Genomic DNA, 57,671 nt, shown 5'->3' on the forward strand with positions numbered 1-57,671 from the left:
ATTACTGAAAAAAGAATAAAGGAAGTAGAAAGATTATTAAATTACAGACCTATTAGAAAGTTTAATTATAATAACCCAATTGAAGTCCTAAAAAATAAGTGTGTTGCACTTATGGGTTGAACTCAGCATTAGTAAGTTTTAAAGAATACGCAGAAAACTAAATAGCACTGTTGAAATAGCTATCGAAAGGATTGCACCGCAGGGCATTAAATTTTTACGTCACTGCCGACTTACACTGCTTTACATGCAACTGCAAACAAGAGTTAATTCAATTCCTTCATAATCTCCCCAAATAACTCATAAGATCGTATTCTGTCTTTTATGTCATAAATATTAGTGACGGCAATAAGTTCATCCGCTTTGGTTTGCTCCATAAACTCTTTTACCTGCGCCTTAACAGTAGCTTTACTACCTATAAAGGAATACTTAAGCATTTGATGTACTTGAGGGTTTTGCATTAGCTCCTTAAACTCATTAGTCATGGCTGTTGGCGGTTGTACATAATCTCGTTTGCCTGTGAATATACCCACAATCATACGGATTAAGGACGTGGATAAACGTTCGGCTTCTTTGTCAGTATCTGCAATTATAATATTTAAACCTGCCATCACATAAGGCTGTTTTAAGTGCTTTGATGGTTGAAACTCTTCACGGTATATGTCTAATGCCTCCCATAAATGGGTGGTCGCAAAGTGACTCGCAAAAGCGTAAGGCAATCCTTTTTTCGCCGCCAAATGCGCACTATCTGTACTAGAACCTAATATATAGATGGGTACATCGACCCCTTCTGCTACCGTGGCACGTACCTTTGAATTCGAATTTTCCTTAGAAAAGTATATTTGTATTTTCTCAAGTTCGTTAGGAAAAGATTGTGCGGCTTGCATAAAATCTGATCGAATAGCTTGTGCTGTTTCCCGGTCCGTTCCGGGTGCTCTACCCAAGCCCAAATCAATTCGGTTTGGATATAGAGATGCTAAAGTGCCAAATTGTTCCGCAACAATCAATGGCGAATGGTTGGGTAGCATAATGCCACCAGAACCGATGCGAAGCGTGTTTGTACCTTCTGCAACATAGCCGATCAAAATCGAGGTGGCGCTACTGCCAATATTAGGCGCATTATGGTGCTCTGCCAACCAATAGCGTGTGTAGCCAAATGTTTCGGCATGTTGCGCCAATTCACGAGCGTTAGTATAGGTTTGTTTAAGTGTATGACCCTCAGAAACTAAAGCAAGGTCTAATATTGAATATGATGTATGTTGAATTTTCATAATTATGAATAATCAGTTGAAAAGTTTGTGTCTAAAAACGAATAACAATAGTACTCATATAGACTCTTTTTTTATCTGGTTTTGTAAAATAAAGTATGTGAGCTTAGTCGACGCTTGTATGAAAAATTAACATAAACATTTACCATTCTATCACTATCACTATTACTACATTTTTTCTATCGCGCTTTTTGACCAAGTGTTTATAATTATCTTTTCGGTAGCGTATTTTTTAGAAGACGTCTAAAATTTCAAAAATCGAGTATTTTTAAATTTTTGGAAGTGAAGCGATAGTGGCAAAAATAGAGGTTCTGCAAGACCTACTGTTTATAAGCCACACAAAAAAATACATCTGCCTTACGAGCGGTAACGCGGAACAGTATAGAATACAACTATTCTCAAATGAAAGGTTGAAAAAATGTAGTTAGGTATTCGATATTCTAGGGAATACCACACATAGAGCTACCACAGAAATAGCGGGACTATGAAAGACATATGACAATAAATTGATGTGAATTTGTTGTCATATGCCTCTTGTCGCCACCATTATGACATCTTGTACGCCAGTATTTTCTAGCTTTTACAGTTCTTTAATAACAAATTAATACTTCTTGTTTCATTAATTTAAGCTCGGCCAAATAAACCAAAAAAAATATTCCATTTTATTAAAGCAATTTGCAAATACTATCTCTACCAATATAACATAGAATTTTTTCTGCAAAAAAACTAATTGGTGAAAATTATCACTATTATTGTAGGAAAATACATATATCAATGATATTGTTATATCAAATAATATATATTTTACTAGTTACTTCTTGTATTCTTCTTTTGTTTAATCTAAGGAAAAAAGTAGGTCTAGCTCCGCTTTATATTTTTCTTGGTTGTCTACAATATTTTATGAGTAACATGGAAAACGTAGTACCTTATAATATTTTAGGGAAATTTCCAATACATCTTGGAAGTACGGTCATATTTGGTGCTTTTTTATTTGCTGTTTTATTGATTTATATTAGAGAGGGCGTACTGAGTGCTAGAGTGTTGATTTTAGGAATTCTTATTTCAGGTATTTCTATAATAGTATTTTCTGAGATTTTTACTGCTCAAAATTATTTTATGCTAAATCAATCGAATGATATTGATTTAAATGCCTCCTACTATTCCCCTATAGATTATCGGGTTTATTTTATTGGAACGACCATTTTAGTTTTCGATTTCATAGTCTTGGTAAGTACGTATCAACTTTTGATTTCTAAAATGAATCAAAAATATTATTTTTTAATTCTTTTTATTTCTCTCTGGTTAGCGCTTTTATTTGATGCACTCTTATATAATACTTCGCTATTATATGACACTTCATATTATATGAATTCTTTAATAGGGAATTTTATTGGAAAAACTCTAGCAGCGTTTTTGTTTTCAATACTACTCTATATGTATTTGACCTACATAGATAAAGCAGTAAAAACTAATACTTTTATTGCTAACCAAAGGCGAGATGTTTTTTCTATATTAAGCTATCAACAAAGGTATATTGACCTTCAACTTGAAAAAGAAACTAGTGAAGAAAAACTTAACCTCCAGTTTGAAAAAACCTTAACCAGTATTTCTGATGGTATTGTTACTTTAGACAAGAATTGGCGGTATACCTACGTTAAAAAAAAAGCAGCTGAATTTTTAGATAGAACTCCTGATAACTTGATAGGTGCTAATATATGGACTGAATTTCCAGACGAGGTAGGCGGTTCATTTTATTGTGCCTATTACAAAGCTTTTAAAACCCAAGAAACACAGATTTTACAAGAATACTATGCCCCTACTGATAAGTACTTTGAAAATAGAATTTTCCCTACCGTTGACGGGTTGACCATTTATTTAACAGATATTACTGATAAAAAACAAATTGAGAATGCATTAAATGAAAGTGAAGCTTTTAAAATAGGTATTCTATCTTCTTTAAGTTCTCATATTGCAGTGATAGACGAAACCGGCTTGCTCATAGCAACAAATAAAGCTTGGGATGATTTCTCATTAAACAATGGAGAAATAAATTTGACAAGCACTGGAGTAGGGAGTAATTATTTTGAAATATGTAATAAGGCTATTACTGAGGGTAATCTAACAGCAAAAAAGGTTCTAAATGGTTTAACCTCAATATTACAGCATAAAACGACCGATTTTACTATTGAATACCTTTTTGAATATGAGGGGGGTGAAAGAAGCTGGTTTTTGCTACAGGCTAAACCTTTCGGAGAAAAATCTAATAAATTGGTGCTCTCGCATATTGATATAACTGCCGTTAAAATTGCCGATGAAGAGCGAATATATACTAATTTAAAATTAAAAGAAGCCCAGAGAATAAGCAAAGTTGGAAGCTGGGAATTTAACCCATTGACAAAAGAATTTATTCTTTCAGATGAAATGTATCATATTTTAGAATTAAATAAAGTGTACAATGCAGATTTATATGACACCTTTATATCTAAACTTTTGCCCGAAGACGGGAAGGCTCATAAGCTATTAATAAATAATGCTCTAAATAATGAAAAGGGGTACTTTTATGAATACTATATAAAAGTCGATGCCAATAAAACTAAATATATTCACGAGATAGGAGAAATTGTTAAAGGCGAAAATAACGAAGTATTAAAACTAAAAGGCACCATACAGGATATTACCAATGATAAATTGGCGCATGATGAATTAATGAAATATAATGAAGAATTACAAAAAGCCAATAAAGAACTTGATCGCTTTGTATATAGTGCATCTCACGATTTAAGATCTCCGCTAACTTCATTACGAGGGTTAATACAAGTACTTGAGATGAATATAGATCCTTCTCATCAAGTTAATAAAGAACCTATTAACTTGATGACTAAAACCATTAATAAAATGGATGATTTTATTACTGATATTTTAGATTATTCATTAAACACACGAACAGATGTGATTCAAGAGGAAATTAATATTGAAGAACTCATAAAATCTGTTTGGGAAGATTTAGAATATATGGATATTAATTACAAACCAAAACGTATTTTAGATGTTACCCAAACTGCAGATTTCTTCTCTGACCCCAAACGAATAACTATTATCATAAATAACCTTATATCTAATGCTTTTAAATATCACGACGAAAATAAAATAGCTCATTTTATAAAAATAAGCATCGCTGTGAACGACATAAAAGCGGTTATTACTATTGAAGATAATGGTATTGGTATCAGTAAAGACAACATCCATAAAATATTTGAAATGTTTCAACGCGTTACTAAATTATCTAAGGGTTCGGGAATGGGCCTCTATATTGTAAAAGAAACTATAGAAAAACTCCAAGGTTCTATACATGTTGAATCAGAATTGGAAAAAGGCACTAAATTCAGTATCGAGATACCAAATTTATTATAAACAAATCTTACTATGAAGCTTAAGGAAATTATGTTGATTGATGATAATTATATAGATAATTATTGTACTAAAATTGTGATTGCAAAAGAAAACATAGCAGAGGCCATTACAATACAATCATCACCAATTGATGCTTTAGATTATTTAAAAAATAAAAAAGACGAATTTCCAGAGCTTATTTTTTTAGATATTCAAATGCCTGTAATGAATGGTTTTGAATTTTTAGATGAATTTTCAAAATTTACAGATTTTAAAAAGACGAATTGTACTATTGTAATGCTCAGCTCCTCTAATTGTAGTGATGATTTGAAAGCTGCTGAGAATAATCCAAATGTCATAACATATGTCTCAAAACCGTTGACTAATTCGAAATTAATAAATGTCTTAGCGCTGAGAAATCAAACAAAAGCAGAATAAGGCTCCCTTTTTTATTGCAAGACTAAAAATATAACATAATTTTTAGTCTTTTTTTAATTGAGAATATAGGGTTGTCTCCATCTTCTTCGTCACTAACCGCTAAACCCAGTCTAAACCTAATATTAATGAATTTCGTATAATCGATGCTATAATTGCCCTCATTAAGGCTACTTATATTTAATACTGTAGTATTTATAGCGCTCCTACAGCTTCTTTTTCACCTAACATACGAAGCATTTTCGTGTGGTCCCATATCGCATGACCGATTGATTTTTTAACGTTATATGGCATGCCAAATTCAAGCGCAGTTTCCGACACAATCTTTGTTAAATTTTTATAATGTACGTGACAAACGTCTGGTAATACATGGTGTTCTACTTGATAATTTAGGCCACCAATAAGCCAAAACAAGAGCTTACTGTTTGGAGAGAAATTACTAGTTGTAGCAAATTGATGTCCGTACCAATCGTCTTTCATCATGCCCTTATCATTGGGAAGTGGAAACTCATTCACAGGCATTATATGCGCTATCTGAAAAACAATACTCACCAACATACCCGTTACAAAATGCATGGATAAAAATGCTAATAAAATGACCCACCATGAAAATGGCAGTATAATCATGGGTAATATAAGTGCATAGGAATAATACAACAGTTTCCATGCCGCCATGCTAATAAGTGTTTTTTCATATTCATGTTTCTTGTCTAAAAAACCCATATCTCGAAAGCGTTTTAAACGCACAAAATCTTTGGTTGTAATCCAGGATAGCGTAGATATGCCGTAAAAAAACCAGATATAGATATGCTGGTATTGGTGTATCCAATAGTGTTTGGCATGAGGAGAGAACCGCAAGAAAAATGGAGCATTAAGATCATCGTCAGCATGGTCGATATTCGTAAATGTATGATGCAATACATTATGCTGTATTCTCCAAATAGTTGAATTTGCTCCAATAAGATTGAATGAATAGCCTAAAAGTGTATTGATTTTTTTATTTTTTGAATAGGAACCATGAATGGCATCATGCATTACACCCATACCTATACCGGCCATTCCTAGGCCACTTAAAATATAGAGTAAAAATAACACCGCACCAGAGGTTACCAAACCTGATGAAAGCAGTACTAAAGGCACAAAAAATAAGGCCAACATAATTACCGTTTTAACAACCATAGTTGCATTGGCATTTCGACTCTTTTTATTTGTTTTAAAATAGGAATTCACTCTTTTTCGTAACGTCTTTGAAAAATCGGCATTTACGTCTCTTGAGAATTTTGGATTTGCGATACTTTTATTTTTTAGGGGATTTTTTTACTTCAATATCAGCAAGTTATATCAACTAGGCGATGTTCTTTTTTTATTTTTAATAGTTATTATTACATTGAATGAGTTTTGTACTGTACCAGACCATTTCAACTAAATACGACTATAAAAAAAAGGAGAGCTGTCTAAATAATTTACAAAGTAAAGGTAGGTTAAATTAGTGTTGTGAAGTAAAAGTGATTTAAATAATTGATAATCAATCTCATATTACACACCAAACTCGAAGCCTTCGTTACACTTCTTCGATTAGTTCTGGAATCTATATCTGTGGGTTAACAAAATCTAAACTAGGTAATTCTCAATTCATTCTTACAATTACGAACGTATCCACCTATCCATCCTATTTTATTACTATGTATTGCCTAGTAAAAATAATAAATCACTCGTTCTTTTCCTCTTTTAACTGTCTGGGCTGGTTCTATAGCTTTCTGGTCTGTCAAGCTTTAAAAATTGCTAAGAAGGAGGTTCTATCTTCATCTTTGGCTACATCCATATTCAACATATGTAATTTTTAAGTGAGCGGTAGTACATCTTTTGAATTATGTATCTAAATGTATTTATAGTATTAACAGAATTACTATGATTAAGTGATAAACCTGTTATGGCTTTAAGAAACATCTTGACGATGCAATTGGCAGCATCGGTTGATTGGTATAGTATTGTTTTGGCTTGGATCAAATCCTTGCCGTATAAAACTTAAACTGAGATCTAAATTTTGAAAGCGTTAATTTTTTCCAACGATACTACAGAGCAATTTTTTTCTAATTCTACAACTTTTTTTGCGTTCAAAGACATTAGCGTGTTACGTTTCCTGAGAGATACAATTTTTTAATTTTAGGCCTACTCCTAGTTATAGTTATGTATAACTCTGACTAAAATAGAGTTGAATCTGCCGAAAGCAGCACCCCATAAATCATAAAAGAGGTGGCTTTCATTCCTGTTATAGAGAGAGGTAAAAGCAAATAGTGTGCCGGTGCATTTGTTGAACCATTGCTTGCCAAAGTTAGTTTTATAGCATCATCTCGGAGGACGAGTTCGTTAAGACATGTAGTTTGCTCAATTACATTTCACTAGAAATGTGAAAGGACTATAGGGCCTGTATCCAAAAAATGTTCAATTAAAGTTGTGTTAATAAAAAGAATGAACGTTCATTTTCCATACCTTTGCGTCCCAATTATAATGCTATGGCAAAACTTCAGAAAAGTATAGATAAACGAAACGCATTAATAAAGGCAACCATTGAGTTGGTTAACAATGATGGTTTTCATGCAACACCCATGAGTAAGATTGCCAAAATGGCAAGCGTATCTCCTGCCACTATTTATCTTTATTTTGATAACAAACAAGATTTAGTAAATAAAACGTACATAGAAGTTAAGGCGAGCTATACAGCATATGCTTTTGAAACGTATACAGAAACAATGCCTGTAGAAGTTGGTTTTGAAGTGATTTGGAAACGTATTGCAGATTTTAAACTCAAGGAGGGCGCAAACGCCATGTTTTTGGCACAATGTGATAATACACCCATAATCGATGAAGCGAGCAGACAAGAAGGTATTAAGCATTTACAACCCCTACTCGACCTTTGGGCACGCGGTAAAGAAGAAGGTATTATTAAATCGATATCAGATTACTTACTATATGCCTATGCTATAAATCCGCTATCATTTTTAATGATGGCTCAAAATCGTGGTGCCTTTAAGTTAGATGACCAGCATATAGAGGAAGCTTATCAAGCTGCTTGGAGTAGCATAAAATATTGTAAATAATATGAGTAAAACAGCAATAGTATTAGGGGCTACAGGTTTAACCGGTGGTATTTTGCTTCAAAAATTAATTAAAGACAATAGATATGACATCATAAAACTGTTTTCGAGGTCAATTATAAATGATATGCCCAATAAGGTAGAACAGTTTATTGGCGACTTGTTAGAATTAGAAAAATTTAAAGACGATTTCACTGCAGATGAAGTGTATTGTTGTATTGGTACGACTACTAAGAAAACACCGAATAAGGATGTATACACGCAAATAGATTATGGTATTCCCGTTACTGCTGCCAAGCTTGCAAAAGAAAATGGCATAGCTACTTTTTTAGTTATTTCAGCAATGGGTGCCAATATAAAAAGCAGCATTTTTTATAACAGAACAAAAGGTGAAATGGAGCGTGATGTGTTGCTACAAGGAATAAAAAATACTTTTATTTTGAGACCTTCCTTGATTGGAGGTAAACGTAATGAGCGCAGAATAGTTGAAAAAATAGGATTGGTTGTGTTTAAAATAATCGAACCCTTATTCATAGGGTCCTTAGAAAAATATAAACTAATTAATGCAGAATGTATCGCTCAAGCGATGGTGAATTTAGCAAATAGTGCACGTAACGCAGAAGTGATAATTACTTCAAACGACATAAAACAAGTAGCAAAAAACAAATAAAAATAAGATTGAATTTATGGAATTATTAGACAAATTGAAGTGGAGGTATGCTGCTAAAGCAATGAATGGAGAGAATGTAGCTGAAGATAAAATTGAGCGCATATTAGAAGCAGCACGTTTAGCCCCTACCTCAAGTGGTTTACAACCTTTTGAGATTATTGTAGTTAAAAATCAAGACATAAAAGAGCAAATTAAACCAGTAGCTTGGAACCAAACAGTTATAACAGATTGCTCTCACCTACTTGTGTTCGCTGCTTGGGACACCTATACCGCTGATAGAATTAATTACATGTTCGATTTAACAAACGAAATTCGTGGATTTAAAAACGAAGGATGGGAAAATTACCGTCAAATGTTATTGGGCTCTTATCCGCAAAAAAGTGAAGAAGAAAACTTTAATCACGCTGCTAAACAAGCCTATATTGCTTTTGCTAACGCTATTACTGCAGCAGCTTTTGAAGGGGTCGATACTACGCCTTTAGAGGGTTTTGAGTCAGATGCTGTTGATGAAATTTTAGGATTGCGTGAAAAGGGTTTACGCAGTGCTGTGCTACTTCCAATTGGTTATAGGCAAGAAGATAAAGATTGGTTAGTAAGCCTTAAAAAAGTTAGAAGGCCTATGAATGAATTGGTAACAGTATTAGAATAAGTTACTGAATAGAAAATTGCAAATAGTACATAAAAAAGAAAAAGAAGATGAACAATTTTGAATTTAAAAATCCGACTAAAATTATATTTGGGAAGGATACAATAGAAAAATTAGAAAGTGAAATTACCAGTGATGCAAAGGTATTACTGCTTTATGGTGGAGGAAGCATCAAGAAAAACGGAATTTATGAGCAAGTAACAAAAGCACTCTCAAAAGTAAAGGTGGTTGAATTTGGCGGAATTCCTGCGAATCCGGAGTATTCCATATTAATGGAAGCTTTAAAAGTTATTAAAGACGAGAAAATAACCTATTTATTAGCTGTAGGCGGTGGTTCTGTTATTGACGGAACAAAATTCTTATCCGCAGCTGCAGTTTATAATGGTGATACTCCTTGGGATATTTTAACCAAAAAGATTAGAACAGAAAAAGGGATGCCTTTTGGTACTGTTTTAACCTTACCTGCTACAGGCTCTGAAATGAACTCTGGCGCAGTAATCACAAGAGCCGAAACGAAAGAAAAATTATCTATGGGCGGACCAGGTTTATTTCCTGAATTCTCAATACTAGACCCGCAGGTGATTCGTTCTATTCCAGAACGTCAATTAGCAAATGGTCTTGCAGATGCTTTTACACATGTGTTAGAGCAATATATGACCTACCCTATCGGTGCATTATTACAAGATAGGTTTGCAGAAAGTATTTTACAAACCCTTATTGAGGTTACACCAAAAGTATTGAAAGACCCAACAGATTATAAATCTGCGGCCGACTTTATGTGGAGTTGTACAATGGCATTGAACGGATTAATACAAAAAGGTGTTCCTGGAGATTGGGCAGTACACATGATGGGTCATGAGCTAACAGCTTTATTTGGTATCGATCACGCACGTACATTAGCAGTAATTACCCCAAGTCATTACAAATATAATTTTGAAGCAAAAAAAGAAAAATTAGCCCAGTACGGTGAACGTGTTTGGAATATTACGGAAGGTAGCATCGATGATAAAGCCTATGCCGCTATTGAAAGAACAGAAGCTTTTTTCCATGAATTAGGAATAGATACGAAACTTTCTGATTATACAAAGGACTACGAAGGTACAGCGGAAGAAATCGCAAAACGATTTACAGACCGTGGATGGAAAGGATTAGGTGAGCATCAAAATCTTTCACCCGATAAGGTTGAAAAGATTGTAAAAATGGCATACTAAATTTAAGTAGTTATAGAGAAGGGTTGCCTGAAATGGACAACCCTTTTTTTGGTGATTGCAACTAGTGACCTTAGGTATTTACCAGCTTTCATAACTAAACACTGCCTTAGCTTTTGTTTTCTATTTTAGAAATAAAGTGAAAACTATTGAAACTTATACCGTTATTAGTTTCAATAGTCTTGTAGCTGAACTTTAGAAAACCAATATCTTCGCGCGCATTATGTGGATGTACCTCGGACTTTTAGCTGCCTTATTTTTAGGCTTACATAACTTATGTAAGAAACACGCCGTACAAGGCAATGAAGTTTTTCCTGTACTCTTAGGTACAATTTCTTCGGGATTTTTATTGCTCCTCCCCTTTTATATTGGGTCTGTATTTTTCAAAGAGTACATGATTGATATCCAATTTTATATTACTGATATTCCTTTAAAAACACATGGGTATATTTTAATCAAGTCGGCAATAATGGCTGCTTCGTGGGTGTTAGCGTATCAGGCGTTAAAGCACTTGCCTATTACAATTGTAACACCGATACGATCTGCTGGTCCGTTTTTTACATTTATTGGTGCGATTACTATATACCACGAAAAACCAAATTTCTATCAGTGGATAGGCTTTTTCCTTATCATTTTTTCAGTACTACTCTATTCAAGAATTGGAAAGAAAGAAGGGATACATTTTAAACGGAACAAATGGATATTTGCTATTATCGGAGCCACTTTTTTAGGAGCCTCAAGCGGGTTATATGATAAGTTTTTGATTCAGAGTTTAGCTTTAAATCCGCAAACATTACAGTTTTGGTTTTGCTTCTATACGGTACTTATTTTACTCGTTATATTAACGATAACCTGGTTTCCGAATCCTGAAAAAAGAAAAGCATTTCAATGGCGTTGGTCCATACCCTTAGTTGGTGTTTTACTGGTTGTGGCTGATTATTTTTATTTTAAAGCTTTACAAGACCCTGATGCGTTGATTATGTTGCTATCGGCGATAAAACGTAGCCAGATACTAATTGCGGTGGTTATTGGTGGAGTACTATTTAAGGAACAGAATAAGCGAAAAAAATTAGTGCCTTTAGCGGGAATCATGGCTGGTGTTTTTTTGATTCTTTATTCACAGTAAATTCTAATGTTTTCTAAGTCTGTCAAGGAAATACCGTGGGATATTCAGATTACTCCGCTCCTTGTCTGTATATTTGCCGAATAAAATAGCCTTACTATTATAAGGTATTTTGATTAGATAAAATTTATGTCATTCAAAAAATTGCACCCAGACCTATTAGAGGCTTTAGAACGTTTTTCTATTGAAAACCCTACTCCTTTTCAAAAAAGCAGTATTCCGATAATTAAAAGTGGTTCTAATGTCTACTGTACTGCTCCTAAAGACAGTGGTAAAACGACAACATTAATACTTACTACACTCCAAAAGCTAAAATGTGAAGCAGTAGGCAATGCACCTAGAGCAGTTGTAATCGTTGAAAATAAAGAGAATGCACTAGAACTGTATGATGCCTTTTTAGCATATACGAAGTACACAGAGGTTCGGGTATATGTGGGCTATAAAGAGTTGCATATTGATATTCAAAAGTCTGAAATATTTGAGGGTATAGACATTCTTATCACAACCCCTACCAACTTACATAAATTGTTTTTATTAAACGGAGTAAGTACTTCTCAATTACTACTATGTAGTATAGATGATGGTGTGTTTTTAAAGCAAAAATCTGAGTACAACGCCATGATTTCGATTACTCAAAGTATTATAAAATGTCAATATGTGCTGTATTCTGAAAGTCTACACCCAATGCTTAAACGTTTTGAGGAACACTTTATGGAACGCGCTCGATTTATTCAGAAGTAGAAATCTAGTATTTTTTAAACGAAGGTAACGTGTTCCCTATTTCTTAATTACCCAATGAATTGTTGGATGGTAAATCTTCTGTAAAATCAATGCTTTTGGCACAAGAGGTGACTACTAATACCAAGATACTTGTAAGTAGATGTATTCTTTTCGTAATAATTTTCATTCTTAAGCCATTTTATATGAATATACATAACGGTACTTACTACCTACCTCGTATTTAAAGCATACAACTTAAGATGAATGACCTTAGTTTATCAAACTACTATTCTTGGCTATAGTCTGGTTTGGTAATTAATCTAGTTTTTAAGAATTAGTATTGTTGCGCGTCTTCTTCAATGTTTGACGAATGCGCTCGCTATCTTAGTGGTTATCAAACTCAACAATTCCTCTTTTGAAATCCTCATTAAATAATTTTTATTGGTCTTCTAATTCCTTTCTAGCTATAAAAATAGAGTTATCCGTTTTGCTTTTCCTCTGCCGATAACCGTAGTAAACTAGACTCATCATATGCGATAAAGATTTGAACTTGTGAGTTTGGGTACATAACTTAAAACCCAATTTGCTGAGCACATTTTTTTCGAGTAGCATCAAAGTGTCCAACGATGCACGATAAATGTTCTCAATACGCCTGTTCAATAGGCCATGGGCATCATACCTATTTTGGTGCCAAACATCAATTGTACATGCGGATATTTCTCCTTGACCATTTTAGTAACCTACTTGGTCACAGCTGGTTTTTGATAATCACATATCACTATTTTTACCTATATAATACCCGCAGAATCTAATAAATCTACTAGGTAGTATCGCTGTAATACATTTCAAATCCCATTTTTGGTATAAAATATACTAGGACGTTATAAATTAAAGGAAATTTTAATCCCTTCTACAATCATTCCTGTACCTATTATAGCAATAATTAACCCCATTATCTTACCAATTACAGAGATAACATTATAACCGACTATATTAACAATATGGTTACTTAATCTAAAAGTTAAATAGGTTAGTAAACTTATAAACCCAAAAATAGCTAGAACTAAAAATATATGAATGGGTTGAACCTTAGACACAAAATTCATTGCAGTAACAATTGTTCCAGGGCCAGCCAAAATTGGAATTGCTAGTGGCGAGACAGCAATGTTTTCATCGATATGTACATGTTTAATGCTTTTAACACTAGATTGTTTTGATTGTAGCATATCAAAACCAATATAAAATATCAAGATACCTCCTGTAATTTTAAATGCAGGAATACTAATATTAAACAATTCAAAAATAAATTTACCTAAAAGAACAAACACAGTCACTATAATAAACGCAATAATATTTGCTCTTTTATTTATATCCCTTTTTGTTTTTTCGTCTGCGCCTTGCGTTAAGGATAAAAAAACTGTCATGTTTGATATAGGATTAGTAATCGCAAAAAAACCTGTAAATACGGTAATTGAAAAGGTAAGTAAGTTATCCATTGGTTGTGATAATTTTAATCTTGTAATAAATTGAATTACTTCCTTATTTCCAAAGTAATATTGATTTTTTTTTGGATATATATTATGTAAGTAATGCGAAGGTTAATTTTAAAATTAACCTTCGCATTAAAAAATGGTCTCTAGAAAGTTTTAATCAACAGAATTCCTCGAGGTTTTCTTCGGGGTAGCGTACTGATAGGTGTTTTTGTGATTATACGTAATCACATTCACAAGTGGCATAACAAGAGCCTGTTGCTTTATCATTTTGTTTGTCCCATCAAATATCGGAGAACCGTACTTAACGATAAGGTTTCTGCGACCTTCAAAGGGATTTGTCTTGGTATAGAGGAACGGTATTAGATTCATTTTTGGGAGATAGGTATTAGATGGTAAATACGTTCATTTTTTGATTCAGATTGTTCCGTTGAACACTCCGAAAAAGATAATCGGTGCAGTCAAGAGCATCATGACCAAGGAAATAGTCAGGTTCCATCCCGAAGTGAAAAAGCTGCTTTTGGGTAGTAAATTTTGGACAAGCGGATATTATGTGAATACTGTTTGACAGTACACAAATGAAAAGGTAATAAAGAAGTAATTCCAAAACCAGGGAAAATTAGACTGTAAAGAACTACATAAAAATCAATTACGTTTGTTTTGATACCTCGATGGCTCTACCTCGTGCTAGTTCATTCTAAACTTTGTTCCCTCTATTTAAATCGCTATTTTCTCATATCGTTAAAAGCGAATACCTTTATTAAAAGTGCTTATTTTGTAAACCTTTGTTAAAAATGAATATTCATTCTTTTTTATATGTACCTTTGAATCAGCATAAAGATAACCGATAAACCTCGAAGATTTTTAGCATATGGAACAGTCTGAAAATCTAATTTGTAATTAATTAAATGTGTAGTAAAGTAAGTATTAATAAGATATACTATATAAGCATATGAATACGTCAATAACTTTAAAACAGCGTCCGGTAGGCACTCCTACCCTAGCGGATTTTGAAATGAAAGAACAGGAAGGTAATCTAACAATCTCTGATGGAGAACTTCTTTTAAAATCAATATATATATCGGTAGACCCATACTTACGGGGTCGTATGAGTGCAGCAAAATCATACATACCACCTTTTGAAGTAGGTAAACCTATTAGTTCTGGGATAGTTGCAGAGGTATTAGATTCCAAAAATAAAAAATTCAACAAAGGAGATTTTGTTGCTGGATCCTTAGAATGGAAAACACAACAAGTTTCTAACGGAGTAGGATTGCAAAAAGTAGATAAGGATAAAGCACCTTTAAGCGCATATCTGGGTATTATAGGTATGACAGGCTTGACCGCTTTTTTAGGACTTCATGAAATAGGAAAACCTAAAAAAGGAGAAACGATGGTAGTTTCTGGTGCAGCCGGTGCTGTTGGTACTGTTGTTGGTCAAATTGGTAAAATATTAGGCCTTACCGTAATCGGTATTGCCGGATCTGATGAAAAAGTAGCTATGTTGAAGTCAGAATTAGGTTTTGACCATGGCATTAATTACAAAACCACTAAAGATATGAAGGCGGCGATTCAAGAGGCTGCTCCCAATGGCGTTGATATTTATTACGATAATGTCGGCGGACCCATATCCGATGCCGTATTGTTCAATATCAACAAATTCGCTCGAATGATTATTTGTGGTGCAATATCCGTTTATAATAAAACCGAAATACCAACGGGTATTAGCGTACAACCATTTTTAGTAAAAAATAGTGCACTTATGCAAGGTTTTATTGTTTCGAATTATGCCGATAAATTCCCCGATGCGATGAAGCATTTATCAACGTGGTTAACTGAAGGAAAATTAACCTATAAAGAAACGATTGTAGAAGGGTTTGAAAATACTCCGCAAGCATTTTTAGACATGATGGCGGGAAAAAATAAAGGAAAAATGATAGTTAAAGCGTAATTGGGTTACTATCGATTAATCAATAAATTAAAAAAGAGAAAATGAAAATATTATTTGTACTAACCTCTCATGACACATTGGGAGACACAGGAAAGAAGACAGGGTTTTGGATTGAAGAATTTGCTAGTCCGTACTATACATTATTGGATAAAGGTATTGATATCACAGTGGCTACACCTAAAGGAGGAAAAGCACCTATAGACCCTAGTAGTGATACAGAAGATGCACAGACTAAGGATACTAAACGTTTCAAAGAAGATAAAGCAGCACAAGATATTATTGCCAACACTAAAGTTTTGGCAGATATAAATGCTTCTGATTATGATGCAGTGTTTTACCCAGGTGGTCACGGACCTTTGTGGGATTTAGCAAACGATGCTATTTCAATAAAATTAATTGAGACCTTTAACGAGCAAGAAAAGCCAATTGGTTTTGTATGTCATGCTCCAGCTGCGTTGAAAAATGTAAAAGGGACTGATGGAAATCCGTTAGTAAAAGGTAAAAAAGTTACGGGATTCACCAATACAGAGGAAGAGGCTGTTCAATTGACAGAGGTAGTACCTTTCTTAGTAGAAGATATGTTGAAAGAAAATGGCGGAATCTATTCTAAAAAAGAGGATTGGGCTGCTTATGCCATACAAGAAGGTAATTTGATAACCGGACAAAATCCGGCATCATCTGAATTGGTTGCAGAGAAATTATTGGCATCGTTGAAGTAAAATGGTAGTATTTAAAATAGTAAAAGCCTGTAGACTATTGTTTACAGGCTTTTTTTGTTAGTCACTATTCTATTGCTTATTTATAGTACTGATAAATTATTACATAGGTTTTTCGCCCCATAATTACAGGTTCATACTCCTTTAAGTCGTCTAGGCAGGTTGTAACACCGTTACCTTTGTCTACTAATCCGTTAATATCACCATCGACCCCACAGATAAACCCATCAATAGAAATGGCTACATAATACACCACTTTTTATATTGTGCTTTTTTTTGATTTCCTCAAGTTACGATTTGGGAATAATATTTTGGTTTACCCTGAAAAAGTTGGTTGGGTCATACTGATGTTTTATACTTGCCAATCGCGTATAATTTTGTTTGTAGCTTGCTTGAACCCGTTCTTGACCTTCATCCATTAAAAAATTAGAATACGCACCGCCTGCAGAATATGGATGTAAGGCTTCATAATAGTCTTTACACCACTTCGTGATTTTAGCTGCATTTTTCGGGTCTGGGTCAACGCCAATATACACACCACAATAATCTGCATCACGGTAGGCCCAAGGGGTATCTGTAGCTCCTACCCTACTTGCCGCACCAGAAATTGGGTATAAATGCATCTGCGACAACGGCGTTGGTATTTGAGATCCATACTTTAAATGTTGAGTGGTAATTTCTGGGGTTAATGTATTGAAAAAATCAGCACGCCAGTACCACTGTAAACCAGTAGGTAATAGACCGTCGAACATGGTCTGAATTGTAGGATAAGGTATTTCTCCAACATGGGAAAACATGGGTTTCATGGCCAAAATTGGTGCAAAGGCTTTCTCTGCTTTATCCATATCACCTACATAACACCAAACAATGCCACAGAACTTTTTGTTGTGTAAATGTGCTGGAAATGGTGATTCTGGAATAATCATTGTAGCGATAAATCCATTGATATCTTCAGAAGCTGTACGTATAAAACCATCAAACCATTCCATAATTTCTTCAACTTGTTCAATAGGCCATAATGTTGGACCGCCATACACGGTTTTTAAGGAATGTGCTTGAAAAATAAATTCGGTAACCACCCCAAAATTTCCACCACCACCACGAATGGCCCAAAACAAATCTGAATGTTCATTTTCATTAACGGTAACAATAGCGCCATCTGCCAACACCATTTCGGCTCCCAAGAGATTATCAATGGTGAGTCCGTATTTACGAGCTAAATACCCAACGCCACCACCAAGGGTAAGTCCGCCAACACCCGTAGTCGATACCATACCTGAAGGTATTGCTAGTCCGAATTCATGAGTAGCCTTATCAACATCCGCCCAAATACAACCACCACCAACTTTCACGGTATTAGTTTTAGCATCGACTGCTATCGAATTAACCCCAGATAAATCTATGACCAATCCGCCATCGCACAATCCTAATCCGCCTCCATTATGGCCTCCACCTCTAATAGAAACCAGTAGATTATTATTCCGACCAAAATCTATGGAGGTTTTTACATCTTCAATATTTGTACACATAGCAAACGCGCCTGGGTGTTTATCAATCATGGCATTATAGACCTTTCTGGTTTCATTATATACAGCATCATTAGGTGTAATTATTTTACCTTTTAATTGATTTCGCAAACGTTCTATTAATTCTGGAGTGATGGATTGATTTTCGGTTTTCATGATTGTATTTATATTTATATCAAGTGGATTTTAAATTGATAAATTGCAGACAATGATTCTGTATGACGGTTAAAAGCAATGATATTAAATAGTCATATTTTCATACTTAAATATGCTTCTTGATTATTCTTTAGATAGTTTTGTAAATGGAATAAGCATAGGTACCTTTTTTTGATAGTCTGTATATGTCTTGCCTAATGCCTTTTCAAGGTCCTTTTCTTCTAAGAACTTTACGGCAACTAGAATATAAGTTGAGGTAACTATGGCGAATACTAAATGCCCTAAAGTCATGGTTGGTGTTGCCCAAAAAGCGATTAAAAAGCCTAACATAATTGGATGCCGTACCAAGCCATAGAAAAGGTTAGTCTGAAATGATGGAAATCGTGTTACCTTGTTTTTAAGGTTATCGACAATTTGGGTAAGACCGAAGAGTTCAAAATGACTAATCATAAAAGTAGATAATAGTACAATTGTCCATCCTATAAAATAGAGAACTTGTATGCTGATTTCCATTACGCTATTTTCAACAGTCCAAATTGTATCGGTCATTGGTTGCCATTTCCAAAATATAAGTAACAGGGCGAGGCTGGTTAATAGAATATAGGTGCTTCTTTCTGCCGGTTTACCTATAATTTTTATCCACCAATTTTTAAAGGTTGGCCTTGCCATAACACTATGCTGAACGGCGAATAAGCTTAACAAACCTATATTAGTGAGCAATGAGGTCATCATATCAATTTCTGCTCCTGAATCTATTCCTTTGGGTACCCAAATAGTATTTACAAAACCAATAGCATATACGAATGAAACCAGAAAAATAATATAGGCTAGGATTCCATAAATGAGAATAATAATTTTTTTCATGATGTTAATAGTTTAGGTTATATATTCCAAAACTAACCATGATTTTTTATAGCAAACTCCACATTTCAACCAAACACTAACACTTTTCGTTCAGAGCATAATGTCCTTTATCTTAGATTCTTATGTATGCTTAGCTAAGGAAGAAGGAGAAAAACCATATTTTTTTTGAAAACATTTTGTAAAATAGGCAGCACTATTGAACCCTGTTTCAAAAGCTATTTCAGAGATATTTATTTCCTTTTTGAGCAATAACTTAAATGCTTTATCTAATCGATATTTTTGAATTAGATTATTGGTTGAGGTCTGTAATAGTCCTTTTGTTTTACGGTATAATTGAGAGGTACTCAATCCTAAATGTGAGCAAAAATCATCTACACCTAAATCAGGATTTTGCCATTCATTTTCAAGATAATTCATCAAATCATTTAAAAACTGCTCTTCTTGAAATGGTAGTGTTATAAATTCCTCAGTATTTAATTTATGGTTTCGGTTTTCACTTTCATAGAGTTCTTTTACCTCTGTAGTAATAATAATTTGCTGCTGATGCATTATAGTTAAACGCATAGCAGTTTTAATAGTTTCTTCGAAAAAGCCATGTTGTTTCGTAACAGGCACGCCTGCACTAATACCTATTCGTATTTGTTTAGCATCAATTTTTGAAGCTGAAAATAATTTTTTTAAAACTAAAGTGGCATCTAAGGCTTTGGTAGTCGAAGTAAATGAAATTAATAGATGGTTGTTATGGCTATCAATTAGACGGCCATCAAAGTTTTCAATGGTGGTTTTGATTTGCGTTAAATGTGCATCCGTAGGTAAAATAGTCTGTCCATCCTCAATAAATTTAAGTACTGCTAAGACGCGAAAAGCCGGATTATTGATAATGTTCAACTCTTTTTTCTGGGATTTCGCAGGATCCTCTATTCGACCTAAAAAAGATTCTACAATACTGGTATCAACTTCAATAATGCTATTGGGTACTTCGCCATGTGCCTTGGCATGCATTTCTATAATAGCCTCTTTATTAGGAGCTTCAACCAGACAAAAAGCTGTATTACGATTCTCATCGAACCAATAACTAAGGCCTTTACAGCAAAATTTATGTTGAATTAAAAGATCTTCGTTATGAAGAGCGGCCACATCTTCAGCGGTAACTCCTTCCGACACATCGTGGCGATCCATGTATATAGGCATGTGGTATAATTTACAAGGTTATTGCTTGTATAAACCGGGGAAGAATGTTCGTAAGCTTGTTAAAAGTATGAATTTTTTATTTAAGACGTAGTGTATGTGTACTGACTGAAAACAAGTTAGGAGTAATTGGAAGTTTGCTGATACTTTAGCAATTAACCTTCTTTCAATAAAGCATTCGCATCGGTAATTAATTGTGCGATTGAAGCTCTGTTTAGCCCATTATAAATACCACGAATATGTTTGTTCTTGTCTATGAGTAGAAAGTTCTCAGTATGCAAAAAATCGTTGATGTCTTTAGAAATTCCTAAATCATTCTCTACAAAATATTGGTTTCTACCTAGGTTATAGATTTCAGTTTTATCACCTGTAACCAAATGCCATTTAGAATCGATAATACCATTTTTATCAGCGTATGTTTTAAGCACAGAAACAGAATCTATAGAAGGTGTTACTGAATGTGACAATATGGAAACTTCAGGATTATCTAAAAATTCTTCTTGTACCTTGGTCATATTATTCGTCATCTTTAGACAGATACCTGGGCAACTAGTAAAGAAGAAATCTGTAATATAAATTTTATTTTCAAATGATTTTTGGGTCAAAGTATCGCCCAACTGGTCTACAAGTTTAAAATCGGGAATCTTATGAAACTCTTTTTCTTCTTTAGTATTCGGCGTTAACCAATTAGGGGTAAAAGATTCGTCATTATAATACGGAAGGTATTCTACCCTACTGGTCTCAGTAACTTGTATATTATTTTTCTTTACCGTTTTTTCACAACTGGCAAAAGCTACTAAAATGAGTATTAAAACTACGGATTTATTCATCTCTAACTACTTTTTCGTTTTCTAATTGATAACACGAATTCGCTCTTCGTAAACCGAAAATACGTCCGTTTTTAGCTTCATAATTAACATATAACGTTCCATTTTCTAACCATGCTTTTTGAAGACCTTCTTCCTTGCCGCTTACTAATTGGCGTTGTTTTGCCAGTTGACCGTCTGAGTACCATTTTTTTTCTACACCATTCATGTTTCCATTGGTATAGTTGGCTTCTTGAGCTAATTCGCCATTTTCCCACCAGCTTTTATAACTACCTTCTAAACGGTTATTTTTATAATGATATTCAACGCGTAATACTCCGGCTTTAGACCATTTTTCGGCTACTCCTTCTCTTTTTCCTTTAAAAAAACCCACCTTTTCTGCTAAGGTTCCATTCTCATGTAAGGTTAAAGCATAACCATCATAAGGTGAGTTTTTGTAATACCAAGTTCCTTCTAGTTGGTTTAATGTCAACTCTTCTTTAAATTTAGTTTCTTGACTAATTTCTATAATTTTTTCGATTGCCATTTTTGGTTCAGATGTGTTTTTACAACCAACTTGAAATAAGAACACAATCAGAATTATATGAAAGAGAAGATTTTTTTTCATCTTTTAATATCCTTGGTAAGGTCCTGCAAAAGCAAGAAAAGAACCTGTTGTTGAGTAAATCTCATTAATGATTTGGTAATGGTATTCTTCTGCACCATCGGTATATTGAGTAGCAGATGTATGCCCACCAGAAGCATCTAAATCTGTTGGATAAGCTCCTGTAGTATTACATTTTCTTCCATAAAGAAAAACGCCATCCAACAAAATACCAACCAATTTTTCATCATCATCAGTAAATGCTTTTGGCTCTAAATGATAGTGATATACTCCAGGACCTATATGAGCGCCTGTCCAATCTAAACTAGCAGCTGCTTGATCTAGAGCTCCACCACCTTCTTGATCATTAAATATTGAAGAACCACTTACAGCTATACCAATTGTATTAAAGTCTGTTGATGTGGTATTACCAGTAAGATTTGGTGTTGCATCTACTCGTATCGTAGTTGCGTTGTTATTACTCGACATAATACTTGGTGTAACATCTACATCGGGCTCTTTTCGATAAAGATCATTTCCCTCACCCCAATATACAGTTTCGTGATTTGGTAAACCTGTCGTTTCAATAACTACCTCATATCCATCTAAATAGATAGTTACCGCATCTGTATTAAAGGCTGCGTAGGCAGCATGTAGTTCAGTTACTATCGTTTCATCTGAATCATCATTCATATCTTCTTCAAGGGTTGCATCACTTATACTATCACTGCTACATGCAATAAAGGTTATAAACAATAGCCCTAAAATAAGGGTGAATGATGCAATTCTATGTACTATTTTATTTTTCATACTATGATATTTAAGCATTTGTTTATCTGCTATTTGACTACAAGAATAGTAACTAAATCCACATCAGAATTTACTATTAAGTGAATGGAGCTTGCTTTTCAGTGAATGACCAATTTGAAATGGTAAATAAATTTGTGACTTTGAATTTTGGGAGGTTTTATAGGTATTATACCATCATTGCAGCATTTATTTTTAGGTAAATATTTAGATGAGTATTTATTCGATATGTTTTTTAGGTGATAAATCGTATTTGTCTGGAATAGTTTGGATTTAAATATTGGATTTTATGGTTGGCTCAATTCTTTATTCAGTTTAATAGTAATAGTTTTGGTTTTTTGCCTTAAATTCTTTGCAATGGTCAATTGTTCTTTAGTATGCAGTAATCTAGCAATAACACTATTTTGATATTCTCTACTATCCAATAAATCTGAATAATTTGATTGCTTACCAAAATTTTTAACTCTCCTGTAGTTGTAACTATTCTGTGGAAGAATATCTATTAAGGAAATATGTTTTTCAATTATTGGTTTTAAACGAGATGTTATGATGTTTTCAATCTTTGCTTGTTCATTATCAAAACTATCTAGTTCATTAGGGTATGCTGCAATTAGTTGCTTTAGTGAATCACTTTGAATAAACTCAAATTTGTTGGTGACATTAATCGAATTAATTGCTTCGTTTCGCACTGTAGTTTTTCTATAGTCAATGCTAACAATTAATTCTTTGGCCTCATGTGTTAATTCATTTGGCTGTACCCCTAAATAGTTGAGTGTATTTTGAAGTTTTTGAATGCTATTGGAATAACCAATTATCGCACTATCCAAAACAATTAAATTGGTATCTAATTCTTGACTTAAACTCTTATATATTTTTAACTCTACAATCCTATTTTTTTTAATATCATTTAAAGTATTGATTTTCCACGCAATTAATATCCCGACAACAATCAATAGAATTTCACCAAGTGCATAAATGAAATAGCTTTTAAACTTATTTAAAGACACTAATTTTGTTCTAATTTTTCTGAATAACATCATTACAGTTTCCCTTGTTTTTATCGATTTTAAAATTTCGTGTTGAAAAATAAAGCTTCATGATTTTACTCATGAAGCTTTACAAACTAAACACAACACAATGTATTAATTCAAATAATTATTTACTGCTGATGCCCTACTGGTAACATGAACGTTCAGTTCGTTTACAGCGTTTTGAAAATCAGCACTAGAATTTAAAAATGTATGACCTTCAATTTCAGAAGTTGCATACGGTTCAATCAATGCTGCGTAGTTTGCATATAATGCTTGCATTGTAGCTTCATTAAATGCACCATCTACAACTTCTTGAACGTATGTATCATATTTAGCCCTGTATTGCTCATCTGCATATAAATATGAGATTAATGGCCATTGGGCAGCAGTTACATCAGAAAAGTCAAGTTCTGGAGAACCACCCCTTTTACCCTCTTGAAGGGCTTCATTATTATCCCAAGGTATCCAGGTCAATTTGCCAGTGTCTAGATTGTTGTACAAGTAGTAGTTATGAGACATTCTACCATATGTATCCCAATTTTGAATAACTGTATTGGTTGCCAAATATTTCAAAAATCCATCCGTATCAAAAACAGCATCTAAATTTGTTCTCCAGCTAGCAACATCTGTACTTCTGCTACCATCGTTTAGCGTATTTAATAATGCTTCTATGTCTGAAAAATCGGCATCATCCTCATTAGTTTTCTTAACGTATTCATCTTCATCATAAGTTCCGGCTGCAAAAGTTGCTGCATCACCATCTGGTTTGTATAAATTTCCATCGTTGTCTGAAAATTGCTCGTCTATAACAGTATCATCAACTTCTTCGACTAAGGTGTACACTCCAAAATAAACAGGTCCGTCGCCATGGTCAACATACACTGTGTAAAAAGCAGTGTGAGAAGCCGCAAGACCGACGTTGCGAAAAATATCAGTTGCTACCTTTTCTCGCAGCATCGATTTATCATCAAAATTATTTTTAAGACTTAATTTTTTAAATCCATAAAAACGTTGGTTGTCTATTTGAGGATAATCATCTTCAAACTCGTCAAAATCAAGTTTAAATGATAGTTTTAAATTACCTGCTTGCCAAGCTGACTGAAGACTAGAATTGCCTTTAAAACGAACCCCTACCCTATACCACTCTTTACCTTCATAAAAGACTTCGGCGGGTACAAAAATAGGATCTTCTTCAGTGGTGGTTGCAACAGGGCCTCCACCGCCTGGGCCACCTTGACTAGAAGTCCCAAAAGATCCGTATAGGTTGGTCATATCTTCTAACATACTAGCCCAACGTGTTTCGGTAATCACAATATCTAATCGTTTTACCGCATTATCTTCAAATACCTGCTCGAAATCTGGGTCTGCATCTTTACTATGTGATTCAACAGTCCAATCCATTGCTTCGAAATCTGTATCATCAACAACAGTTGTAACTTCTTCCTCTATTATTTCTTGTTCAACATCCTTTACAACTTCATCTTCACTACAAGCCATGAAAATGGTAATGAACATGAAAAACATCATTGTTTTTAAGGTTGAAGCTGAGGCAATTCTGTTTTTAAATTTCATCTATTTTTGAATTATGATTTATGATTTATGAATGAACTGATCTAGTATTAATTTTTTGGTCTCCCTTTTGGCTTAGGTGCATTTTCCAACTCTTTTTTTGAAATAAAACCGTTTTTATCGGTGTCTATCTTAGCGAAATCATTTTTTAGTGGTCCTTTTACTTCGTTTTTAGAAAGTTTACCATCCTCGTTTTTATCCATCTGCTTTAAAAGTTCAGTGAATGAAGGCGGTTCTTTTCTGTCACTTTTAGACTGAGCGTTCATACTTACTGTTCCCAGCAAGGCTATCAATCCAATTAAAATTCCTTTTTTTAGTGTAGTACGTTTCATCTATTTATTATTTTAAATTCAATATTATACTGACAAAGATGTACATATGTTCAATGCAGAATGGGAGTTTTAAGAGTATGCGGACTAGTATTAAGTGAACATTGCTTATTGGCTGGTGAACACCTATTTCACCATTGGTAAGAGCAATATTTTTAAGGTTGGATTGATTTTTAATTCCTTTAATTTGTAGTATGAATTCACACAAACGTTTTATTTTTCATATTGTACTGTGGTTGATTATTTGGTCTACCGCATGGTTTTTTATTGGATTGGATTTTGGCTTTCTGAGGGATAATGGCCTGTCTTTTATAGTTCAAATTTTGACCGTAGCCGCATTGATTTATTACACTTCACCGTTCTTATTATTGAAAAAAAAATATGTGACATTTATACTAGTATCCCTAGTGTTGGTGTTAGTTGGTACATTTATGTTAACTAACATATTTCCAAAACCCGGACCAGGAATAGAAATGGGACCTCCAATTGGAATGGAGCGTAGACCGCCTTCTAAGTTTTTCATAAACCTATTATTGATTACAATAGCCTATATCATAGCCACGTTTGTGGAAACATTTTTGTTCGCCCAGCGTAAGGAAGAAGAAATAATTATCAATAAAAATGAATCGCTACAGACCGAACTGAAGCTGCTGAAATCACAAATAAATCCGCATTTTCTATTCAATGCATTGAACAATATTTATGCGTTATCTGCTATTGATTCTGGAAAAACTCAACAAAGTATTAGTTACCTCTCAGATATGTTACGGTATGTATTATATGAATGTGAGCAGGAAATTGTTCCACTTCATAAAGAAATGGATTACATAGGAAACTATATCAAATTATTTTCTTTAAAAAGTAGTAAAGCTTATCCTATAACAACTTCGTTTGTTGTCGGTAACGAGAATATTCAAATAGTACCTATGTTGTTGATTCCGTTCTTGGAAAATGCATTGAAGCATAGTAATATTGAAAAAATAACAGATACTTTCATTCGGTTAAAAATTAATGCCAACAATAATAGCATAGATTTTGAAATTGAAAATAGCAAACCAAATACACCATTGGTGACAGATGCAGTTGGTGGAATCGGAATTGATAATGTAAAAAAACGTTTAGCTATCTTATACCCAAAAAGACATCAATTGGTTATCGATGAAACTTCTAAAACATTCAAAGTAAACCTAAAACTTGAACTACATGGCTAAAATTAATTGTATGGTGGTCGATGATGAGGAATTGGCACGTACACTACTTGCTACTTACATTGAGAAATTAGACTTTTTGAACCTTGTAGGTTCGGCTGAAAACCCTATAAGAGCTTTAGAAATAATGAAGCAGCAGCCTGTAGACCTTTTGTTTCTAGACATTCAAATGCCAGAATTAAAAGGAACAACTTTTGCTAAAATGATAGGTTCTGAAACCAGCATCATATTCACTACTGCATACTCTGAATATGCACTTGAAGGATATGAATTGAATGCCGTAGATTATCTTTTAAAACCAATTACTTTTGAACGTTTTGTTACCGCTGTCAATAAAGTAAAAACGAGTACTGTTATCGATGCGACGGATTCTTTCACAATAAAATCTGGCTACGACTTACATAAGGTGAACTATGATGATATTCTATATATCGAAAGTGATAGTGAATATGTGACCTTTCAAATGGCCGCCAAGAAAATTATAAGTAACCAACGATTAAAAACAGTAGAACAAGAATTACCGAGTACCCTATTTATGCGTGTACACCGATCATATATCGTTAATAAAACAAAGGTGACAGGTTTAAAAGGCAGAGACTTATTGCTAACCAAAATAAACATACCCGTTAGTGATTCATATTTTGAACAGGTCAAGCAAGAATTATTCTAAGTCCACAGATTAAGGGTATAATTCAATTTGTTTTATTGATTTAAAATTCCATTCTTAAAATCGCTAAGTACCTCACATTAAATACACTATACATCTTACTGCAAAATTGTGAATATCTATTCCTGTTTTTATCCAAGCAAACTAGGGCTAAAACCTATATTTGACACCCCTAAAACAACATAATATGAGTGCAACATGGTACGAGTGTAAAGTAAAATATAGAAAACTAGACGAAGCTTCTGGTATGCAAAAGGTAAAGACCGAACCTTTTTTGGTGGATGCAATTTCTTATACTGAAGCAGAAAGCAGAATTACTGAAGAAATGTCAGCCTATTTAAGCGATAGTGAAGAAATTAAGATTACCAATATCAAAGTTGCCAACTATGCAGAAATTCACCCTTTTGAGAATTCTGATCGTTGGTTTAAATCTAGAGTGTCGTTAATAGCCTTTGATGAAGAAAGCGGCAAAGAGCGTAAGACCAATATGTATTTATTGATTCAGGCGAATGATGTTAAAGAAGCCTATGACAATACCATTAGCGTGATGAAAGATACCATGGGTGAATATACCGTTCCTGCAATATCTGAATCTCCTATTATGGATGTATTCCCTTATTTTTCTGGTGAAGAAGATGATATGAAACGTGTTGAAAAATTTAATATTTTGAAAGATTCTGTACCAGAAGCTGAGATTGAAATCGATTCAGTTAAGGAAACAGAGGTGGAAGTTTAATTTTGTTAATATAGTACACTTATGCTCTGAATTCCCTCGGGCTTTTTCCTTTCAGTTTTTTGAAAGTACGATTAAAGTGAGAGAGGCTTTCAAAGCCACAGTCATAAGCAATGGCCTGTATTGGTTTATCTGAAGTTAGTAAGAACATACAGGCTTGTTCTATTCTTGATGTGTTTAAAAATGTGACAAATGAATGCCCCACAGCTTTTTTGAACCATCTGCAAAAAGATTGTTCTACCATACTTGTTCGCTCTGCCATTTCCTTCACCGTAAGCTTTTTGTTTAAATTTTCGAGAATATACGTAGTAATGGTTTTTATTTTACCCTGAGATTTAGCACTTACTCTTTGATAGAAATACGATGGTGAAGAAAGATATTTTCTATCCTTGTGTTCGTATAATTGATGTAGTACTTGAAGTAAAACGGCTACCTGTTCTGTTTTGGGAACCGATTCAAAATTCTGTAACATTTTAAGAGTCCGTATAGTAGGTTTGATAAAATGTATTCCTCTTTCCGCTTCTTGGTATAAGTTATGCAATAATTCACATTCCTTAAATGAATTAAATATATGTGAAGGAAATTGGAGCACTATAGCTCCTTGCTGGTCTTGCTGATGATGTACAGAGCTATAATTATGAGGAAGATTGGCGCCTATAAGAACCAAATCGTTTTTGGTATAGGGAAGAATACTATTTCCAATAAACCGTGTACCATGCCCTTCGGTAATCAGGGTGAGTTCTAGCTCAGGATGATAATGCCAAAAGGGTTTAAACTGGTTTACTTCAAGTTTAAAGAAGTGAAAGGAATTTTCAGATTCTTGGAGACCGATTTTTTCAATAACAGGATTCATAAAAACTAATATAAACAATAGTTCTTAGTAAGCTAAGAGTTATAGGTTTAGATATGCATAGTTTTGGTTAAAATCGAAAAACTTTATACGTAGTCTACTGCTTAATTTAGCAACTATACAGACAACATATTATGAAAAAAGACGTCTTATTGAATAGTCACTATACCCTTACCCAAGGTCAGATTGATTTTTATACCACGTATCGTTATATAAAATTAAAGGATGTTTTTGATGCAGAAACCCTTGGATATTTCAACAGTGTTATTTCAAAAAAAGTAGCAGAGATAAATGCAGAGCAAAAACCATTAGAAAAAAGGGATACCTATGGAAAAGCCTTTGTGCAGTTGTTCAATTTGTGGAAAGAAGATGAAACAATCAAAACCCTAATATTCTCAAAGAGGATGGCACAAATAGCCACAGAACTTATGCAAGTTGAAGGTGTGAGACTATACCATGATCAAGCGTTATTTAAGGAAGCTGCTGGAGGGATAACACCTTGGCATGCTGATCAATACTATTGGCCATTACAAACCGATAAAACTATTACAGCTTGGATTCCTTTGCAAGAGACACCATTAGCTATGGGTCCTTTAGAATTCAGTGCTGGAAGCCATGAAATTATGGATGGTAGAGAACTTTCTATAAGTGATGAAAGTGAAAAGGCTATACAAAACAGATTGAAATTAACCGATTTTAAACATGTCATAGAGCCTTTTGATGTAGGTGAGGTCAGTTTCCATTCTGGTTGGGTTTTTCATCGTGCAGGCGCAAATACTACTACTAAAATGCGTAAAGTAATGACCGTTATTTATATGGATAAAGACATGAAGTTGAAAAAACCGAGTAATGATGGCCAACAGAACGATTGGGATACCTGGTGTCCTGGGGCACAAATTGGGAAGACCATTAATTCACCCTTGAATCCTGTGTTATACTAAATGGAGCATATCAACTATTTGTACCCCTATTGGGGCAGTGAACATTTATCGGCTACAGCATTTATAGCACTTGCCAGAGACCAAGGTTTTCAAGGAATCGAAATCAATATCACAAACGATAAGGATTATGAAAAGCAATTTTTAGAAGTCTTAAATACTACAAGAAAAAGTGACCCGAATTTTATTTGCGTACTCCAACAGGTTCTGGAAGTAAAATCAGAAACGGTTAATGATTATATTACTACTGTTTTGAAACGTTTGGAACGGATGTTGCCATTTGAACCGGACTTTATAAATTCTCATACCGGTAAGGACTACTATTCATTTGATGATAACTGCAGAGTCATAGATGCTATTGAAACGTTTTCTGAAACAAATAATATTCCTGTTTATCACGAAATTCATAGAGGTCGATTTACTTTTCATTCCGGCACTACCCTTTCCTATTTGGAGCTCTACCCCCAATTAAAATTAGTAGGAGATTTGTCTCATTGGTGCGTGGTTTCAGAAAGTATGTTACAAGATCAGCAACACATTCTTAAAAAAATAATTCCACACATTCAACACATTCATGCCCGGGTAGGTTTTGAACAGGCGCCACAGGTAAACCATCCGTTTGCGCCAGAATGGGAAAACTATCTAAAACACTATCTAGATTGGTGGCAGCGTATAATCAACGAACATAAAGTTGTGGACGCTTTTACCATAACCACAGAGTTTGGACCTTATCCTTATATGCCTCAAGCACCATTTACCAAAGAACCGTTAGCGAATCAACATGAAATAAATATGGCTATGAAAACCTATTTAGAAAATCATTTGAGTATTTCATAAGAAAGAAATCAACCCTTTACAAATACCATACAATGTTGCCAAGGAAGGTTGTCTATATTTTGTTTTAATAGTAAGCCTGCAGCTTTCATTTCACTAACGGCTTGGGCTTCGGTCATCTTGTGCAGTTCCTTGATTGGAACAGAGGCATCTTCCCCACGATATTCAATGAGGTATAGTTGTGCATCAGGCCGCATTGCTCTTTTAATGGATTGAATCATTTCAAACGGAAAATTAAATTCATGATACACGTCTACCAGCAATACCTTATCAATAGAATTTTCGGTTAAATTGACCGATTGCTCAGTACCCTGTATCAATATGATATTTTTTTGCTGATTATTTTCTTTTTTTACAGCCATCGCGGCCAACATTTCTGGTTGTAAATCCACTGCATAAAGTTGTCCTTTCTCAACTATTGGCGCCATTTTAAAAACATGATAACCGGAACCTGCACCAATATCAGCGATGGTATCTCCGGGTTGTATATTCATATTTTGAAGTAATTTTAAGGTCTGCTCTTCCTCTTCACGTTCAGTTCGTTCTAACCAACCCATACCTTGAAAGCCCATTACGTGTGCTATTTCTCTTCCCTTATACCATTTTCCGATTCCATTAGAATCTCCGTTTTTATAGGAATAGATGTTATGATTCTCTATTTTTTCTACGGTTTGGCCTTTACAGTGCGAATTGAAAAGCATAATTGTAATCAATAAAAATGTTTGAATAGTTCGTTTCATCATGTTATAATAATTTAGTTTTAGGTTTATCCCCCATAACTAATTCCCTTAATTTCAAAAATTCGTTCTTCTTTTCCGAGTTGTAAAACAGCTATGTCCCCTACCCTTTTTGAAATTAAAATTTTGGCAATTGGTGAAAGAAATGATAGTTTCTGCTTTGCAATATTCGCTTCGTCAACGCCTACAATCTGAAATTTTTGTAGGGATTTAGCATTACCAATACGTAATGAAACACAAGCACCAAATCGTATTTCATCAGAAGGTTGTTCTTTTAATGTTACTACTTTAGCACTGTTGATACGCCCATTTAATAATTGTAGTTTGGCACTAATAAGGTTGCTTGCAATTCGCCGCTCTTTCTCATTTTCCTTTGGTAACTGTTCTTTTTCGGTATGCAATGTCTTCTTTTCTGCCAATAATTCATCTAGTCCTTGTGGTGTGACATAATTAGTGACTCCGACAGGTAAGTCTGCCCTTGGGGGTACCATGGGGATTTCCTCTTGATCATCTTCATTAACGAATCCTCTGCTCATGGTATTTAATTTAAATTCTAACTTACCTATTCTTATCGATATTTAGTAATCGTATCCATACTTTTTTTGGCATTTTTACGTGAATGACCAATAGTATACTGAGTAACGTTAAGGTATAGTTCGAATGTGTATTACGTACTAAGATTACTTATATTTAGGTTTGAAAAAATTAACCAAACATATAATCCTATGACTACTAGAAGAAAATTTTTGGAAAAACTATCGGTAACCTCCGTTGCTTTACCCCTATTATACAGTCCCGTTAACCTATTTGCTGCATCAAACGAGCCTTATGATGGTCCTATTCTAAAAGTGGCGATTATGGGCTTGGGTAGTTATGGTACACGTGTGGCAGAAGCTATGCAATCCTGTTCGAGAGCAAAGTTGGTGGGTGTAATTAGCGGTACACCCTCTAAAATAAAGAAGTGGCAATCCAAATATGATATTCCGGAAAAGAATTGTTACAACTACGATAATTTTGATGCGATAAAAGATAATCCAGATGTTGATGCCGTTTATATTATTACCCCTAACGGATTACATAAAGACCAGACTATTCGGGTTGCCAAAGCAGGTAAACATGTCATAAGCGAAAAACCAATGGGCATCAATGCCCTAGAAGGGCAGGAAATGGTAGATGCCTGTAAAGCGGCTAACGTAAAGCTATTGATTGGGTATCGGATGCATTTTGAGCCGAAAACAGTTGCCGTAATAAAAATGCGAAAAGAAGGTAAATTCGGAGAGACTAAATTCTTTCAGGGTCAATCTGGATTTACTATCGGTGATCCTACACAATGGCGTTTAAACAAAGAACTATCAGGTGGTGGTGCTATGATGGACATCGGAATTTATTCCATCAACGGAGCACGCTATATGTTGGGTGAAGAGCCTATTTGGGTTTCTGCGCAAGAAACCAAGACAGATCCCGTAAAATTTAAGGAAGGAATCGACGAGACCATTCAATTTCAAATGGGTTTCCCAAGTGGTGCCGTTGCAAATTGCCTTTCTACTTATAGCATGAATAATTTGGATAGGTTTTATATGACAGGTTCCAAAGGATTTGTGGAAATGCAACCTTCGACCGGTTACGGACCCATAGAAGGACGTACGCATAAAGGACCATTAACGCAACCGCATGTTACGCATCAAACGTTACAGATGGATGGAATGGCAGCACTTATATTTGATGGTGTACAACCCATTGTTCCTGTAGATGGTGAAGAAGGTGTAAAAGACCTGAAAATAATAGACGCTATATTTTTAGCAGCTAAAACCGGAGAAAAGGTTACCTTATAGGTTACTGTGTATATAGAAAAACTAATGGATTCTTAATATTCCATTAGTTCGATTTTACGAAAATCAATTGGGTGGCTGTTGGACTGTAAGGAAATAAAGCCGCCCTTTACTTTTGTGTCTTTATTAGTCATCAACATAGCCGCCGTTTCATTTTCTAAGTCATATGTAGGGTTGGCATAACTTAAAATTTCTTCTCCATTTACGTAATGTGTGATTTTACCATCTTTCACATCAATTTCAGCAGTAACCCATTGATCACCATGAAACGTTTTAGGAACATCTGCAGTAATACAAGTCGTAGTGTTCTTTTCGCCATTATATTCTATAAACATTCCATTGGTGCAGGCCGCTCCTAAGGGTCGATTATCAAAACCATTGCCTCCATGAAAATTATATTCCAAGCACACAGGAAAACCTTGATTCAGTTTTTGAGTAGTTGGCGGCTGACCGTGAAATTGAATACCACTATCGCGATAACCCCATTTAGGAGCACCTTGAGCGGTTTCGCCCACAAAACGATACTCTACCTTAAGACGATACTCCGTTAAGTAGGCATCAAAATAGACCGTTCCAAAACGATTTATGAATTCAGGACCATAAGCATCGTATCGTATTTTAAGAATACTATCTTCTACCCGTATGGTATTGCCAAAATTCTCCCCTAAAGGATAGCCATTGATTTTTATGCTCCAACCCGTTAAGTCGGTTCCATTAAAAATAGAAACCCATTTTGGCGACGTAGTTAATTCAGAATAGTGAATAGCGATTTCCTTCTTAACTTCTGATTTCTTCACCCCACAAGAAATCAATCCTATAAACAATGTAGACACTAGAAATATGGACCAAATAATTCGACTCAATTTCATTTTAATGGATTTAGGTATCTGTATTTTAAAAGTAACAAAAAAAGGTGTGCCAATCAGCACACCCTCAAATTTGAAATTTCTTTAGACTTGTAAACTACGAAACAATTAATTTTAAAGCGCTACTTGAGATTTTAGTTTGTTGAACTGAGAAACCAGAGTGGTATATCTTTCCTTTGCATCGTTGCCTATTACTTTGTCAGCATCACCCACGATGTACGATAAATAGGATATTTGGGCAACCAGCATTTGCTGAGGATATGCACCTTCATCATTTTTAAGGGCTTTCAAAACTTTTTCTAGTGTATCTTTCTTTTCTGCACTTTTGGCCTTCTTAAGTTCAATCTCCAAATCTGCCTGCAATTTTCGTACTTCTGATAAAAGGCTGATGACTTTATTTTCAAACACAAGTTGTTCATTGATTGTCGTATTGGAAACTCCCTCCATTTCAAGTCTTGGGTCTATAAGTACCTCAAAAGTTTGCTCTTTAGTTTCTTTTCCTACGGTTAATTTAACAGTATAAACACCGGGGGATACCATTGGGCCATTTTTAAAACTTCGTGATTTCTTATCGCTCCATGCTCCTTTTTGACGCATATCCCATTGAAAACGATTTAGACCTTTCTTGGTTTCTAATTTAGCATCAAAATAGCTAAAAATCATGCTTAGACCCATATCTTCAACTTCTTCTGATGTGGATTTTAATTGAGTAGAATCACTAACTATGGTTGCAATCGAATTCTTATTCGCATCCAAAATTTCCAATTGTACTCCTTTTTTTAATTCCTTAGGTAAGTAATAATCTATAAGTACACTCGTGGCTGGGTAATTTGGAAAATCACCTGATGCTCTCGGAGTTCTATATCTAATCGTATTATCTGGTTTAAAAAGTATGGGAGTATCATTTAAATCAACAATTTTCGGATTACGAAGCGAGGTAATATTATCTAATATCCAAAAGCCACGGCCCATCGTACTCACTACCAAATCACCACGGTTAATTACAATATCGGTAATCGGTGTAACGGGTAGGTTCTGTTGAAATGCTTTCCAATTTTTTCCGTCGTCAAAAGATACAAACATACCAAATTCAGTACCCGCATATAATAAACCTGGTATTTTAGGGTCTTCTCGTAATACTTTACTCGTATAATCTGAAGGAATTCCATTGGTAGCCGTACTTATCAACTCCCATGTTATACCATAATCTGTAGTTTTATAAAAATAGGGAGTAGTATCTCCTAATAAGTGCCTATCTACTGAAATATATGCCTTAGCGGGGTCGTACTGCGATGGCTCTATAGATTCTACCCTACCTCCTTTTAAAAGTTTTTTGGGTGTAACGTTTTCCCATGTTTGCCCTCCATCTCGTGTTATCGATAGTATTCCGTCATTAGAACCTGTCCAAATCAATCCCTTTTCAAGTTTAGATTCTCTTATGGCATATAACGTACTATAATACTCTTCCCCAGTAATATCTCGTGTTATCGGATTTCCAGAAATGACTTGTTTATCTTCTTCAAATGCAGTTAAATCTGGAGAAATTGTTTCCCAAATAACTCCGTCATTTCTAGTCTTGTGAAGATATTGAGAGCCCATATATACAACGTTCGGGTCATGTGGTGAAACATGAATTGGTGCAATACGCTGAAATCTATACTTTAAATCTTTAGGATTATGACCATAAATGTTAGATGCTCCAATTGAATACTCACGATTAGCTCCGGTTATCTTATTGAAAACACTAAAGCGACCCTTACAATTATTATAGACAACGTTATGGTCGCCTGGTTTCGGAATTGACGGTCCGGTTTCGCAACCACCAACTTCTATCATAACTTGTGTGCCATGGGGTGATGTGCCACTTGGCGATGAGCTTGGTATTGCAATTGTACTATTGTCTTGTTGGGCGCCATAAATCCAATAAGGATATTGGTCATCTACTGCTACTTGGTAAATTTCTGCCGTAGGTTGATTGAATTGTGAAGACCAGGTTTTTCCACCATTATGCGATACATTGGCACCACCATCATTACACTGAATTAGTAAATCTGGATTATTCGGATTGAGCCATATATCATGATTATCTCCATGAGGAACTGACATGAGTTCCCAATTTTTACCACCATCTTTTGATTTCAATAATGGATTGGCGTTAGAGAATACAATATCAGGATTAGTTGGGTCTACTTCGATATTCGTATAATAAAAGGGTCTGTTTACAAGGCCTTTTTTACTCGAAGTCTGTGTGAACGACTTTCCTTGATCAACTGATTTATAAACCCCGCCTTCTTTTCCAGGAGCCTCTATCACGGCATATAAAATGCTAGAGTCAGTTGCTGAAACGGCTAAATCTATTTTACCAATTAACCCTTTTGGTAAACCGTCTTCAAGCTTTATCCAATCCTTACCTCCATTAACAGATTTATAGATACCACCTTCTTTATTCTCTCCTCCTGAATCTATTGTCCACGGGGTTCGTTGCGCTTTCCATGCAGCTGCATAAACCACATTAGGGTTGCCTGGCAATAGTTCAAGGTCTGCGAAACCGGTTTTGTTAGAAACAAATAAAACCTTCTCCCAAGTTATACCACCATCTATAGTTTTATAAATACCACGTTCTTCGTTTGGTTTAAATGCATTACCGATAGCTGCTACCCAAACAATATTACTGTTGGTAGGGTCAATTTCGACGGCACCAATCTGCCCGATTTTTTCAAGGCCGATATGACTCCATGTTTTACCTGCATCAATCGATTTATAAACACCTTTTCCACTGATAACATTACTACGAAGTCCGTCAGAACCCGTACCTACATAAACAATATTTGGGTCGTTAACAGCTACTTCAATAGCTCCGATGGAAGGAGTGTCGAAAAATCCGTCAGAAATATTGTTCCAATTAGTTCCATAATCATCAGATTTCCATACTCCCGCACCCGAGGCACCTAAATAAAATGTACCAGGCATCATCGGAGTACCTGTTACGGTAGTTACCCGGCCACCTCTTGAGGGACCGATAGTACGGTACTCAAAAGCTGAGAAATCTTGGGGTAGTACCGTTGTTGAAATAAATAAGAATGTAGAAATCGAAAGGATACGAAATAAGGTCTTCATTTAGCTTAAATAATAGATTGGTTAAAATCTAAAGTTACTTAAACTGATACGCAAAACATAGACGAGTCATCATTTTTACGATTTTTTTAATCTTGTTGAATTAAATATAGTATTAACTTAAAATAGAAATTCGAATTTAGGATGTATTGTAGCCTTAGCAAAATTTAAGTTAAATCGCTCTTTTTCATATAAGCGTGCAGTAATATATCTACCAATCAATCGGAAAATAGTCTTTTAAGAACTTACCACACCAATGTTTACCAGTATTGATTCCATCGAATAAAGGATCTAATACCCTTGCGGCTCCGTCAACAATATCTAATGGAGGTTGAAAATCATGAACTTCCTGTTTCATTTTAGCAAGCTCAGCGGGGTCTTCATCAGTAACCCATCCTGTGTCTACAGCATTCATAAAGATGCCATCTTTAGCCAATTCACCAGAAGCGGTATGCGTAAGCATGTTTAATGCTGCTTTTGCCATATTGGTGTGTGGATGGCGCGATTCTTTGAAAAAACGGTGGAATTTACCTTCCATGGCTGTAACATTAATAATATGCTTTTTTCCGGTTTTTTCTTTTTTCATAAGGTCTGCCAAACGGTTGCAAAGCACAAACGGAGCTACGGAATTTACTAACTGAACTTCAATCATTTCGGTGGTTTCTATTTCACCTAATTTTAATCGCCAGCTATTTGTTTTACGTAAATCTACTTGTTGTAAATCTGCATCTAGTTCTCCTGTCGGGAATACTTCTTGTGCGACCAAGGCATTATCAAAACTATATGGAATTTGAGAAAGCTTGGCAGATGCACGTAAACCAATACCTGGCTCAGGTCCGTGCCAAGTAACCGGCATATTTTGATTTGGGGAAGCTTTTGTACTAAACGCTTTTAGTTCATCAATACATTCTTGATGATCACTCAATACCATTTGGGCAAATTTTGGTAACGCTGAAACTGGGCGTTCCTCATTTTCCATTAAATGGTGGTAAAATCCAGCGGGCCTACGTACCGTTTGTGCCGCATTATTGATTAAGATATCTAACGTGTCATATTGTTGCTCTATAAAGTTGCAAAAGATTTCAACGCTAGGAATATGGCGCAAATCAAGACCATGTATTTTTAACCGATGGCCCCACTCCATAAAATCTTCTTCTTTTGAAAAACGAAGCGCAGAATCTACGGGAAAACGCGTTGTTGCAATAACAGTTGCTCCACCACGTAAAAGCATTAAGGTAATATGATAACCAATCTTTAAGCGAGAGCCAGTAATAATGGCTACTTGGCCTTTTACTTTAGCGTTTTGGAACCGTTTGGCATAATTGAAATCCCCACAGTCCGTGCACATCGTATCATAAAAATGATGGAGCTTCGTAAACTCCGTCTTACAGACATAACAATTACGAGGTGTTGCGAGCTCTGGTAATTCTTTATTTTCAAGTTCGGCAGTAGGCAATAATTTTGGAGCAACAAAAACGTGGGCTTCTCGTGCACTTCGTATTCCTGTTTCTTTTCGTGCATGTTTATCACGGACCGCCTGTTTACGTTTAGCATTCTTCTTAGCATCCTTCACCCTTCTAGAAAACTCTTGCCTACTAGGCCTTGAAAGTTGCCCTGCTGCTTTAATGAGCTCAATTCTTCTATCTTCTGGAATTTCGAAAATTTGATTTGTATCCGTAACTAACCTATTTAAAATAGCTATACAATTTTCAATCTCCGATAAATCGATATCAGATTCGTTTTCGTGCTGGTTTTCCTTCATTTTACTACCTATAAAAGGGATAAAATACTTTTTTGATTAAAGTATGGTAATGCGGACTTTTTTCTTTTTTAACCTGGAATTATTCAACTGCGCCGATAGTTGACTTGCCTTAGCTTTCGGTACGGCAACAAATGCACAATCTTGCTTTAATTCTATGGTACCTAATTGATCTTTGTTTAACCCACCTTGTTTGAAAAATAAGCCTGCAATATCTCCCTTGGAAATCTTATCTTTTCGTCCACCAGATATAAATAAAGTATCCCAGTAAGGTTCTCCAATAACTGTTTTTTTAGTGATATCAATTCCTCTAGATTTCGGAATGAATTCTGGTAATGATTCTTTATCCCATCTCAAAACGTAGGCAGTGCCAGATTCATTGACACGAGCCGTTCTTCCATTACGATGCGTAAATTCTTCTGTGTGATGTGGTAGCTCAAAATGAATAATAAACTTTAATTCGGGTATATCGATACCCCTAGCGGCCAAATCGGTAGCTACCAATATTCTACTACTACCATTTCTAAATTTTATCAGCGCGCGTTCTCGGTCTTTTTGTTCCATGCCGCCAGAAAAGCATTCGTGCTGTAAACGTTGTTTAGCTAAATAAGTGCTTATTAGCTCAATACTATCTTTGTAATTACAGAAAATAATACCAGGTTCTTCCCCTATAAACCTTAGTAACTGTTCTAAGGTTTTTAGTTTATCCTTATCTGGGGAGACTACAGTTTTAATAGTTAATTGAGAAGGTGTTTCCGTTTTTAGGTAATTAATTCGCCGAGGATTTTCCATCCCAACAAATTTTGGAATTTTTACACCTTCGGTAGCCGACGTTAAAATCCGTTTGCTTAGATGAGCCAGATCGCTCAAAATCTCGGTCATTTCCTCTTCAAAACCAACTTCTAAAGATTTATCGAACTCATCTAATACTAAAGTGGTGATACTATTTTTTGTAAAACGGTCTGCAATAAAATGGTCTAATATTCTTCCTGGAGTACCTATAAGTATGGCAGGGGTATGTTTTAGTTCAATCTTATCTTTAGATATGGGTCGCCCGCCATAAATAGCATTGACCTTAAAACCTGAACCTAAATTACGAATAACCTGTTCGATTTGAATCGCCAATTCTCGGGAAGGCACCAATATCAAAACTTGAACTTCTGGATTATCATGGTCCAAAAGTTCTATAATAGGTAATAGGAAAGCTAAAGTTTTCCCAGTACCAGTTGGTGATAAAATGATTGTATTTGCCGTACTAGTAATCACACTAATCGCTTCCTCCTGCATAGGATTCAACGCATCAATATTCAATTTTGATAAAATCTCTTGTTGATTTTTCATGCGATTTCTCTGGCTATTTACGTGTATTTAAATACTAGGCCTCTTGAAGGTCACGTTTAGATTTTCTGAAAATATAATTAGGATAAATACTTCGTTTAGCAAAACGATTTAACTTATTGGAATTAATCATTTTCTGAAAAATAGGTTTTGTTACTCCGAAATACTCGTACGTAGAACCATCTAAATAGGTGATTTCCAATACAAGTCCGCTATGTTGGTAGTCTGCTATACCAGAGTTGTTTATGGTCTCTTGATAAACATCATTGTTGGCTTCTATAGTTTCTGGAGCTATACTGACCAAAAAATGATAACCATCAATAATACGACGACTCTCTACTTCGGCTTCTTCACGTTTCTCATCACCTTCTTGAAACTTGTCTGGATGCCATTCTTTAACTAAATTTCTATAGGTGGACTTAAGGGCTTTAAGTTCAATTTCCTTTTCAACTCCAAAGAGTTTTTTGTATTCATTAATACGCTTCATAATACGATTTTTTTGCGGCTGCAAAACTACATCTTTATTTTAGACCGAAGGGTGAAATTTGGTAATAAAAAAGCCCTTCGCGATGGAAGGGCTTTTTCTTAAACTAGAAAGTATGTATGTTTAAATAACTTTTACGTTCACTGCGTTTAATCCTTTGTTACCTTCTTGAAGATCGAACTCAACTTCATCGCCTTCGCGAATTTCATCTACTAATCCAGAAATGTGTACAAAGTGGTCTTTTTCAACACCTTCTTCAGTGATAAAACCAAAGCCTTTTGTGTCGTTGAAAAATTTTACTGTTCCTTTACTCATTGTAATGTATTTTAATTTATTATACTATTATAAGTGCAAAGATGACTCCAAAACTTGACATACAAGGTTTAAAGTGTATTTAAATTCTTTTTTTGGCAAATATTTAAGATTTACACCAATTCTTACTTCTTTTGGTCAGCCAACCACTCCATAATAGTTACCCTTCTACCGTTTAAAACTATAGGTTTCTGGTTGAAATCAAAATCAGCATCATTTGCATGCGAATAAATCCAAGACCAATGACCAGGAAAGTAATAGTCCTTTCCACCATAAAAACCGGTTAAATCAATTACATGGTTATAGAAAGAGAAATGCACATTAGGCGCACCAGCAGCAATCAGTCTTTTATATAGTGGCACTACGGTTTCATCTGGTAGTGTTGTGGTATCGTCTTTTGAATGTATAAACCAAATAGGTACCTCTTTAATTAGATTAATTTGTTCATCAGTAATATATTGATTTTGAAATGCCAATGCACTGATATAACCTGCAGCAAAGTAATCGGGATGCTCAAATAGTAATTTTAAACTCATATAACCTCCATTTGAACAACCGCCTATATAAATTCTATTGCTATCGATTTGTGGGTGTTCAGCAGCATAATTTTTAATTAAATCAAATAACGCTTTATAATAGATATCGTCTTTATCTCCCCTAGTATGCTCCCCCGATGAACTTTGCATCCAAAATGTAGGTGATTGTGGAACTAAAACATAAGCGCCACCAAAAATAGACTGTATCTCATTGGTAGCATAATTGGTCGCTTTGTTTGCAATTAAAGCAATGCTTGGGTCAGTGCCACCTTCTCCACCACCATGAAGCCAAATAATTAAAGGTGATTTTTTAGCAGTGACTTTAGGTGTAAATGACCCATAGGTTAATGATATTCCATTTTTGGTATATGTTCCTTTTAAATCAAACCTATCCAGATCTGGATAAATTCGAGCAGTTTCGTTGTCCCAAACCATTGATGATGGTGAATGGGTAACTTTCAAGTTGTACTGAATCCATTGATTACTGCCCCTACCATCTTTAAATACATATTTGATTGGAGAATCTAATGGATTATTAGGATGTACCAGTAAAACCAAACTCACATGATTACCTTCCGCAATTCTATTTCCCCTTTCATCAGATACGTAGGCAAATAAGATTTCCCTTTTACCCTTTGCTTCTGCCGGTTTCATTTCCACGCCTTCAGCACTTCTTTTCACCGCAACTGTAAAGTCTGATGCAGCTATTTCAGAAAACATTTTAGACATTGGTATCACTACTTTTTTCACTGCAGGTCCCCAGTCGTGCCCTTCTAAAATCAATGTATAATTTCCCGCTATATAATTAGTTGATTTTAAGGTCTGTGGTTGACTAGCTAAAAGTGGAGGGTGTTGAAAAATTAATAAAAGGAATAAAAAGGATACGAGGCTTTTTTTCATGATTTGAAGTATTTACTATAGTTATAGTAAGGTACTATTTTTAGGGTAAAACTTGAAATGTATTCTTGCCTCATTATTATAGAAAAATATACCCTCAAGGACCATAAAAATGATTAACTTGAAAATAAAAACTATGTTCGGTCTATTTAAAAAGAAATCAGAAAAAGAGAAATTACAGGAACTACATAAAAAGCTACTAAAAGAAGCCTACGAATTATCTACGCAAAATAGGTCAAAGAGCGATGATAAAGCTGCAGAGGCGGATAAAATAATGAAACAGATTGAAGCTTTGGATAGCTAGCCTGTTTACGAATTATTTGAATATTCATAGGTAATTAATATTTTGATAAATTCGGGTACTCTACAAATACACCTATATATCAAAATACTCATGATTAAATTTTCTATGCTTAAGTGTGGCATGTTTACTATTAACCAGTACGCATACGAATGCGCAAGAACCAAAACTTAATTTAGCCAAAGATATATTACTGGTCCAGTTTGATTCGAAGACCGATGTTGATGATCTTCATTCAATAGCTAATTTTGTGACACTTTTAGAATATTCTAATTATAGTGACTTGAACTATCATGTCATTGCAGGTGCTTACGGTATACAAGAAGGGTTATAATTACCCTCTAACGAGTTGATGAAATTGGTTTTTAATAAAAATTGGTCAGATGCCCATAACAAAAGGGGTAAGGTAGTTAATACAATAGTAAAAAAAGCTCATGAAATTATTAAAATTGGAAGTTGAGTATGGGTTTCCGAAGCAGGACAATCTGACTTTACAACAGCATGGGTTAAGAAAGTAGCAAATATAAATCTAACACTAAACATAAAAGCAAAAAACATGTAGTTCAGCATAGTGATTGGAACGAATCAGTTACAGAACTAAGTTAGTTTACTTTTGTTCAGAATAATATGGATTATCATAAGATACCTGAGGGCAATGCGGTAGGTAACGGTACACCTTGGTTTAGATCTGAAAGAAAGGTGAGTTAGGAAAGCGTATTAAATAATGAACAGCTCACTCTATTATGGAATACAGCTATACGTTTAGGAAATGTATACAACGAAAAAAATGGTCATTACTTAAATGAATCAATTGCTAAAGGTGGATTAGATTTTTCTGATTTACCGAAAGTATGCTACATCTTAAACCTTACTGATTCTAAAGATGGCTATGCATTTTTTGAGTACTTCAAAGTACACTAGTAATCCAAAAATATATGCTACTTAATTCGAGTTTCTATTTTTAAGCTTCAAAAAAGCTTCTTGTAATCTATGCGTTACCGCTCCTATGTTATGATCGGTGTATAACGCATGGTCATCTATTTTTTGGATAGATACAATTTGCGTGCTCGTTCCGGCTAAAAATGCTTCATCAATAGTATGAATATGGTTTTTTGAAACAGGAGTTTCCTTAACTTCTATATTCAAGGATTGACAAAGTTCTAGAACTACCTGTCGAGTAATACCATTCAAAATGAACTCATTGGCCGGATGGGTATAAACCACATCCTTTTTTACAAAAAAGACATTACAGTGCGAAGCCTCTGTAAATACACCTTGTCGATGTAAAATAGTTTCAAAACAATCATGTTGCATTGCTTCCTCATTAAGCATGACATTTCCTAAAAGTGATGTCATTTTAATATCGCAGCGTGACCATCTAAAATCATCTCTTGAAATAACCCTCGCATTTACTTTATTGATGTCTGGCAGTACTTTAGGTACAGCATACATCATTACCGTTGGTGTGATATCAGCAGGGTAGGAATGCTGTCTTGGAGCCACACCTCTAGTAATTTGAATATATAACATACAATCTTTACCCGTCAATTCTGTGGCGCTTAATACTTGGTTAATCGCAGGTGATAATTTATTGGTATCGTAATCTATATTTATTTTATTAAGTCCTTCCTGTAAACGATTAAGGTGGGCCTCTTCGTAAAAGAATTCACCCCCTATTTGCACCATGACTTCATAAATACCGTCACCAAAAATAAAACCACGATCAAAAACCGATACTTTAGCATCTTCCGGATTTACGATGTTACCGTTTAAATAAACTTTTTTAGGATAATTCATATATTACAGATATTGTTGAAGGTGTTTCTTAAAATATGTTGCGCTTTCAGCTATACTTTTCATAGAATTTGTAGCGAAATTACCCCCTTGCTCTATATAGTAATACTGTAAGGCATCTTTATCAATCGAAGAAAGAAGACTTACATAATCGATTGACCCATTGCCCATTTCAGAATAGTCTCTAGTAACTTTATCCATATCCTTAATATGCCACATCACATAACGTCCAGGATTTTCAGCAATCAATTGTTTAATACGCTTCTCTGAAGAATGTTCTACCCAATACATATCCATTTGTAATTTAACCAAACTTGGTTCTGTGCCCGATAAAATAATATCATAACCTTGCTCACCGTTATGGTCGGTAAATTCAAAATCATGGTTATGATAGGCAAATTCTAATCCTGCCTGGTTTACCTGCTCCCCTATCTTGTTTAATTTATCGGTTAGTAACTTAAAGTTTTCTATATCTCGATATTCTGGAGCCAACCATGGCCATGTGATATACTTGCTTCCAATGGTATGCGAACCTTCTATACATTGATCAACATAACGTTCAAGTTCATCCATGGGTTTCATAAATTGACTTGAAAAATCATAATGTCCACTAGAAATAGTAAAATCTAAGTCCTCCAATACTTTTTTAAATTCTTTTGATTTTATTCCGTAGTACGTATCATTGTCTCCATCATACCCATATATTTCTCCGTCTTCATACCCTAAACCTCTGGCATATTTAATACTTTCAATTGGGTTTTTTGCCATTGCATCACGAATGGTAAATAACTGCAATCCCATTTTAAATTTAGATTTCAAAGGAAATATGGATAGTGGTAACATTGCGCTAGCAGTTAATGCACCTGTCTGTTTTAAAAATGTTCTACGAGTCGTGGGATTTATCATCATTATATGAAGTGAAATTGAATAGTTCAATACTATCAAATATAAGGTTTGAAAGTGAACTATAGAATTTTGAAACTAAAAAAAGCAGCTCCTTTGAGCTGCTTTTTTGGTTATATGAAATTGAATTTATTGGATACTTGCAACCCTCGTATCGCTATAGGATACACGATAAATTGCATCACCGTAGTCATCTGATATGAGCATCGAACCATCTTTCAACAAAAGCATATCAACTGGTCTCCCAGAGGCTTCTTGAGTAGATTCATTCAGCCAACCATCTATGAATGGCTCACTGCTTTCAACAGTACCATCTTTAATAGCTAGCATCATAATTCTATACCCAACCTTTTTACTTCGGTTCCAAGAACCATGTTCTGCGATAAATGCCTTTCCTTGATATTCGGAAGGGAACATAGTAGCTGTATAAAATTTAATACCTAATGGAGCAACATGCGCGCCTAATTGCAATGCGGGAGACACAAAATCGGAACAAGGATGCTCTTCACCAAACTCAGGGTCTTTTACAATGCCACCATGGCAATAGGGATAGCCAAAATGCTGACCTATTTCAGTTACATGATTTAATTCACAAGGTGGAATATCATCACCAAGCATGTCACGGCCATTGTCAGTAAACCACATTTCTTTAGTTTCAGGGTGCCAAGTAAAACCTACAGAATTTCGTACACCTTTTGCATAAATTTCACGGTTGCTACCATCTGGGTCCATTCTAGTAATTGTTGAAAAACGCTCATCTTCATCAGTACGATTGCAAATATTACAGGGTGCTCCTACAGGTATATACAACTTATCATCAGGGCCAAAAGCAATATATTTCCATCCGTGGTGAAATTCCGTTGGATAGTCATCGTATATCAATTCTTTATTCAGCGTTTTACCCAACTGTTTCTCAATATTTGGATATTTCCATAAGCTACCAACTTGAGCAACATATAAATCACCGTTTCTCATAGCAATCCCGTTTGGTACTTCCATAGTATCAAGAACGATTACATTATCTGCCTTAAAATCACCATCTGTATCTTGAATAGCATAAACAGTGTTTTCTGTTCGGGTACCAACGAATAGCGTTCCATTATCACCCATAGCCATAGAACGAGCACCATCTACTCCTCTAGCATAAACTTCAATTTTAAAACCTTCGGGCAAATTAAGCTCCAATAAAGCAAGATCAGTACTGTCCATGGGCACCTTCTCTTCCATATTTTCAGCTGCCTTATTTTTTTGATTCTCTTTACAGGATATAATTGAAATAGCCATAGCAAAAATCATGGATAATTTATAAAATGAAATTTTCATATTCAATATATTAAATTTTTCACGAAGATACACAAGAACGGTTAGTCTTAAACTTTCAAAACCTGTGATTTAGTAACCAAGTAATGGGCTTTACTAAAGTTGGAAGGCAAAATCAATATCAAAAAAGCCAAATACTAGCTTTAATAGATTTGGCTTTTAATTTTACGAATTTAATCTAATCTTTGATTTCAAAGTATAGTTAAAACTAGTGCAAGCATTATTATGCTGAAACTTCATCCATAGCCTTACCTATAAGCATTTCACCTTGTATTATTTCAAAAGTCTTATTTTTCGCAGTATCGTCGTGTAGAGCGCGCACCAAAGTTTGGGCTACATCATCTCGTGTAATCGATCCTTGTTCCCCCAATTTCGATTGTAGTTTTATTTTCCCAGTTCCTGCATCATTGGTTAACGTTCCTGGTCTTACAATGGCATATGTTAAACCTGATGATTTTAAATATTCATCCGCATTGTGTTTAGCCTCCATATAGTCCTCTAAATCCTCCACAGCTTTCGGATTATCAGCTCCCATTGAACTAAGCATCACAAATTTTTTAATCATTGCTTTATTAGCTGCATCCATTAGCCTTTTGGCACCTTCTTGGTCTACTTCTACTACTTTTTCACCTCCTGAGCCTGCGGCAAAAATTAACTTGTCTATATTTTCTACAGCATGTGACAAATCTTTCTCCAAATCACCTAATACCGTACGAATATTATCCTTTTTAAATTGTTCCTGTTGTTCTTTAGTACGAACCATGGCTACAGGAGTGAAATATTGTGAAGCCTTTAGAAGATTAATAATTTTTTTTCCTGTGGTACCATTTGCACCAGCTACTAATACATTTTCCATTGTCTTATAATTTTAATACAAGGTCTTACTAAAGTACGCTTCTATTTAATGCGTATCCTTTATTTATTGACGTAAAACGTAAACGATGTATACGACATGATTGATTTTCAATTTGTGAAATCAATTCAGCATTATAAAGTTGATTTAAGGAGCTATTGTCTACTGTACTTAAAAGTAAAAGCGGCCCAATTGGGCCGCTAATTATACCAAATACTTATAATAAATTCTTAAGAAAGGCTGGTGTTCAACTCTATTTCAGTGTTCAATAATTTTGAAATCGGACAAACTTCTTTTGCTTTTTGAGCTATTTTTTTAAACTCTTCAACGTCTATATTAGGCACATCTCCTTTTAAGTTTAAAGTCACCTTTACGATTTCCCCATCCTTAAATGCAACTTCGGCATCGACATCTAAAGTTGTTGGTGTATACCCTTCTTCCCCTAATAAAAAGCTTAATTGCATTGAAAAACATCCGGCATGTGCTGCCCCAATTAATTCTTCTGGGTTTGTGCCTTTTCCATCCTCAAATCTAGTATTGAATGAATATGCAGTGTCTTGTAAAACAGTGCTTTCGGTAGTTAACGTTCCTTTTCCTTCTTTACCACTACCTTTCCATTGTGCTTTTGCATTTCTTGTAAAATTCATAAGTCTATATTTTTTAATATTAGTATTTAATTATGTTTACTACAGCGATTTTCTACTTCTTCAATTAACCCTAAGCAAGTTGCTCTTTTTTATTAAAAGTAGGATAATCTAAATAGCCTTCTTTGCCCGGTGTATAAAAGGTGTCATTATCCCATTCTGCTATGTCATAGCCATGTTCAAAGCGCTCCACTAAATCCGGATTTGAAATATAGAGCTTCCCATAAGCTACCAAATCAGCATCGCCAGATTCAATGACCTTATTACCTGATTCTTGATCAAAGCTTGCATTTATCATTAAAGTACCCTTATAAAGAGGTCTAAAATGTTTTGCAATATGTTCTACGGCATAAGGAATAGTGGATACATCTGTAAAAGGCTCCGATAAATGAATGTACGCTAAATCATAATCATTCAATTTTTTAATGATGTATTCAAAAGTAGGAATTGTCTTTTCATCCATAGTGATTCCGAATAAACCATCTAAGGATGGATTAAATCGTGCACCTATTTTTTGCTGGGGAATAACCTTTTTCATAGCATCTAGAACTTCAAAAAAGAAGCGAGCTCTATTTTCAATGCTTCCACCATACTCATCAGTTCTTGTGTTTGAAGTACCATTAAAGAATTGATGAAACAAATACCCGTTGGATGAATGTATTTCTACACCGTCAAACCCTGCTTCTACTGCATTTTTGGCTGCATTTGTGAAATCTTCTATTGTCGTTTTTATTTCGTCCTTGGTCATAGCCTTAGGCGTGACAGTATCCTTAAAACCTTCAGGAGTATACGATTGCGCATTAGGATTAATGGCTGATGGTGCCAAAGGCAATTCACCGGCATGAAAATCTGGATGTGACATACGCCCAACATGCCATAATTGAATGAAAATTTCACCACCTTTTTTATGAACCTCTTTTGTAACTTTCTTCCACCCTTCAACTTGAGCTTTAGAATGAATACCAGGTGTATTCACGTAACCCACTGCGTCATTTGATACTTGAGAACCTTCGGTTATAATCAATCCTGCCGAAGCTCTTTGACCGTAATATTCGACATGAAGTTCTTCTACTGGTTTGTGTTCAGCATTTACGGCACGACTACGCGTCATTGGTGCCATAACAACACGATTTTTTAATTGTATATTTTTATGAAACGGAGTTAACAATGCTTGTGTACTCATATATGGTATTTTTAAACTGTTTTATTATTTAAAACAAAGATTAAACAATTAAAGCTCAATTATTAACTCGTCTAGTTAAAACATTGTTATAAATGCAAAAAGGGTATGAAGCAAAGTGAATTTTAGTATACCCGAATAAATGGTGAGAATTTTAAAGGTACCTTATTATAATAGCTGCGCCAGCAAAGTCAAAATTACAGTCATTTTTAACACTGATAGGGCTAACGCTGATTACACCTCTGTTATTTCCATTGGCATCTGAAATGAAAACTCTTCTTGGAAATATACTAACGTTTTTATTTTAATGTATAACAGTGAATCATGGTCCTACAAGTTGCGAAAGTCTGCCGCTTAAAGGTGTAGAGATATCAATAATTTTTCAATGGCCTAGACATAGATACCTTAGAAATATAATTGAAAAGCACCTCTAAATCATGATTGTTGGTCTTAATGTGTTTTTTTAATATAGGGCAACAAATAACATATACTCTATATATTCTGTAGGATGAGTAATTAATTGTTCAGTGCGAATATTCGTATATTTAATTCTTTTTTATTTTTATAAAACCATCTCTTATTTTTGTCGTAAGTACTATCAAAAACATTCATCAACTTAATTTTTATTTTATGTATTATAGCTGTAAGGGTGCTTTAAGACTGCTAACAGGATTTTTTTTGGTCTTCTTTACCCAATCAATAAATGTTCAAAACCTGAAAGGTGTTGTGACAGATGAGAGTCTTATTCCTTTAGAAAATGTTGGTATTTTCAATCAAACTACGGGGCAACATAGCCACACCAATTTATCAGGTCTTTTTTCACTACCCGTTACACAGGTTAACGATTCAATTTATTTCTCCAATTTAGGCTTCAAAACTTTTATTTTAGTTGTTGACGAAAATCACCTCACTGATGGCATTAATATTCCGTTACAAGAATCAAGTATTAATCTAGATCAAGTGGTAGTATTATCAAAAGTAGATGCTATGAGTAGAATTGTTAATGTAGATGTTCAAAGAGACCCTGTTAAATCATCACAAGAAATTTTGCGTAAAGTACCTGGATTACTTATAGGACAACATGCAGGCGGAGGAAAGGCAGAACAGATTTTTTTAAGAGGCTTTGATGTTGATCATGGAACAGATGTTGCGATTAGTGTAGATGGTATGCCAGTAAACATGGTGTCTCATGCGCATGGGCAAGGCTATGCAGATTTACATTTCGTCATTCCGGAGACTATTGATAATATAAATTTTGGAAAAGGTCCCTATTATGCAGATAAAGGGAATTTTAATACTGCTGGATTTGTAGATTTACGTCTTAAAAAAAATATTGATAAAAGCATGGTTTCTTATGAAACCGGCCAATTCAATACCAATAGGTTTGTTGGTCTTTTTACTATCTTAGAAACAGGTAAGAGCAACGCTTATATCGCGTCTGAATTATATTTGACCGATGGTCCATTTGAATCTCCTCAAAATTTCAACCGTATCAACCTTTTAGGTCGTTATCATTATAAGGATATTGGTAAAGAGGAGCTGACCCTTACCGCCTCTCATTTTCAAAGTAAGTGGGATGCATCTGGGCAGATACCACAACGGGCAATAGATCAAAATATAATCGGTCGTTTTGGAGCTATTGACGATACTGAAGGTGGTCAAACTAGTAGAACGAATGTAATGGTAAATCATACGGCATTTTTAGGAAGTGATCAATTGCTAAAAACTAGAGCATTTATAAGCAAGTATGATTTCGAGTTATTTTCAAATTTCACCTTCTTTTTAGAAGACCCTGTAAATGGCGATCAAATACGCCAGTTTGAAGATAGAACTGTTATGGGAGCAGAAACTGTTTTTGAGCAAATAGATATATCGGTAGGTACAGATGACCGTTTAAAATATTCTGGAGGTTTTGGTTTTAGAAATGATAATGTTGATAATATTTCTCTAGCTCATACCTTAAATAGAAAGACAGTATTGGAACAATATGCTTTAGGAAATGTAGATGAAACCAATATATATAGTTTTGTGGATGCAGAATATATAACAGGCAATTGGACTTTTAATCCTTCGGTTCGTTTAGATTATTTTAAGTTCGATTATGAAAATCTTTTGTCGGCAACCTATGACAATAAAAGTGAAAGTAAAACTATCGTTAGCCCAAAACTAAATACACTGTATACCTTAAATAGAAACTGGCAGTTATTTTTGAAAACAGGTATAGGGTTTCATTCTAATGATGCCCGTGTAGTTACGGCTAATGAAGGCAGGGATATTTTACCAAAAGCCTATGGTGTTGATGTTGGTACCATTGTAAAACCGATTGATAAACTTGTGCTTAACGCTACCTTATGGGCGTTGTATTTGGATCAAGAATTTGTTTATGTTGGTGATGCTGGTATCGTAGAGCCAAGTGGAAAAACCAGAAGATTAGGGGTAGAACTTGGTGCGCGATATCAAGTATGGGATTGGTTGTATGTATATAGTGATATAAACTATACGTACGGTAGAAGTACCGAAGAAAATGAAGAGCAAGATTATATTCCACTAGCACCTGATTTTACAGCTGTAGGCGGAATATCGGTAACTGAAATTGGAAATTTTTCAGGAGCATTAAATTATAGATACTTAGGTGATAGGGCTGCTAATGAAAATAATAGTATTACGGCAGATGGTTATTTCGTTACAGATTTCAATATTGATTATACGTACAAAAATTGGACTGTTGGCGTAATCGTTGAAAACCTACTTGACACTAAATGGAATGAAACTCAATTTGCTACTGAAAGTAGATTATTCAATGAAACTGCTTCTGTAGAAGAAATTCATTTTACACCGGGAACGCCATTTTATTTTAGAGGCAAGATATCCGTTCAATTTTAACTGTTAAATTTATTTAATTAGACATAAAGAAAAGGTTACATCATATTCTTTGGATTAAAGTGTAGGTGATGATTAGTATTAATTACTTTTTAAGTAAGTTGCATCTTTTTAAATTTAAAACAGATGAGATTCTCCGCCCTACTTTTTATATTTATTTTGCTATTGGTATTTAAGGTAAACTCCCAAAAGAAAAATCAAGATTACAAATTACATATTTATAAAGCCACAAGTTCCATAGTAATAGATGGCATTGGTAATGACGAAGCTTGGAGCAGTGCTGAAGAAGCCAATGATTTTTTTATGGTTCTACCAATGGATGACCGTAAAGCAACTGAGCCCACAACTATTAAAATGACTTATGATGAGAAGAATATATACCTATTGGCAACATTTTATAATGCGACCAAAGCAGACTACTTTGTAGAATCATTACGTCGCGATTTTTCATTTGGAAAAAATGACAACTTCCTTCTTTTTTTAGACCCTTTCAATAACCAAACTACCGGCTTTTCCTTTGGTTCTAACGCTTACGGAGCTCAATGGGATGGTACCATGTATGACGGTTCTAAAATAGATTTAAATTGGGATAGTAAGTGGATTTCTAAAGTTACCCGTGATGAAAAGAAATGGGTCTTTGAAATGGCAGTGCCCTTTAAATCTATTCGATATGAAGAAGGGGTTAAGGAATGGGGAATAAATTTTAGCCGACTAGATTTAAAATCGAGTGAAAAATCAAGTTGGACACCTATTCCACGTCAATTTCCCACAGCTTCCCTGGCCTATACAGGTACTTTAGTCTGGGATACTCCACCGCCTGCTCCAGGAACAAATTTTTCTATTATTCCCTATGTATTGGGAGATGTCAAACAAAACTTAGAAGTTGGCGGCGACGTTAAGACCACCGGAAAAATTGGTGGTGATGTAAAATTTAGTCTTACCTCTTCCTTAAACCTAGATTTAACGGTGAATCCTGATTTCTCACAGGTTGAAGTGGATCGCCAAGTAACCAACCTAGACCGTTTCGAATTATTTTTTCCAGAGCGTAGACAGTTCTTTTTAGAAAATGGAGATTTATTTGCCAATTTTGGATATGAGACCATTAGACCATTTTTCTCCCGAAGAATTGGACTGAATGTACCTATTCAAGCTGGTGCGCGTATAAGCGGTAACCTTAACGATAAGTGGCGATTGGGCGTTATGGATATGCAAACAGCACCTATTGAAGAATCTGGGCAGCCTAGTCAGAATTTTGCAGTAATGTCTTTACAGCGAAAAATATTTGGCCGTAGTAGTATTGGTATGATGTTCGTGAACAAACAATCCATTAACTATCCAATGGAGAATGATTCATTGGTTGATATATACGCCAAATATAATAGAAATCTTGGTGTAGAGTACAATCTGGCTTCTGCAAATAATGCCTGGAATGGTAAGGCATTTTTTCTAAAATCCTTTGCCCCTACCGATGAGGATAGCGGATTTACCCAAGGTGCACACATAGGATATACCAACCGTAAATGGAACTGGCGCATACAAGAGGAATGGGTTAGCAATGATTACTCTGCGGAAGTTGGTTTTGTTAGGCGAAGAGGCTATAGAAATATATCAGGAAAAGTAGGGCATTTGTTTTTTCCAAAAGCAGGTCCAATACTTAGTCATGGCCCGGAAGTAAACGGATTCTATTATTTCAACGAACAATTTAACGAGACCGATCACACTGCTTACGTAACTTACAAATTGGATTTTCGAAAGCGAAGCAGCCTACTCTTCTTTTTGGGGGATGATTATGTAGAATTACTTTCACCGTTCGACCCTAGCGGACTTGGTATTTCGACGTTAGCCACGGGCACCAAACATAGCTGGAATTCTTTTGGATGGGAATATCAATCCAAACCTCAAAGTTTACTGACCTATGCTTTTGAAGGTCGATTAGGAGGCTATTACCAAGATGGAAATAGAACAAGTTTAACTGGAGAAGTCGGCTATAGATTTCAACCGTATGTGAGCTTGAAGGCTAATTTAAATTACAACCATATCAACTTACCCGCACCATGGAATACGAATAAATTTTGGTTAATTGGTTCAGAAATAGATATCACGTTGACCAATAAACTCTTCTTTGCCAATTTGCTCCAGTACAATGAACAGAGCAATAATTTTAATATCAATTCGCGTTTTCAATGGCGCTATAGTCCAGCTTCCGATTTGTTCATAGTCTATACCAATAATTATTTAATAGAACCCTATGCGAGTCGTAATTGGGGGTTAACTTTAAAATTCACCTATTGGTTAAATAATTGATTAATCATGACTTTTCTATAGCATCAATTACACCTAAGGCGGCCATTTCGCCTGAAAGCATAGCGGCATTTAAAGATCCATTAAGCAAATAATCTCCCGCCAGAAAAGTTCGTTCAGTAAGTCTGGTTTCAGAAGGTATCAAGCTATATCTTAAGTCATTCAATTTAGGTAATGCCATTTTAATAGGATAATGTTTTAAGTAACGTTCTGTCGTAATTCCACAGTAGGTTTTTAAATCATCTTTCACTTTTTGAATGAGATCGTACTCCGTAAGATTATGTTCTTTAACTATCGTAACCGATAGTAATTCGTCAGTACCTCGCTGTGATGTAACCAATGATGTATGATAGAAAACATTATTGATTAAAGCATCTTTATCTGAAATTAAACCGATTAATGGGTCTTCTATTTTCCTTATTTTAGTGGTGAAGTATAAGGTGTCGGATGATTGCCAATTTAATTGTTGGTTTCTAAGGTTGGGTATCAAAGGCGAAGCATCGGTAGCGATTATGGTATAATCAGGTGCTACGTTATGACCATCGGAAAATACGATAGAATTATCAGAGCAACTTTCTACCGAACGATTGAATGTGATTTTAGTCTGTTCAAGTTTATTAAATAATTGTGTGGGAATTGCCCCTATGCCTGCCTTAGGTAAAACGGCATAGCCAGTACCGAACATTTTGTATACAAATTGAAACATACGTGACGAGGTTTCCAAATTTGGTTCTAAAAAAATACCTGAAAAGAAAGGTTTAAAAAATTGTTCGATAATTTCAGTTGAGAATCCACTAGATTTTAAAAAAGTATGCGTGGAAGTTTCCTCTTCATTAAAAATTTCGTTCAACGATTTTTTTTTAACGGTACTATTTAATCTGAGAATATTCCATTTATCAGAAAAACTACCAATAGTAGAAAATAGTGTAGGAAATAAAAATTGGATACTTCGTAATGGATCACCGAGAACCGAGCTTTTACCTTGATTAAAAATTTGAGCACCAGGAAGAAATTTTTGAAGCTCTAAAGCGGAGTAATCAAGGTATTTTCGAGCCAAGGGATATGCATCTAACAATACTTGAAATCCATGGTCTAGTTGATACCCATCAACCATATCTGTTTTCACACGACCTCCTACGCTGTCTGTCTTTTCATAAATAATTGGGGAATATCCTTCTTTTTCTAGTGCTAAGGCCGCAGTTAGCCCACTGATTCCTGCTCCTATAATTGCAATTTTAGTTGTCTTCTTTTCCATTGGTATAAAATTAATCAATTGATATCTTTGAATAAGATAATTAAGGAATACAAAATTTACTAATCGAGTATTTGGTTTGTTTAGATATGTAATGATTGGGTTTGTATTGAGACGAATCATCTATGCATAAATTTTTTAAAGATTTTAATACCGGTGGTTTACTTAAAATTGGCAACGAATCACTTTTGCAACCTTACCAAAAGGTTAAACAGCCAGATTTATATACATTTATTAGAACAACTGATTCTCAAGCTAAGGTTGTTATTGATGGAATACCTTACACTATTACAGCCAATAGTGTAATTGCATTAACTATGGTTCAATTTTTACAATTTTTAGAAGGAAAGGATTTAATTGTATACCAATTCAATAGAGAATTTTATTGTATCAAAGACCATGACAAGGAAGTAAGTTGTGCCGGACTATTATTTTTTGGAAATGCGCATATTCCTTTAATTTATTTACAACCGCAAGAGCAACGAAAATTTGATACACTTCATGAAGTATTTATAGATGAATTAGAAACTACAGACACTATTCAAGCAGAAATGTTACGTATGCTAATGGCTCGATTCATTATTATGAGTACACGATTATTAAAAACTAAAATGGGCTTTTATGAAACGCCAAATAATACGAAGATTGATTTATTACGAAATTTTAATATGTTGGTAGAAACCTATTATAGGAACGAGCATACCGTATCTTTTTATGCTGATAAATTGTCTAAATCACCAAAAACACTTTCCAATACGTTTGCCAAACTCAATACAAGTCCGTTACAAATTATTCATGAACGAATTACACTGGAAGCAAAACGACTATTAACCTATTCTGATAAAACAGTAAAAGAAATTGCTTACGAAATTGGTTTCGACGATGCTTCTCATTTAAGTCGCTTATTCAAAAAACAAACGCATCTATCACCTTCCAAATTTAAAAAACAGTTTGATTAAGCATGTTAGGGGAAAATTGACAACATCTTGGATAATCTAACCCGTTTTAGGATTCCCTTTAATTTCATCTTTGTACCGAAGAAATAATACTACAAAGTCATGAATCTAAAAAATAAATCCATTTTTAACCGAATTGAAATCTTCAAAGGAAAAAGCGCATCTAGTGCAAACTCTCTTAGTACTGCAAAACATAGTGAGGAAAATCAGTTATTTGATTATTACTTTGATGCGGAAAAGCCTTCTAGCTTGGTTAAACAATGGGTTTGAACCAATAAAGGAATAATCGACAAGCTTAAAGGAATTACCTACATGGTTTAACCTTTGCAATGATTGCACCTTTGTACTAAGAATTACACACAACAAAATTAAAATAAATAGAATTATGAGCACATTTAATGTACCTACAAGAAATCAGGTAAGTAAAAAGAACCAAGTTATTTTTGATAGCCTAAAGAAAGCAGTTGGGTTTGTTCCCAATCTATACGCTACTTATGCACATAGTGAAACAGCCTTAGAAAATTATTTAAATTTTTCTAATGCAAAAACATCTCTATCTGCAAAAGAAAAAGAAGTTGTAAACTTAGCAGTAAGCC

53 protein-coding genes and 1 pseudogene (1 of these 54 running past the window's edge) are annotated in these 57,671 nt (G+C 34.7%); 23 read left to right on the forward strand and 31 right to left on the reverse strand.

From position 1 onward, the window contains the following. Positions 1–263: 263 nt before the first annotated feature. Positions 264–1,268 (reverse strand): LLM class flavin-dependent oxidoreductase, encoded by a 1,005-nt coding sequence (locus ES765_RS11165; protein WP_138114338.1) that lies wholly within the window; start codon positions 1,266–1,268, stop codon positions 264–266. 771 nt (positions 1,269–2,039) lie between these two features. Here ES765_RS11165 and ES765_RS11170 point away from each other — a divergent pair. Together ES765_RS11170 and ES765_RS11175 are read left to right on the forward strand one after the other, a co-directional pair. Continuing rightward, on the forward strand, positions 2,040–4,676 hold the full coding sequence (locus ES765_RS11170) for a PAS domain-containing sensor histidine kinase (protein ID WP_138114341.1): 2,637 nt from the start codon (positions 2,040–2,042) through the stop codon (positions 4,674–4,676). 12 nt (positions 4,677–4,688) lie between these two features. Then, positions 4,689–5,093, forward strand: coding sequence for a response regulator (locus ES765_RS11175; protein WP_138114344.1), 405 nt, complete (start codon positions 4,689–4,691; stop codon positions 5,091–5,093). 192 nt (positions 5,094–5,285) lie between these two features. Here the strand turns inward: ES765_RS11175 and ES765_RS11180 are convergent, their stop codons facing one another. After that, on the reverse strand, positions 5,286–6,320 hold the full coding sequence (locus ES765_RS11180; RefSeq protein WP_317131407.1) for an acyl-CoA desaturase: 1,035 nt from the start codon (positions 6,318–6,320) through the stop codon (positions 5,286–5,288). 1,283 nt (positions 6,321–7,603) lie between these two features. Here ES765_RS11180 and ES765_RS11185 point away from each other — a divergent pair. The 6 genes from ES765_RS11185 (at position 7,604) to ES765_RS11210 (ending at position 12,573) form a co-directional block, all read left to right on the forward strand. Next, complete coding sequence (locus ES765_RS11185) at positions 7,604–8,188, forward strand: TetR/AcrR family transcriptional regulator (RefSeq protein ID WP_138114350.1); 585 nt, start codon at positions 7,604–7,606, stop codon at positions 8,186–8,188. 1 nt (position 8,189) lies between these two features. Further along, entirely contained in the window at positions 8,190–8,855 is a 666-nt protein-coding gene (locus ES765_RS11190; protein WP_138114353.1) for an NAD-dependent epimerase/dehydratase family protein, read from the forward strand. A gap of 16 nt (positions 8,856–8,871) precedes the next feature. Continuing rightward, on the forward strand, positions 8,872–9,504 hold the full coding sequence (locus tag ES765_RS11195) for a nitroreductase family protein (RefSeq protein WP_138114356.1): 633 nt from the start codon (positions 8,872–8,874) through the stop codon (positions 9,502–9,504). 47 nt (positions 9,505–9,551) lie between these two features. After that, on the forward strand, positions 9,552–10,712 hold the full coding sequence (locus ES765_RS11200; protein WP_138114360.1) for an iron-containing alcohol dehydrogenase: 1,161 nt from the start codon (positions 9,552–9,554) through the stop codon (positions 10,710–10,712). A 220-nt stretch (positions 10,713–10,932) separates the two neighbouring features. Further along, positions 10,933–11,835 carry a DMT family transporter gene (locus ES765_RS11205; RefSeq protein WP_138114363.1) on the forward strand — a complete coding sequence of 301 codons (903 nt, stop codon included), beginning with the start codon at positions 10,933–10,935 and terminating at the stop codon, positions 11,833–11,835. 126 nt (positions 11,836–11,961) lie between these two features. Further along, positions 11,962–12,573: a DEAD/DEAH box helicase gene (locus tag ES765_RS11210; RefSeq protein ID WP_138114366.1), complete on the forward strand. Its 612-nt coding sequence runs from the start codon at positions 11,962–11,964 to the stop codon at positions 12,571–12,573. Between the two features lie 43 nt (positions 12,574–12,616). Here the strand turns inward: ES765_RS11210 and ES765_RS22595 are convergent, their stop codons facing one another. Both ES765_RS22595 and ES765_RS11215 read right to left on the reverse strand, forming a co-directional pair. After that, positions 12,617–12,739 carry a hypothetical protein gene (locus tag ES765_RS22595; RefSeq protein WP_262710684.1) on the reverse strand — a complete coding sequence of 41 codons (123 nt, stop codon included), beginning with the start codon at positions 12,737–12,739 and terminating at the stop codon, positions 12,617–12,619. A 694-nt stretch (positions 12,740–13,433) separates the two neighbouring features. Next, positions 13,434–14,048 (reverse strand): MarC family protein, encoded by a 615-nt coding sequence (locus ES765_RS11215; protein ID WP_138114369.1) that lies wholly within the window; start codon positions 14,046–14,048, stop codon positions 13,434–13,436. Positions 14,049–14,261: 213 nt separating this feature from the next. On the opposite strand from ES765_RS11215, the pseudogene tnpA reads away from it, so the two are divergent. The 3 genes and pseudogenes from tnpA to ES765_RS11230 all read left to right on the forward strand — a co-directional run bounded on the left by tnpA (position 14,262) and on the right by ES765_RS11230 (position 16,712). Beyond that, positions 14,262–14,706: pseudogene (gene tnpA / locus ES765_RS11220) on the forward strand (IS200/IS605 family transposase). 288 nt (positions 14,707–14,994) lie between these two features. Further along, complete coding sequence (locus ES765_RS11225; protein ID WP_138114372.1) at positions 14,995–15,993, forward strand: NADP-dependent oxidoreductase; 999 nt, start codon at positions 14,995–14,997, stop codon at positions 15,991–15,993. Positions 15,994–16,034: 41 nt separating this feature from the next. Next, positions 16,035–16,712: a type 1 glutamine amidotransferase domain-containing protein gene (locus ES765_RS11230; RefSeq protein ID WP_138114375.1), complete on the forward strand. Its 678-nt coding sequence runs from the start codon at positions 16,035–16,037 to the stop codon at positions 16,710–16,712. 76 nt (positions 16,713–16,788) lie between these two features. Here the strand turns inward: ES765_RS11230 and ES765_RS21750 are convergent, their stop codons facing one another. The 10 genes from ES765_RS21750 to ES765_RS11275 form a co-directional block, all read right to left on the reverse strand. Continuing rightward, complete coding sequence (locus ES765_RS21750) at positions 16,789–16,965, reverse strand: hypothetical protein (RefSeq protein ID WP_171017290.1); 177 nt, start codon at positions 16,963–16,965, stop codon at positions 16,789–16,791. 34 nt (positions 16,966–16,999) lie between these two features. Further along, positions 17,000–18,391: an FAD-binding oxidoreductase gene (locus ES765_RS11235; protein WP_138114378.1), complete on the reverse strand. Its 1,392-nt coding sequence runs from the start codon at positions 18,389–18,391 to the stop codon at positions 17,000–17,002. Between the two features lie 123 nt (positions 18,392–18,514). After that, positions 18,515–19,255, reverse strand: a complete 741-nt coding sequence (gene mddA / locus ES765_RS11240) for a methanethiol S-methyltransferase (RefSeq protein ID WP_138114381.1) — start codon at positions 19,253–19,255, stop codon at positions 18,515–18,517. A 120-nt stretch (positions 19,256–19,375) separates the two neighbouring features. Continuing rightward, positions 19,376–20,446 (reverse strand): nickel-binding protein, encoded by a 1,071-nt coding sequence (locus ES765_RS11245; protein ID WP_138114384.1) that lies wholly within the window; start codon positions 20,444–20,446, stop codon positions 19,376–19,378. Positions 20,447–20,598: 152 nt separating this feature from the next. Continuing rightward, positions 20,599–21,273: an SCO family protein gene (locus ES765_RS11250; RefSeq protein ID WP_138114387.1), complete on the reverse strand. Its 675-nt coding sequence runs from the start codon at positions 21,271–21,273 to the stop codon at positions 20,599–20,601. Further along, positions 21,266–21,877, reverse strand: a complete 612-nt coding sequence (locus ES765_RS11255) for a toxin-antitoxin system YwqK family antitoxin (RefSeq protein ID WP_138114390.1) — start codon at positions 21,875–21,877, stop codon at positions 21,266–21,268. The genes ES765_RS11250 and ES765_RS11255 overlap by 8 nt, the downstream gene beginning before the upstream one ends. 3 nt (positions 21,878–21,880) lie before the next feature. Beyond that, complete coding sequence (locus ES765_RS11260; RefSeq protein ID WP_138114393.1) at positions 21,881–22,663, reverse strand: YHYH protein; 783 nt, start codon at positions 22,661–22,663, stop codon at positions 21,881–21,883. A 284-nt stretch (positions 22,664–22,947) separates the two neighbouring features. Next, on the reverse strand, positions 22,948–23,700 hold the full coding sequence (locus ES765_RS11265) for a hypothetical protein (RefSeq protein WP_138114396.1): 753 nt from the start codon (positions 23,698–23,700) through the stop codon (positions 22,948–22,950). Between the two features lie 102 nt (positions 23,701–23,802). Further along, entirely contained in the window at positions 23,803–25,263 is a 1,461-nt protein-coding gene (locus ES765_RS11270) for a CotH kinase family protein (RefSeq protein WP_138114398.1), read from the reverse strand. Positions 25,264–25,310: 47 nt separating this feature from the next. Beyond that, positions 25,311–25,592, reverse strand: coding sequence for an EF-hand domain-containing protein (locus ES765_RS11275; protein WP_138114400.1), 282 nt, complete (start codon positions 25,590–25,592; stop codon positions 25,311–25,313). A 191-nt stretch (positions 25,593–25,783) separates the two neighbouring features. Between ES765_RS11275 and ES765_RS11280 the strand changes: the two genes are divergently transcribed. The 3 genes from ES765_RS11280 (at position 25,784) to ES765_RS11290 (ending at position 28,200) form a co-directional block, all read left to right on the forward strand. Continuing rightward, positions 25,784–26,800 carry a sensor histidine kinase gene (locus ES765_RS11280; RefSeq protein WP_138114402.1) on the forward strand — a complete coding sequence of 339 codons (1,017 nt, stop codon included), beginning with the start codon at positions 25,784–25,786 and terminating at the stop codon, positions 26,798–26,800. Next, positions 26,793–27,467 carry a LytR/AlgR family response regulator transcription factor gene (locus ES765_RS11285; protein ID WP_138114404.1) on the forward strand — a complete coding sequence of 225 codons (675 nt, stop codon included), beginning with the start codon at positions 26,793–26,795 and terminating at the stop codon, positions 27,465–27,467. Before ES765_RS11280 ends, ES765_RS11285 begins: the two co-directional genes overlap by 8 nt. Positions 27,468–27,651: 184 nt before the next feature. Next, positions 27,652–28,200: a DUF4494 domain-containing protein gene (locus ES765_RS11290; RefSeq protein WP_138114406.1), complete on the forward strand. Its 549-nt coding sequence runs from the start codon at positions 27,652–27,654 to the stop codon at positions 28,198–28,200. 19 nt (positions 28,201–28,219) lie between these two features. On the opposite strand, the gene ES765_RS11295 is transcribed toward ES765_RS11290, so the two are convergent. Next, positions 28,220–29,050 (reverse strand): AraC family transcriptional regulator, encoded by an 831-nt coding sequence (locus tag ES765_RS11295; protein WP_138114408.1) that lies wholly within the window; start codon positions 29,048–29,050, stop codon positions 28,220–28,222. A 131-nt stretch (positions 29,051–29,181) separates the two neighbouring features. On the opposite strand from ES765_RS11295, the gene ES765_RS11300 reads away from it, so the two are divergent. Continuing rightward, a complete protein-coding gene (locus ES765_RS11300; protein ID WP_138114410.1) occupies positions 29,182–29,988 on the forward strand; it encodes a phytanoyl-CoA dioxygenase family protein in 807 nt (268 codons plus the stop codon). Next, entirely contained in the window at positions 29,989–30,822 is an 834-nt protein-coding gene (locus tag ES765_RS11305) for a sugar phosphate isomerase/epimerase (protein ID WP_138114412.1), read from the forward strand. Between the two features lie 8 nt (positions 30,823–30,830). Here the strand turns inward: ES765_RS11305 and ES765_RS11310 are convergent, their stop codons facing one another. Continuing rightward, positions 30,831–31,562: a class I SAM-dependent methyltransferase gene (locus tag ES765_RS11310; RefSeq protein WP_317131408.1), complete on the reverse strand. Its 732-nt coding sequence runs from the start codon at positions 31,560–31,562 to the stop codon at positions 30,831–30,833. 23 nt (positions 31,563–31,585) lie between these two features. Further along, the gene (locus ES765_RS11315; protein WP_138114414.1) at positions 31,586–32,092 is read right to left on the reverse strand and encodes a GreA/GreB family elongation factor; all 507 of its coding nucleotides are present in this window, start codon (positions 32,090–32,092) and stop codon (positions 31,586–31,588) included. 189 nt (positions 32,093–32,281) lie between these two features. Here ES765_RS11315 and ES765_RS11320 point away from each other — a divergent pair, with 189 nt between their 5' ends. Then, positions 32,282–33,388 carry a Gfo/Idh/MocA family protein gene (locus tag ES765_RS11320; RefSeq protein ID WP_138114416.1) on the forward strand — a complete coding sequence of 369 codons (1,107 nt, stop codon included), beginning with the start codon at positions 32,282–32,284 and terminating at the stop codon, positions 33,386–33,388. A gap of 32 nt (positions 33,389–33,420) precedes the next feature. Here ES765_RS11320 and ES765_RS11325 read toward each other — a convergent pair whose 3' ends face one another. From ES765_RS11325 to ES765_RS11355, 7 genes are all read right to left on the reverse strand, one after another. After that, the gene (locus ES765_RS11325; RefSeq protein ID WP_138114418.1) at positions 33,421–34,254 is read right to left on the reverse strand and encodes a DUF1080 domain-containing protein; all 834 of its coding nucleotides are present in this window, start codon (positions 34,252–34,254) and stop codon (positions 33,421–33,423) included. A gap of 111 nt (positions 34,255–34,365) precedes the next feature. After that, positions 34,366–37,368, reverse strand: a complete 3,003-nt coding sequence (locus tag ES765_RS11330; protein WP_138114420.1) for a WD40/YVTN/BNR-like repeat-containing protein — start codon at positions 37,366–37,368, stop codon at positions 34,366–34,368. Between the two features lie 208 nt (positions 37,369–37,576). Beyond that, positions 37,577–39,127 carry an SDR family oxidoreductase gene (locus ES765_RS11335; protein ID WP_138114422.1) on the reverse strand — a complete coding sequence of 517 codons (1,551 nt, stop codon included), beginning with the start codon at positions 39,125–39,127 and terminating at the stop codon, positions 37,577–37,579. 36 nt (positions 39,128–39,163) lie between these two features. Next, positions 39,164–40,465, reverse strand: coding sequence for a DEAD/DEAH box helicase (locus ES765_RS11340; RefSeq protein ID WP_138114424.1), 1,302 nt, complete (start codon positions 40,463–40,465; stop codon positions 39,164–39,166). Between the two features lie 34 nt (positions 40,466–40,499). Then, positions 40,500–40,949: a KTSC domain-containing protein gene (locus ES765_RS11345; protein ID WP_138114426.1), complete on the reverse strand. Its 450-nt coding sequence runs from the start codon at positions 40,947–40,949 to the stop codon at positions 40,500–40,502. 120 nt (positions 40,950–41,069) lie between these two features. Then, positions 41,070–41,261: a cold-shock protein gene (locus tag ES765_RS11350; protein ID WP_027075965.1), complete on the reverse strand. Its 192-nt coding sequence runs from the start codon at positions 41,259–41,261 to the stop codon at positions 41,070–41,072. 122 nt (positions 41,262–41,383) lie between these two features. Then, positions 41,384–42,694, reverse strand: coding sequence for a prolyl oligopeptidase family serine peptidase (locus ES765_RS11355; protein WP_138114428.1), 1,311 nt, complete (start codon positions 42,692–42,694; stop codon positions 41,384–41,386). 133 nt (positions 42,695–42,827) lie between these two features. Here ES765_RS11355 and ES765_RS11360 point away from each other — a divergent pair, with 133 nt between their 5' ends. Both ES765_RS11360 and ES765_RS11365 read left to right on the forward strand, forming a co-directional pair. Next, a complete protein-coding gene (locus ES765_RS11360) occupies positions 42,828–42,995 on the forward strand; it encodes a Lacal_2735 family protein (RefSeq protein ID WP_138114488.1) in 168 nt (55 codons plus the stop codon). Positions 42,996–43,110: 115 nt separating this feature from the next. Further along, positions 43,111–43,326 carry a hypothetical protein gene (locus tag ES765_RS11365; RefSeq protein WP_138114430.1) on the forward strand — a complete coding sequence of 72 codons (216 nt, stop codon included), beginning with the start codon at positions 43,111–43,113 and terminating at the stop codon, positions 43,324–43,326. A gap of 608 nt (positions 43,327–43,934) precedes the next feature. On the opposite strand, the gene ES765_RS11370 is transcribed toward ES765_RS11365, so the two are convergent. The 6 genes from ES765_RS11370 to ES765_RS11395 all read right to left on the reverse strand — a co-directional run bounded on the left by ES765_RS11370 (position 43,935) and on the right by ES765_RS11395 (position 49,689). Beyond that, the gene (locus ES765_RS11370) at positions 43,935–44,789 is read right to left on the reverse strand and encodes an aminotransferase class IV (protein ID WP_138114432.1); all 855 of its coding nucleotides are present in this window, start codon (positions 44,787–44,789) and stop codon (positions 43,935–43,937) included. 3 nt (positions 44,790–44,792) lie between these two features. Further along, complete coding sequence (locus ES765_RS11375; protein WP_249356342.1) at positions 44,793–45,695, reverse strand: sugar phosphate isomerase/epimerase family protein; 903 nt, start codon at positions 45,693–45,695, stop codon at positions 44,793–44,795. 123 nt (positions 45,696–45,818) lie between these two features. Next, the gene (locus tag ES765_RS11380; protein WP_138114434.1) at positions 45,819–47,012 is read right to left on the reverse strand and encodes a PQQ-dependent sugar dehydrogenase; all 1,194 of its coding nucleotides are present in this window, start codon (positions 47,010–47,012) and stop codon (positions 45,819–45,821) included. A gap of 220 nt (positions 47,013–47,232) precedes the next feature. After that, a complete protein-coding gene (locus ES765_RS11385) occupies positions 47,233–47,865 on the reverse strand; it encodes an SDR family oxidoreductase (RefSeq protein WP_138114436.1) in 633 nt (210 codons plus the stop codon). Between the two features lie 227 nt (positions 47,866–48,092). After that, entirely contained in the window at positions 48,093–48,509 is a 417-nt protein-coding gene (locus ES765_RS11390; protein ID WP_138114438.1) for an OsmC family protein, read from the reverse strand. A 70-nt stretch (positions 48,510–48,579) separates the two neighbouring features. Next, positions 48,580–49,689: an alkene reductase gene (locus ES765_RS11395; RefSeq protein ID WP_138114440.1), complete on the reverse strand. Its 1,110-nt coding sequence runs from the start codon at positions 49,687–49,689 to the stop codon at positions 48,580–48,582. Between the two features lie 627 nt (positions 49,690–50,316). On the opposite strand from ES765_RS11395, the gene ES765_RS11400 reads away from it, so the two are divergent. Then, positions 50,317–52,569, forward strand: coding sequence for a TonB-dependent receptor (locus ES765_RS11400; protein WP_138114442.1), 2,253 nt, complete (start codon positions 50,317–50,319; stop codon positions 52,567–52,569). 123 nt (positions 52,570–52,692) lie between these two features. After that, positions 52,693–54,870 (forward strand): DUF5916 domain-containing protein, encoded by a 2,178-nt coding sequence (locus tag ES765_RS11405; protein WP_138114444.1) that lies wholly within the window; start codon positions 52,693–52,695, stop codon positions 54,868–54,870. 4 nt (positions 54,871–54,874) lie between these two features. Here ES765_RS11405 and ES765_RS11410 read toward each other — a convergent pair whose 3' ends face one another. Further along, entirely contained in the window at positions 54,875–56,122 is a 1,248-nt protein-coding gene (locus tag ES765_RS11410; protein WP_138114446.1) for an FAD-dependent oxidoreductase, read from the reverse strand. Positions 56,123–56,244: 122 nt separating this feature from the next. Here ES765_RS11410 and ES765_RS11415 point away from each other — a divergent pair, with 122 nt between their 5' ends. Then, on the forward strand, positions 56,245–57,078 hold the full coding sequence (locus ES765_RS11415; RefSeq protein ID WP_138114448.1) for an AraC family transcriptional regulator: 834 nt from the start codon (positions 56,245–56,247) through the stop codon (positions 57,076–57,078). Between the two features lie 382 nt (positions 57,079–57,460). Beyond that, positions 57,461–57,671 carry the beginning of a carboxymuconolactone decarboxylase family protein gene (locus ES765_RS11420; RefSeq protein WP_138114450.1) on the forward strand. The gene runs 338 nt beyond the window's last position, so the window shows 211 of its 549 coding nt (coding positions 1–211); its start codon is at positions 57,461–57,463; its stop codon lies beyond the right edge, outside the window.

It is taken from the genome of Maribacter sp. ACAM166 (genome assembly GCF_005771495.1).
In the GTDB taxonomy this organism is placed as follows: Bacteria; Bacteroidota; Bacteroidia; order Flavobacteriales; family Flavobacteriaceae; genus Maribacter.

Bases quoted from the DNA above. Each gene is read 5' to 3' on its own strand.
- ES765_RS11165 (WP_138114338.1), bottom strand. From the start codon at position 1,268: ATGAAAATTCAACATACATCATATTCAATATTAGACCTTGCTTTAGTT.
- ES765_RS11170 (WP_138114341.1), top strand. From the start codon at position 2,040: ATGATATTGTTATATCAAATAATATATATTTTACTAGTTACTTCTTGT.
- ES765_RS11175 (WP_138114344.1), top strand. From the start codon at position 4,689: ATGAAGCTTAAGGAAATTATGTTGATTGATGATAATTATATAGATAAT.
- ES765_RS11185 (WP_138114350.1), top strand. From the start codon at position 7,604: ATGGCAAAACTTCAGAAAAGTATAGATAAACGAAACGCATTAATAAAG.
- ES765_RS11190 (WP_138114353.1), top strand. From the start codon at position 8,190: ATGAGTAAAACAGCAATAGTATTAGGGGCTACAGGTTTAACCGGTGGT.
- ES765_RS11195 (WP_138114356.1), top strand. From the start codon at position 8,872: ATGGAATTATTAGACAAATTGAAGTGGAGGTATGCTGCTAAAGCAATG.
- ES765_RS11200 (WP_138114360.1), top strand. From the start codon at position 9,552: ATGAACAATTTTGAATTTAAAAATCCGACTAAAATTATATTTGGGAAG.
- ES765_RS11205 (WP_138114363.1), top strand. From the start codon at position 10,933: ATGTGGATGTACCTCGGACTTTTAGCTGCCTTATTTTTAGGCTTACAT.
- ES765_RS11210 (WP_138114366.1), top strand. From the start codon at position 11,962: ATGTCATTCAAAAAATTGCACCCAGACCTATTAGAGGCTTTAGAACGT.
- ES765_RS22595 (WP_262710684.1), bottom strand. From the start codon at position 12,739: ATGAAAATTATTACGAAAAGAATACATCTACTTACAAGTATCTTGGTA.
- ES765_RS11215 (WP_138114369.1), bottom strand. From the start codon at position 14,048: ATGGATAACTTACTTACCTTTTCAATTACCGTATTTACAGGTTTTTTT.
- ES765_RS11225 (WP_138114372.1), top strand. From the start codon at position 14,995: ATGAATACGTCAATAACTTTAAAACAGCGTCCGGTAGGCACTCCTACC.
- ES765_RS11230 (WP_138114375.1), top strand. From the start codon at position 16,035: ATGAAAATATTATTTGTACTAACCTCTCATGACACATTGGGAGACACA.
- ES765_RS11235 (WP_138114378.1), bottom strand. From the start codon at position 18,391: ATGAAAACCGAAAATCAATCCATCACTCCAGAATTAATAGAACGTTTG.
- mddA (WP_138114381.1), bottom strand. From the start codon at position 19,255: ATGAAAAAAATTATTATTCTCATTTATGGAATCCTAGCCTATATTATT.
- ES765_RS11245 (WP_138114384.1), bottom strand. From the start codon at position 20,446: ATGCCTATATACATGGATCGCCACGATGTGTCGGAAGGAGTTACCGCT.
- ES765_RS11250 (WP_138114387.1), bottom strand. From the start codon at position 21,273: ATGAATAAATCCGTAGTTTTAATACTCATTTTAGTAGCTTTTGCCAGT.
- ES765_RS11255 (WP_138114390.1), bottom strand. From the start codon at position 21,877: ATGAAAAAAAATCTTCTCTTTCATATAATTCTGATTGTGTTCTTATTT.
- ES765_RS11260 (WP_138114393.1), bottom strand. From the start codon at position 22,663: ATGAAAAATAAAATAGTACATAGAATTGCATCATTCACCCTTATTTTA.
- ES765_RS11265 (WP_138114396.1), bottom strand. From the start codon at position 23,700: ATGATGTTATTCAGAAAAATTAGAACAAAATTAGTGTCTTTAAATAAG.
- ES765_RS11270 (WP_138114398.1), bottom strand. From the start codon at position 25,263: ATGAAATTTAAAAACAGAATTGCCTCAGCTTCAACCTTAAAAACAATG.
- ES765_RS11275 (WP_138114400.1), bottom strand. From the start codon at position 25,592: ATGAAACGTACTACACTAAAAAAAGGAATTTTAATTGGATTGATAGCC.
- ES765_RS11280 (WP_138114402.1), top strand. From the start codon at position 25,784: ATGAATTCACACAAACGTTTTATTTTTCATATTGTACTGTGGTTGATT.
- ES765_RS11285 (WP_138114404.1), top strand. From the start codon at position 26,793: ATGGCTAAAATTAATTGTATGGTGGTCGATGATGAGGAATTGGCACGT.
- ES765_RS11290 (WP_138114406.1), top strand. From the start codon at position 27,652: ATGAGTGCAACATGGTACGAGTGTAAAGTAAAATATAGAAAACTAGAC.
- ES765_RS11295 (WP_138114408.1), bottom strand. From the start codon at position 29,050: ATGAATCCTGTTATTGAAAAAATCGGTCTCCAAGAATCTGAAAATTCC.
- ES765_RS11300 (WP_138114410.1), top strand. From the start codon at position 29,182: ATGAAAAAAGACGTCTTATTGAATAGTCACTATACCCTTACCCAAGGT.
- ES765_RS11305 (WP_138114412.1), top strand. From the start codon at position 29,989: ATGGAGCATATCAACTATTTGTACCCCTATTGGGGCAGTGAACATTTA.
- ES765_RS11310 (WP_317131408.1), bottom strand. From the start codon at position 31,562: ATGATGAAACGAACTATTCAAACATTTTTATTGATTACAATTATGCTT.
- ES765_RS11315 (WP_138114414.1), bottom strand. From the start codon at position 32,092: ATGAGCAGAGGATTCGTTAATGAAGATGATCAAGAGGAAATCCCCATG.
- ES765_RS11320 (WP_138114416.1), top strand. From the start codon at position 32,282: ATGACTACTAGAAGAAAATTTTTGGAAAAACTATCGGTAACCTCCGTT.
- ES765_RS11325 (WP_138114418.1), bottom strand. From the start codon at position 34,254: ATGAAATTGAGTCGAATTATTTGGTCCATATTTCTAGTGTCTACATTG.
- ES765_RS11330 (WP_138114420.1), bottom strand. From the start codon at position 37,368: ATGAAGACCTTATTTCGTATCCTTTCGATTTCTACATTCTTATTTATT.
- ES765_RS11335 (WP_138114422.1), bottom strand. From the start codon at position 39,127: ATGAAGGAAAACCAGCACGAAAACGAATCTGATATCGATTTATCGGAG.
- ES765_RS11340 (WP_138114424.1), bottom strand. From the start codon at position 40,465: ATGAAAAATCAACAAGAGATTTTATCAAAATTGAATATTGATGCGTTG.
- ES765_RS11345 (WP_138114426.1), bottom strand. From the start codon at position 40,949: ATGAAGCGTATTAATGAATACAAAAAACTCTTTGGAGTTGAAAAGGAA.
- ES765_RS11350 (WP_027075965.1), bottom strand. From the start codon at position 41,261: ATGAGTAAAGGAACAGTAAAATTTTTCAACGACACAAAAGGCTTTGGT.
- ES765_RS11355 (WP_138114428.1), bottom strand. From the start codon at position 42,694: ATGAAAAAAAGCCTCGTATCCTTTTTATTCCTTTTATTAATTTTTCAA.
- ES765_RS11360 (WP_138114488.1), top strand. From the start codon at position 42,828: ATGTTCGGTCTATTTAAAAAGAAATCAGAAAAAGAGAAATTACAGGAA.
- ES765_RS11370 (WP_138114432.1), bottom strand. From the start codon at position 44,789: ATGAATTATCCTAAAAAAGTTTATTTAAACGGTAACATCGTAAATCCG.
- ES765_RS11375 (WP_249356342.1), bottom strand. From the start codon at position 45,695: ATGATGATAAATCCCACGACTCGTAGAACATTTTTAAAACAGACAGGT.
- ES765_RS11380 (WP_138114434.1), bottom strand. From the start codon at position 47,012: ATGAAAATTTCATTTTATAAATTATCCATGATTTTTGCTATGGCTATT.
- ES765_RS11385 (WP_138114436.1), bottom strand. From the start codon at position 47,865: ATGGAAAATGTATTAGTAGCTGGTGCAAATGGTACCACAGGAAAAAAA.
- ES765_RS11390 (WP_138114438.1), bottom strand. From the start codon at position 48,509: ATGAATTTTACAAGAAATGCAAAAGCACAATGGAAAGGTAGTGGTAAA.
- ES765_RS11395 (WP_138114440.1), bottom strand. From the start codon at position 49,689: ATGAGTACACAAGCATTGTTAACTCCGTTTCATAAAAATATACAATTA.
- ES765_RS11400 (WP_138114442.1), top strand. From the start codon at position 50,317: ATGTATTATAGCTGTAAGGGTGCTTTAAGACTGCTAACAGGATTTTTT.
- ES765_RS11405 (WP_138114444.1), top strand. From the start codon at position 52,693: ATGAGATTCTCCGCCCTACTTTTTATATTTATTTTGCTATTGGTATTT.
- ES765_RS11410 (WP_138114446.1), bottom strand. From the start codon at position 56,122: ATGGAAAAGAAGACAACTAAAATTGCAATTATAGGAGCAGGAATCAGT.
- ES765_RS11415 (WP_138114448.1), top strand. From the start codon at position 56,245: ATGCATAAATTTTTTAAAGATTTTAATACCGGTGGTTTACTTAAAATT.